Source organism: Donghicola tyrosinivorans, assembly GCF_003003355.1.
GTDB lineage: Bacteria > Pseudomonadota > Alphaproteobacteria > Rhodobacterales > Rhodobacteraceae > Donghicola > Donghicola tyrosinivorans.
The window spans coordinates 226,596-282,706 of sequence record NZ_PVTQ01000004.1 but is presented as its reverse complement, the minus strand read 5'-3'; the positions used below and the strand labels follow the sequence as shown (position 1 = coordinate 282,706).

Here is a 56,111-nt window from a genome sequence, read left to right as displayed (position 1 = left end):
ACCACCAAGGGGCGCGTGTTGAAGTAGCGATCCGCAAAGACCCGAAGATTGAACACCACGCGCGGCACAGTGGTCGAGATGATAACACCGCTGATCTCGGGTTTGATGCCCTTGTGCTGCATCAGAGTGGTCAGCCAGACGTAATATTGGTCTGCGGTCCGCTGATGCTCGGTGCTGGTGCGCCAAGTCGCGATGAACTCGGATCCATCCCAGATCGAGAAAACAGTGTTGGTGTTGCCGCAGTCGATGGCCAGAAGCATAAAGCTGCCCCTTCTTTAGAAAAATACGTCCGCCGCCGGAATGGCTTCGCGCCCTTGGGCGGTCTTCAAGACCAGATTGCCCTGATCATCCAGCGTTTCAAAGGTGCCAACCCGTTCCGAGGTTCCAGTGCGGGCAGTGATCACCTCTCCCAGACGGGCAGCGCGGGCCAACCAAGCTTCGCGGATGGGGGCAAAGCCATAGGTGCGGAACTGTTCCTCATAGGCGGCATAGGCAGGCGCGAGCAGATCCAGAAACTCTTCCGGTGTGACAGCAACGCCAGTTTCGGACAAAAGCGAGACAGGCCGCACGGCCCGCTCTTCGACTTGCGCTGCAGAGGGCGCCTCTTTCAGGTTCACCCCGATCCCAAGGGCCAGATAGCTGACAGCCCCATGCTGACCGGAAGATTCCAGCAAAATACCAGCGACCTTACCGCCATTCAGCAGCACGTCGTTTGGCCATTTGAGGCCGAAAGCTTCTGGTCGGCCAGTGCATTGCACAAAGGCCTCATGCAGGGCCAAGGCCGCAACAAAGGACCGCAAGGCCACCTTATCAGGGCTTTCCGCAGGGCGCATGACCAGCGTAGCAGCAAAATTTCCGGCAGGGTTGGCCCAAGGCCTGCCCCGCCGACCACGCGCGGCGGTCTGATGCAGGGCAAGGATCCAAGTGGGCTGGGTCAGGTCAGGCGCGATCCGCGCTGCTTCCTGATTGGTGCTGTCCACTTGGGGCAGCACCCGCTTTGCGTAGGTTACGGGCCAGCCGCTCATGCTACTGGCCCGATCACGTTACTGTACAAGGGTCGCCGCTGCAGCTGCTGCCGCACCGTCGATACCGAAGAGGTTCAGGACAACGCCGATCACCATCAGCGCAGCCGAAGCCACCAGCAGGCCGGGCAGGATCGCACCACGGGGGGTGTCCAGCTTTTCGCCGTCCTTGCCGAAGTACATGAAGTACACGATGCGCAGGTAGTAGAAGGCACCGATCACCGAGGCCACCACACCGGCAACCGCCAGCCATGCCAGACCGCCTTCATAGGCAGCACGCAGCACGTAAAGCTTACCGAAGAAGCCGACCATCGGCGGAACACCCGCAAGGCTGAACATCAGGACCAGAACCGCCAGCGCACGGCCGGGGGCGTATTTGGCCAGACCGTTCAGGCTCTGGATGTCCACGACGGGAGCACCGTCACGCTCCATCGACAGGATGAAGGCAAAGGTACCGATGTTCATGGTGACGTAGATCGCCATGTACACCAGCATCGCTTCGACCCCCAGCGCGGTACCCGAGGCCAGACCCATCAGGGCGTAACCCATGTGGGCGATCGACGAATAGGCCATCAGACGCTTGATGTTGGTCTGACCGATGGCAGCAATCGCGCCAAGGAACATCGACAGAACCGACAGGAATGCCATGATCTGCTGCCAGTCACCGATAGCACCGCCAAAGGCATCGTGCATAACGCGGGCAAACAGACCCATCGCCGCCATTTTGGGTGCGGTTGCGAAGAACGCGGTCACAGGCGTGGGCGAGCCTTCGTAAACGTCCGGCGTCCACATGTGGAAAGGAACCGCCGAGACTTTGAACGCCAGACCAGCCGAGATGAAGACCAGACCGAACAGCAGACCGATCGGCAGGTGATCACCGTGAACCGCCTGAATGATGCCGCTGAACGTGGTGGTGCCTGCGAAGCCATAGGTCAACGATGCACCGTAAAGCAGCATGCCCGAGCTTAGAGCGCCAAGGACAAAGTACTTCAGACCGGCCTCGGTGGACTTCACACTGTCACGACGCAGAGCGGCAACAACGTAAAGTGCCAGTGATTGCAGTTCCAGACCCATGTAGAGCGAGATCAGATCGCCCGCAGAGACCATCACCATCATACCGACAGCCGACAGGGCCACCAGCACGGGGTATTCAAAGCGCAGCAGGTCGCGGCGCTGCATGTATTCCTGGCTCATGACCAGAACCACAGCAGCCGACAGCAGGATCGTCACCTTGGCAAAGCGGGCAAAGCCGTCATTCACGAAGGTGCCGTCAAAGGCCACTTCGGTCGCGCCGCCACCAAAGGCGATCATCAGACCAAGGGCAGCCATCACAGCAGCGGTCAACCAGACCAGCAAGGGTGCCAGCTTGTCTTTGCCGGTGTAAACAGCGCCAATCAGAGCCAGCAGAGCATAAGCGCTCAGGAGGATTTCGGGCAAAAGGATTGCTAGATCAGCCTTCATCGGGCCTTAACTCCTCAGTGAAGGGCCACTTGGCTGTTGTGGGACATCTCTGCCCCCGCAGCCAGTGCCGTATCGTAGTGTTGAACCAGAGCCGTCACGCTGGGCCCGATAATGTCGGTGATCAGCGAGGGGTATACACCCAGCAGGATGGTCATGAAGATCAGCGGAGCAAAGATTGCACGCTCGCGCTTGGTCATATCGGTGATGGACTTCAGGCTTTCTTTGATCAGATCGCCCATAACCACACGGCGGTAGAGCCACAGAGCATAGGCCGCCGAGAAGATCACGCCCATAGCAGCCACAGCGGCCACCCAGGTGTTGACCTGGAAGATGCCCATCAGGGTCAGGAATTCACCAACGAAACCCGAAGTGCCCGGCAGGCCCACGTTCGCCATGGTGAACAGCATGAACACTAGCGCGTAAGCAGGCATCCGGTTCACCAGACCGCCGTAGGCGTCGATGTCACGGGTATGCATACGGTCGTAGATCACGCCAACGCAAAGGAAGAGAGCGCCCGAGATGAAGCCGTGGCTGAGCATCTGGAAGATCGCGCCGTCGATACCCTGCTGGTTGGCAGCAAAGATACCCATGGTCACGTAACCCATGTGGGCCACCGACGAATAGGCGATCAGCTTTTTCATGTCTTCCTGAACCAGCGCCACCAGCGAGGTGTAGACGATCGCGATTGCGGACATCCACAGAACCAGCGGGGTCAGCAGCTCGGTCCCGATGGGGAACATCGGCAGGCTGAAGCGCAGGAAGCCGTAGCCGCCCATTTTCAGCAGGATCGCCGCCAGAACAACCGAACCTGCAGTCGGCGCCTGAACGTGTGCGTCAGGCAACCAGGTGTGTACGGGCCACATGGGCATTTTCACCGCGAACGAGGCGAAGAAGGCCACGAACATCAGGGTCTGCATGCCGCCAATGATCTGGAAGCCGAAGACGTTCAGGGTCTCGCTTGCGAACTGGTGGGTCAGCAGGGTCGGAATGTCGGTGGTGCCGGCGTCCGCATACATCGCAACCATCGCCACCAGCATCAGAACCGAGCCGAAGAAGGTGTAGAGGAAAAACTTGAACGATGCATAGATGCGGTTCGCGCCGCCCCAGATACCGATGATCAGGAACATCGGGATCAGCGAGGCTTCGAAGAACAGGTAGAACAGTACCAGATCCAGCGAGACGAACACCCCGATCATCAGGGTCTCCAGCGCGAGGAATGCAATCATGTATTCCTTAACGCGGGTTTTTACGTCCCAGCTGCACGCGATAACCAGCGGCATCATGAAGGTGGTCAGCAAGACGAACAGAACCGAGATCCCGTCCACGCCCACTTTGTATTTCAGACCCAGCAGCCAGTCCCGCTCTTCCACATACTGGAAGCCGGTGTTGGCAGCATCAAACTCGGCCAGAATGAACAGCGAGATCAGGAAGGTTGCCGAGGTGGCCACAAAGGCCAGCCATTTGGCGTTTTTCTGAGCCGCCTCGTCATTGCCGCGCAAGAAGATCGCCAGAACAAGGGCGGCCACCAGCGGCAGGAAGGTTACGATGGAAAGAAGGTTATCCATTAGTTCGCTCCCCCGGTGAGCGTCATCCAGGTGATCAGGATGGCAATACCCAGCACCATGGCGAAGGCATAGCCGAAGATGTAGCCAGACTGAGCGCGTCCAGCCAGACGGGTGAAGAAGGGTACGATGCCCATGGCCAGACCATTCAGAGCGCCGTCGATGACAGTGCCGTCACCCTTCTTCCACAGGAAGCGGCCAATCGCTTTCGAAGGCTGGACGAAGACAAAGTCGTAGATCTCGTCGAAGTACCATTTGTTCAGCAGGAACAGGTACAGCGGACGCTGGTTTGCGGCCAGACGACCAGGCAGCGACGGGTTCACCAGATAGAACCACACAGCCATCAGCAGACCACCCAGCATCGCAAAGAAGGGGCTGACTTTGACCCACGACGGAACCGCGTGCGCATCGTCCAGCACAGTGTTCGACGGGCTGATGTAAAGCGCACCCTCACCCGGCTTGCCAATGAAGCCCGCGTGAACTTCGCCATGCTCGGCAGCGGCATCGCCGTGATGCTCTTCTACTGCAGCAGCGTGACCTTCGTCCGCGTGGGTTTCCTCGGTGTGACCCGACATATCGTCCGAGCCAGCAGCACCGTGGGTTGCGGCTTCGCCGTGACCGGCAGCTTCTGCGACGGGGATGCCGTAGAATTTGCCAACCTGATCGGCGTGACCGAAGAAGCTGTTGTACCAAATCATACCGGCGAAGATGGCACCAAGGCTAAGAACACCCAGCGGGATCAGCATGACCATCGGGCTTTCATGCGCATGCTCGTGGGCATGCTTGTCGCCGCGGGGCTTGCCGTAGAAGGTCAGGAAGATCAGACGCCAGCTGTAGAACGAGGTGAACGCAGCAGCGATGACCAGCAGCCAGAAGGCATACATGTTGCCACCTGCATAGGCGCTCTCGATGATTGCGTCTTTCGACAGGAAGCCTGCGAAGCCAAAGTGGGTCAGCGGAATACCGACACCGGTGATCGCCAGCGTACCGATGATCATGGCTGCAAAGGTCAGCGGGATCTTCTTACGCAGACCGCCGTAGTTCATCATGTCCTGCTCGTGGTGCATCGCGTGGATGACCGAGCCCGCGCCAAGGAACAGCATCGCCTTGAAGAACGCGTGAGTGAACAGGTGGAACATGGCGGGGCTGTATGCACCAACACCGGCTGCCACGAACATGTACCCCAACTGCGAACAGGTCGAGTATGCGATGACGCGCTTGATGTCAGTCTGAACCAGACCAATGGTCGCCGCAAAGAATGCGGTGGTTGCACCCAGCACAGTGATGAAGGTGGTGGCGTTCGGCGCGAATTCCATGATCGGCGACATACGGCAGACCAAGAACACACCCGCAGTCACCATGGTTGCCGCGTGGATCAGTGCCGACACAGGGGTCGGGCCTTCCATCGCGTCCGGCAGCCAGGTGTGCAGGATCAGCTGAGCCGATTTACCCATCGCACCGATGAACAGCAGCAGGGCGATAATCTCGGCCGCGTTCCACTCTTGCCACAGGAAGGTGATGTTGGTTTCCGCGATGGCAGGCGCCGCCGCGAAGATGTCGCTGAAGTTGATGCTGTCGGTCAGCATGAACAGGGCGAAAATACCCAGTGCAAAGCCGAAGTCACCGACACGGTTCACAACGAAGGCTTTCATGGCCGCCGCGTTTGCCGAAGGCTTGCGGAAATAGAAGCCGATCAGCAGGTACGAGGCCAGACCCACGCCTTCCCAGCCGAAGAACATCTGCACGAGGTTGTCGGCAGTGACCAGCATGAGCATCGCGAAGGTAAAGAACGACAGGTACGCAAAGAAGCGCGCCTTATAGTGTTCGTGATGACCGAAGTTCTCGTCGTGCGCCATGTAGCCAAAGCTGTAGAGGTGCACGAGCGACGAAACGCTGGTGATCACGATCAGCATGATCGCGGTCAGACGGTCCAGACGGATCGCCCAGGCGGTATCCAGCGTGCCCGACTGGATCCAGGTCAGGATCGGCAGGCTCTGGGTGGTGCCATCAAAGCTGAAGAACACGATCCACGACAGCAGAGCCGCCAGAAACAGCAGGGCCGTGGCAAAATATTGGGCGACTGTCTCGCCGATGAAGCGCCAGCCGAAGCCGGCGACAAGTGCCCCGATCAGGGGGGCAAAGAGGATGATGTATGCCATGGGCCCCTTAGCCTTTCATCACGTTTACGTCTTCCACGGCGATGGTGCCGCGGTTACGGAAGAAGCAGACCAGGATAGCCAGACCAATGGCGGCCTCGGCTGCTGCGACCGTCAGGACGAAGAGGGTAAAGACCTGTCCGACGAGATCGCCAAGATGGCTGGAGAAAGCCACCATGTTGATGTTGACGGCCAGCAGCATCAGTTCAATCGACATCAGCAGAACGATGACGTTCTTCCGGTTCAGGAAGAGGCCGAAGATGCCAATGACGAACAAAGTCGCCGCGACCACCAGGTAATGTTCCAAACCAATCATGTCGTCCCTCGGGTCTTGTCCTTGGTAATGCCCACCGATTGTGGCGAGCCTTTCTTGTTTCGGGTGCGGCGGGCCTTAGCCCACACGCTTTTTGTTTTTCCACCAGCGCAGGACACCATAGGTGGCCCCCGCCTTGAGCGCCCAGAAGGCTGCAAGTCCCCCCATCCCGTAGGATGCGATCAACTTGTGCATCAGCCCCCAGACTTCGGGCACGGTCAGAGACCCTGCCCCGGTTTCACATCGCGCAGTTCCATAGCCTTGGCCGGATCGCGGTACATCTGGGCCAGAACGTTCTGACGCTTGACGTTAGTGCGGTGGCGCAGGGTCAGAACGATCGCACCGATCATTGCGACCAGCAGGATCAGACCTGCAAGCTGGAACAGCAGGAAGAAGCGATCGTAGATCAGCTGACCCAGCTGAGCGGTGTTCTGAACGCCTTCAGCAACGGGCGCTTTGCGCAGGGTTTCGGCCATCTCGCTGGCGTCCCATGCACCGAAGGCCAGAGCGAATTGCATCAGCAGGATCACAGCGATCAGCAGCGCCACCGGAAGGTAGGCCGCCATACCGGCGCGAAGCTCGGCGAAGTCGACGTCCAGCATCATCACCACGAAGAGGAACAGCACTGCCACCGCGCCCACGTAAACGATGACCAGCAGCATCGCGACGAATTCCGCGCCCATCAGCACGAAAAGGCCCGCCGACGAGATGAATGCCAGGATCAGCCACAGCACCGAGTGTACAGGGTTGCGACCCAGCACGGTCATAAGCCCGCCCACAAGGGTGCTGAGCGCGAAGAGGTAGAATGAGAATACGGCTACGCTCATTTCGGTTCGTCCTTTGTCTCTGCCATGACTTCCTGCGCAAGAGTTGCTGCTTTGGTCATGGCGGGAATGCCCGCAAACATCGCCATCTGTCCGATGGCCTCGGCGATTTCCTGTTTCGTTGCACCTGCCTCAAGCGCATGGCGCACGGTCAGGCGGATTTGCGGCTCGGCCACGGCGCCCTGACAGGTCAGACCCGCCAGTGTCAGCAGCAGTCGGGTTTTGCTGTCCAGCCCCTCGGGGTTCATGGTCTTGCCAAAGGCAAATTCCATCATCTCGCGGGGGACGGTCGGCCAGAGCGCCTCGAAATCCTTCGGCGTAAACGACTCCAGCGCCGGATTGACGGATTTCGCCATCTCCAGAGACTGCGACATCATTTGGTCGAAAAGATTCTTCAGCTCGTTCATCGGTAGGGCGCATCCAGTTCGAGGTTACGTGCGATCTCGGCTTCCCAGCGGGCACCGTTCTCAAGCAGCTTTTCCTTGGTGTAGAACAGCTCTTCGCGGGTCTCGGTGGCGAACTCGAAGTTCGGGCCTTCAACAATCGCATCCACGGGGCAAGCTTCCTGACAGAAGCCGCAGTAAATGCACTTGGTCATATCGATGTCGTAGCGCGTGGTGCGGCGGCTGCCGTCATCGCGGGGCTCGGCGTCGATGGTAATCGCCTGCGCGGGGCAGATCGCTTCGCACAGTTTACATGCGATGCAACGCTCTTCACCGTTGGGATAACGGCGCAGGGCATGCTCGCCACGGAAACGGGGCGACAGCGGGCCTTTCTCGTGGGGATAGTTCACGGTGGGCTTGGGCGCGAAGAAATACTTCATGCCAAGTTTGAACCCTTTGAAAAAGTCCGCGAGCAGGAAGTACTTGGCCGCGCGGGTATAGTCGATGTCAGCCATGGTTCTCTCCGTGAGGTCCGGCCACCTCCCCTATCGGGGTTGTGGCTCAGGCCGGCAAGTTTCGTTCGGTTTGGGCTGTCCCCGACTGGGGACCACCCGATTATCTTTATGTCAGCGCATCAAATGCGCCTTGGCCCGTTCAGCCGCCGACAGTCCAGCGGGCATAGGCGCCCCAGAACAGTTCGAACTTGGCAAAGAAGGACACCAGAACCACCCAACCCAGCGACAGCGGCAGGAACACTTTCCAACCCAGGCGCATCAGCTGGTCGTAGCGGTAGCGGGGCGTGATCGCCTTTACCATTGCGAACAGGAAGAAGAAGAATGCCATCTTCGCGATCATCCACAGAACGCCATCGGGCAGACCGGGTATCGGCGACAGCCAGCCGCCGAAGAACAGCAGCGAGGTCAGCGCACACATCAGGAAGATCGCGATATATTCACCGGCCATGAACAGCAGGAACGGGGTCGAGCTGTATTCCACCTGATAACCGGCAACCAGTTCCGATTCCGCTTCGGGAAGGTCGAACGGAGGACGGTTGGTTTCCGCAAGCGCCGAGATGAAGAACAGGAACACCATCGGCAGGTGCGGCAGCCAGTACCAGCTGAAGAAGCCGAAGCGGCCATCCTGCGCCTCGACGATATCGCCGAAGTTCATTGAGCCGGTCGAGATAATCACGCCGATGATGATCAGGCCGATCGAGACCTCATAAGAGATCATCTGCGCAGCCGAACGAAGTGAGCCCAGGAACGGGTACTTCGAGTTCGACGCCCAACCGCCCATAATCACGCCATAAACTTCCAGCGAGCTTACCGCGAAGACGTAAAGGATCGCCACGTTGATATCCGAGATCACCCAGCCGTCGGCAAAGGGGATAACGGCCCACGCGATGACCGCCAGCACAAAGCTGGTCATGGGTGCCATCATGAAGACGGTCTTGTCAGAGCCCGCCGGAATGACGATCTCTTTGGTGACGTACTTCAGAGCATCCGCAACCGATTGCAGTAGGCCGAAGACCCCCACAACGTTGGGGCCGCGACGCATCTGGACGGCTGCCCAGATTTTACGGTCGCCGTAAACCAGAAAGAGCAGCGAGACCATCACGAAGCCAAGCACCGCAAGGCACTGAGCTAGGATGATGACGAAGACGCCCAAAGGGGTGGTGAAAAAGTCTGCCATGGGTCCTCACACCGTCGGTATTCCGTTTTCTACGCAGTGCTGCACGGTGACTTCAGCGTCGATCGTGCGCGTGCCGCGCGGCAGCGCCGGCGAGATGGTGTAAACCGCATCTGCTCGCCATTGGCTACCCATATTGTCCACATTCGTCCGCACATGGCGGGCAAAACCGTATCCGCGGATCAGCGTATATTGCGCTGCCGCACATTCTGCATAGTCCGCCACATCCTCGGTGCCTCGGGCGCCTTCCATCTGGACAAAAAAGCTGACCAGATCCCCTTCCAGCAGGCGGGTCTGAACCCCCTGATAGTCGGGTGCAAAGGCGACCTGCGACTCGGTCGTGTCAGCGCAGGCCGACATCGACAGGGCCGCAAGGCCACAGGATATGGCGAGAACGCCGCGCATTATTCTGCGGCGATCTTCTGTTCGCGGCGCGCTTTGGCGCTTGCCGACAGCTCTGCCATCAGCGCCGAAGCACGTGCAATCGGGTTGGTCAGGTAGAAGTCCTTGACCGCGTTCACAAAACCCATGTCCGCTTTGCCCAGAGGTTTGTCCTCAAGGGCGGCGTACTCGTTTTCGATAACCTCGTCGATACGGGCCAGATGGGGCACTTCGCCAACCAGCGCCTGACGCAGCTGTGCGATGGTGTCCCAAGGCTGGGTTGCACCCAGTTCCGCCGACAGAGCCCGCAGGATCGCCCAGTTTTCCTTGGCTTCACCCGGGGGGAAGGCTGCGCGCAGCGCCAGCTGCGGACGGCCTTCGGTGTTCACGAACAGGCCCTGCTCTTCCACATAGGCTGCGCCCGGCAGGATCACGTCCGCACGGTGTGCGCCGCGGTCGCCGTGGCTGCCCTGATAGATCACAAAGGCACCGGCGTCGATTTCGACTTCGTCCGCACCAAGGTTGTACACAACCTCAGCGCCTTCCAGAGCCGCTTTCATGCCGCCTTCGGTCACAGCGCCGATGTCCATTGCACCAACACGGGCCGCTGCGGTGTGCAGAACCAGAACCTTCGCGCCAGCCGCTGCCGCCATCTTGTGGATGGTCGCCAGAACCGCTTCGCCATCAGCCTCGGACAGAGCGCCCTGCCCCACGATGATCAGACCGCCATTGCCGGTCTTCTCGGCCGCAGCCGCCAGAGCCGCGCGGTCGGTGCCCAGATGCGCGTAGTCATAGGTCAGATCAACCGCTTCGCCGATCAGCGCCACATTGGTGCCAGCCGCCCATGCCTTACGGATACGGGCGTTCAGAACCGGCGCTTCGTTGCGGGGGTTGGTGCCAACCAGCAGGATTTCTTTGGCGCTGTCGATGTCTTCGATCGCGGCGGTACCAGCGTAGGCGCCACGATTGCCGATGGGCAGACGGGCGTTGTCAACGCGGCATTCCACATTGCCACCCAGACCGGTGACTAGTTGCTTCAGCGCATATGCGGCCTCAACGGGAACCAGATCACCGATCAGACCGGCAACTTTCTTGCCCTTCATCGCGCCAGAGACAGCGGCCAGAGCCTCTGCCCACGATGCGGGCCGCAGCTTGCCCTTCTCGCGGATGTAGGGGCGGTCAAGACGCTGACGACGCAGGCCATCCCATACGAAACGGGATTTGTCCGACAGCCACTCTTCGTTCACGCCATCATGGTTACGCGGCATGATCCGCATCACTTCGCGGCCTTTGGTATCCACACGGATGTTCGAGCCAAGAGCGTCCATCACGTCGATGGTCTCGGTCTTGGTCAATTCCCACGGACGCGCGGTGAACGAGTAAGGCTTGGAGGTCAGCGCACCAACGGGGCACAGATCAATGATGTTGCCTTGCAGGTTCGAATCTAGCGTCTGGTTCAGGTAGCTGGTGATCTCTGCATCTTCGCCACGACCGGTCTGGCCCATCTGGGTGATGCCAGCGACCTCGGTGGTGAAACGCACGCAGCGGGTGCAGCTGATGCAGCGGGTCATCGCTGTGCCCACAAGCGGGCCAAGGTTCAGGTTGTCCACGGCGCGCTTGGGCTCGCGGTAACGCGAGAAGTCCACACCATAGGCCATCGCCTGATCCTGAAGGTCACACTCGCCGCCCTGATCACAGATCGGGCAGTCCAGCGGGTGGTTGATCAGCAGGAATTCCATCACGCCTTCACGGGCCTTCTTGACCATGGGCGTGTTGGTTTTCACCACGGGCGGCTGGCCTTCGGGGCCAGGACGCAGATCGCGGACCTGCATCGCACAGCTGGCAGCGGGCTTTGGCGGACCGCCAACAACCTCGACCAGACACATGCGGCAGTTGCCAGCAATCGACAGGCGCTCGTGGTAGCAGAAGCGCGGAATTTCGACCCCGGCCTCTTCACAGGCCTGGATAAGGGTCATGGCGGGATCGACCTCGATCTCCTTGTCGTCAATGATGATCTTGCGAAGTTCCGTCATCTTCTCACCTGCTTTCCAGAACAGAGCCAACAGCGCTGCCCTTCGTCATCTCTTTCTTCCCAAAAGCGCACAGGTCGCGCGCATTCTTGGGGTCAAATCCTTGCTCAGAAATCGCCGCATCCGCAGCGCGACCGATTTCGCGATTGAATGCCTCGTCCTGAAGGCCAGCAGCTTCTTCAGCGCCGTAGCCCTGCCCTTCGATGTAGGCGAACACCTCGGTCTGCAGGACGGTCAGTCCCGCAGAGGAAATGGTCAGCTTGTCACAGCCATTCGCGACCTTCGCCGCAATCACCGAAGTAGTGACAAAGCCGCGCACGGTTTCGTCCTTGGTGATGTCCTGCGCGGCAAAACCGGCAACAGGGGCAAGGGTCAGCGTGATGGCAGAAAGCAAACGCATGCTCACTTCTCCCTCAGCAAATTGCCAACGGCCGAGTTGGCCGCGATCTCTTCGCGGCCCAGACGGCACAGGCTGTCTTTGTCATTCGGCTTGGCGTCATGTGCGACGATGTAGGCACCGGCCAAAGCGGCGATGCGCTTTTTCTCGGATTTGTCGGTGACGAAATCCTCGATCTCTTCGTCGCTGTAACCAAGCTGCTGCGCACGGGTTTCAAGGCTGCCCAGATAGCGCCATGCGACGATCAGTCGGGGCTCGATGGTGCTGCACTTGTTGCGGATGTGATCCGCCACAGCCACGGCCACCAGTCCGTCGTTGACGTCCTTGACCTGCGACAAGGGCACCAATGCCTCTGCCGCGGTGGCCGAGCCCGCCATCATCATGGATATGAACGCCAGCCGGATCATTCAGCGCATACCCCGCTGAAGGTCACAACTTCACCGTTGATCGGCAGATCGGCATCCGCAGTCTCGGGGCCGACAGCCCAGATAATATCGGACGAGCCGAAGTACTTCAGGCAGTGACGGGTAGCTTCGAACTGGGCCGCAGCACGTGCGCCGTCCAGACCGTCCGAGACTTTCTTGGTCGGGATAGTCATCGTCGCCCGATCCGATCGAGCCGTCTTGACCTTCGCCTTGTGGTTCGAGCCCGCGTATTCGTAGGGCTGCTTGCCACAGGCCGAAACAGCCAGAGCCGCAATCAGAAGCGTTGCTGAAAGAACCCGCATCCCACTCACTCCGCCGCGACGGCGCCGCAGCGCCCGCGTTTGTACAGTTCCGCCTGCTCTAGCCACGACCAGTCGAACGCAAAGTCGCTGTTGCCGTGCTTGCGCAGGTGATCCAGTTTTTCCAGAGCTTCGTCCAGCGTCGGCTGATGCCCTTCGGGCACCCACCACATGACAAAATGCATCTCGCCCAGAATTTCGAACCATTCAGTCCGGCGTTCGTAGAACTGGCGATGCACCGTGTTCCAGACAAAGTTCTCTAGCGTCTCGACGTTTTCCCAAACCGTCAGGTTGCTGACGTGCTGAGGATCGCCGCCGATCTTGGCATCCGTGTTGCCGGTACCGGGTTCCCCCGACCCTTCCATCATCCAGACAAAGCCGGGCATCCGCTTGCCAAGCCCATTGATGCGGTCAAGCGCATCCATGAACTCGGCCACGCGCGGATCGTCGGTGGGCGCAACAAGGCGACCGACGTTCAACTCTGCCAGATGGTGGTTAAGGGGTTGCTGCACCGTACTTACTCCGCCGCAACCGCTGCGCTGATCTTGCCCGACTTCTGCGCCTTGATACGATCTTCGATCTCATCGCGGAAGTTGCGGATCAGGCCCTGAATCGGCCATGCAGCCGCGTCACCCAGCGCACAGATGGTGTGGCCTTCGACCTGCTTGGTCACTTGGAACAGCATGTCGATCTCTTCGATCTCTGCCTCGCCCCGAACCAGACGGTCCATCACGCGCATCATCCAGCCGGTGCCTTCACGGCACGGCGTACACTGGCCACAGCTTTCGTGCTTGTAGAACTTGGACAGACGCCAAATCGCTTTCACAATGTCGGTCTGCTTGTCCATGACGATCACCGCCGCAGTCCCAAGGCCCGAGCCCAGTTCGCCGCGCAGGTAGTCAAAGTCCATGATTGCATCGCGCATCTTCTCGCCGCGCACACAAGGCACGGACGAGCCGCCGGGGATCACAGCCAGCAGGTTGTCCCAGCCGCCACGGATACCGCCGCAATGCTTTTCGATCAGTTCCTCGAACGAGATCGACATCTCTTCTTCGACGACGCAGGGGTTATTCACGTGACCCGAGATCGCGAACAGCTTGGTGCCCGCGTTGTTGGGGCGGCCAAAGCCCGCGAACCATTCAGGGCCGCGACGCAGGATGGTGGGCACCACTGCGATCGATTCCACGTTGTTCACGGTGGTCGGGCAACCGTACAGACCAGCCATCGCAGGGAACGGCGGCTTCATACGGGGCATGCCCTTTTTGCCTTCAAGGCTTTCGATCAACGCAGTCTCTTCGCCGCAGATGTAGGCGCCCGCGCCGTGGTGCAGGTAGAGATCGAAATCAAAGCCCGACTTGGCAGCATTCTTACCCAGCAGGCCCGCGTCATAGCATTCGTCGATGGCGTTCTGCAGGGCTTCACGCTCGCGGATGTATTCGCCACGGATGTAGATGTAGCAGGTGTTCGCATTCATCGCGAACGACGCAATCAGCGCACCCTCAATCAGGGTGTGCGGATCATGACGCATGATCTCGCGGTCTTTACAGGTGCCGGGCTCGGATTCGTCGGCGTTGATCACCAGATACGAGGGGCGGCCATCGCTCTGCTTGGGCATGAACGACCACTTCAGACCGGTGGGGAAGCCCGCACCGCCACGACCGCGCAGACCAGAGGCCTTCATGCGTTCGATGATCTCATCCCGACCCAGCGCGATCAGATCCGCAGTTTTATCCCAGTGGCCACGCTTCATCGCGCCCTTCAGACTACGGTCTTGCATCCCGTAGATGTTGGTAAAGATCCGATCCTGATCCTTCAGCATGAGAAGATCACCTTTCGTTGTCGTGACGCTGATTGCGCCAGATCCGCAATGCCACAACCATGACCCAGATAAAGGCCGCGATTGCAGCGAAATCGAAGAGCAAAGCATAGCGCCCCGGCAGGCCAATCGCCCGACCCAGAACCTGCGCGCCCATCCACAATGCCACGGTGCAGGCGATCACAATCGCCAACATGCGGCCTTGCCGGGCTGAGTTCTGGTCCGAAGTACCCATTAGCTTTGTTCTATCTCCATTCGTCGAGGCCATCCGGCCCCTGTCGTCCCTGCCCCGCAGCGGGGCAAATTTCTTAGCCCCGCGCGGCGCTGTCGCTCTCCACGGTCACAGGCACCGGCTGCAAGCCGATCCCCAGCCCCGCAGGCGCCAGCATCCACATCAGGTAAAGCCCGCCTGCCAGCGCGGCGAAACCGCCGAACGCCAACCCCATAATCACCGAGGCGCCAACCACCAGCCACACGAACAGGGCCACAGCGATGCCGCAAGCGCCTGCGATGCTCCAGCACGCTTCGGTGCGGTCCATCTTGTGGGTGTTCTGTGTCATCGGCTTAGGGTCTCTTCCTTGGCTAGTTCAGGGCTACAGTGGATCAGTCGTAAAGACCGTCCTTCTTGGCACGGCTTGCAAACTCGGTCTCTTCACCGGCCGCCAGCTTCTTAGCCTGCGCGACCCATTCGTCACGGGTTGCGCGGCCTTTGAAGCCTTCGAGGTTCTGATCAACCCAAGCCAGTTCGCGGTCCGTCCATGCGGCGACCTGATCGAAGTGGAAGAAACCCATGCCGTTCAGCATTTTCTCCAGCTTGGGACCAACGCCTTTGATCATCTTCAGATCATCGGCCTTGCCGTCGCGGGCAGCCTCCAGCGTTGCGGGCTTGTCTTCGTCGGTTGCTACAACCTCTTCAACCGCAGCGCCTTTGTTCTCTTCAGCAACAGGCTTGCTGATCTCGGTCTCGGGCTTTGCTGCGCTGTCATCCGCAACCGGCTTGACTGCAGGAGCCTCTGCCGCGGCTTCAGCCTGCGAAGAGGGACCACCTGCCAAACGAGAGCCGTGATCGGCTGCTTTGTCCAGCCAAGGTGCGCTGAAGGCCACTTCGGTACCATCGATACGCTTCAGAGTGTCGCCGATGTCATGGGCCAGTTGGACCGAGCCGTTGTACTCGTGCTCACGCGCGCCTTCGGTCAGGGCAGTGTTGCCGCCCTTGGGCTCCGAGGTGTAGCGGCCGTTCGCCGGACCGGGCAGAGGAACCTCGCCCTTCGCCATGTCGTCGATCATCTTTTCCAGACCCGCAGGGGTCAGGTCTTCGTAATAGTCTTTGCCGATCTGGGCCATGGGCGCGTTGGTGCAGGCACCAAGGCACTCGACCTCTTCCCAGCTGAATTTGCCGTCTTCGGACACCTGATGCGCCTTGGCAGCAATTTTCTTTTTGCAGACCGCAACCAGATCCTCGGCGCCCATGATCATGCAGCTGGTGGTGCCACAAATCTGGAAGTGCGCCACGCTGCCAACAGGCTGCAGCTGGAACATGAAGTAGAAGGTCGCAACCTCAAGCGCGCGGATGTAGGCCATACCCAGCATGTCCGCGACGTGCTCGATCGCCGGACGGGTCAGCCAGCCGTGCTGCTCCTGAGCGCGCCACAACAGCGGAATGATCGCACTGGCGGCACGGCCCTCAGGGTACTTCTGGATCTGCGCTTCGGCCCACTTCTGGTTATCAGGGGTGAACGCAAAGCTTGCGGGTTGTTCAGGATGCAGACGGCGAAGCATATCTTTACGGTCCTTACGGGTCTTGCGGCGTGATCGGCTCAGCCGCGAAAAAGCAGTGTGTCGCCTGCCCCACCGGGACAGGCGCGAAAGAAATTAGCGGTCGATCTCGCCGAACACGATGTCCATGGTCCCGATGATCGCCGCCACGTCAGCCAGCTGGTGGCCACGGGTCAGCTTGTCCATCGCCTGCAGGTGCAGGAAGCCCGGTGCGCGCAGCTTGGCGCGGTAGGGTTTGTTGGAACCGTCCGACTTGATGTAGACGCCGAATTCACCCTTGGGGGCCTCGACAGCCGCGTAAACTTCACCCGCAGGCACATGGAAGCCCTCGGTGTACAGTTTGAAGTGGTGGATCAGAGCCTCCATCGAGGTCTTCATCTCGCCACGCTTCGGCGGTGTCATCTTGCCACGGGCCAGAACGTCACCCTGGTTTTCCGGCATCCGCAGTTTCTCAACTGCTTGCAGGATGATGCTGATCGACTGGCGCATCTCTTCCATACGGACGAGATAGCGGTCGTAGCAGTCTCCGTTCTTGCCGACGGGGATCTGGAACTCGAACTCGTCATAGCACTCATAGGGCTGCGAACGACGCAGGTCCCATGCAAGGCCAGAGCCGCGCACCATCACACCCGAGAAACCCCACTCAAGGATATCTTCTTCAGTCACAACACCGATGTCGGCGTTACGCTGTTTGAAGATGCGGTTTTCGGTCAGCAGGCCGTCCAGATCTTCCATGAACTGGGGGAATTCGTTCTTCGCCCAATCCTCGATATCGTCGATCAGCTTGTTCGGCAGATCCTGATGCACACCACCGGGGCGGAAGTAGTTCGCGTGAAGACGCGCACCGCAAGCCCGCTCGTAGAAGATCATCAGCTTCTCGCGCTCTTCAAAGCCCCACAGCGGCGGGGTCAGTGCGCCAACGTCCATCGCCTGCGTGGTCACGTTCAGCAGGTGGTTCAGAATACGGCCGATTTCCGAGAACAGAACGCGGATCAGGCTGGCACGACGGGGCACCACGGTGCCGGTCAGCTTTTCGATCGCCAGACACCACGCATGTTCCTGGTTCATGGGCGCCACGTAATCGAGGCGGTCCAGATACGGCAGGTTCTGCAGGTAGGTGCGGCTTTCCATCAGCTTCTCGGTGCCACGGTGCAGCAGGCCGATATGCGGGTCCACGCGCTCGACAATCTCACCATCCAGTTCCAGAACCAGACGCAACACGCCGTGTGCCGCAGGGTGCTGGGGACCGAAGTTGAGGTTGAAGTTGCGGATTTTCTGTTCGCCGGTCAGGGCGTCGTCGAATTTTGCGCCATCCATCATGTCACAAACCTTCCCTTAACCGTTCGCCTTGGACTTCTCGTCCCCGGGCAGGATGTATTCTGCGCCTTCCCACGGGCTCATGAAGTCGAACTGGCGGTATTCCTGAACCAGTTTCACGGGCTCATAGACCACGCGCTTCTGGGTCTCGTCATAGCGGACTTCGGTATAACCGGTGGTCGGGAAGTCCTTGCGCAGCGGGTGGCCGCGGAAACCGTAGTCGGTCAGCAGACGACGCAGGTCAGGGTGACCCGAGAACAGAATGCCGAACATGTCAAAGACTTCACGCTCGAACCAGTTCGAGCTGGGATGCACGTCGATGATCGAGGGAACAACCTCATCCTCACGCACAGCCACACGCAAACGGATGCGCTGGTTCTGGTACATCGACAGGAAGTGGTAAACCACGTCGAAACGCTTTGCGCGCTCGGGGTAGTCCACAGCGGTGATGTCCACCAGAGTGCTGAAACGGCAGTTCACGTCGGTCTTCAGAAACTCGACGAAAGCAACGATGTTGTTCAGGGCGACGTCGACGTTCAATTCGTCATACGCCACGTCCCAGCCGATCACACAGTCAGGACGCTGAGCCTCAAGCAGGGCTCCCAGTTCTTTCAGGGCCTCGGTCATCGCTTACCTCTCAATCGTGCCGGTGCGACGGATTTTACGCTGCAATTGCAGGATACCGTACACCAGTGCTTCTGCGGTCGGGGGGCAACCGGGGACATAGACGTCCACGGGCACGATGCGGTCACAGCCGCGCACAACCGAGTAGCTGTAGTGGTAATAGCCGCCGCCATTCGCGCAGGACCCCATGCTGATCACATAGCGGGGTTCGGGCATCTGGTCGTAGACCTTGCGCAACGCGGGAGCCATCTTATTGGTCAGGGTGCCCGCAACGATCATCAGGTCCGACTGACGCGGAGACGCGCGCGGCGCGGTGCCGAAACGCTCGAGGTCGTAGCGGGGCATCGATGTGTGCATCATCTCGACCGCGCAGCACGCCAGACCAAAGGTCATCCAGTGCAAGCTGCCCGTACGGGCCCAGTTGATGATGTCCTCGGTCGAGGTCAGCAGAAAGCCTTTGTCCTGCAGCTCTTTGTTCAGCTGCTGGGTTGCCACCTCACGGTCGAAACCTGCGGTATTGGCGCCGGTCATCACTCCCATTCGAGTGCCCCCTTCTTCCATTCATAGGCAAAGCCGACAGTCAGCACGCCAAGGAACAGCATCATGGACCAGAAGCCAACCATGCTGATGTCCTTGAAGGCGACAGCCCAAGGGAACAGGAAGGCAATTTCCAAGTCGAAGATGATGAAGAGAATCGACACCAGATAGAACCGGACGTCGAATTTCATGCGCGCGTCGTCAAAGGCGTTAAAGCCACATTCGTATGCGCTGACCTTTTCGGGGTCGGGGTTGCGAACGGCGATAATGGCCGCGGCGAGGATCAAAACGAGTCCCAAACCGATGGCAACCGCCAGAAAGATGAGAATGGGCAGATATTCCCTCAGCATCTCTTCCACGCGTGGCTCCTTTCCTGCGTCTAACGCATTCACTGGCTGCTATGCTTGCGCTGCTTCTTACGCCTGCCCCCTTATGGGGTCAACACGAACAAACATACATTCACAACCATGAATATTCTGGCAAATCGGGGCTTTCACTTACACCAAATCCCTTACAGGCAAGGTGCAGCACGGGCTTACTCTGCCAGCCAGCGCGGTTTTCTGCGAGTGAAAAAAGCGTCAATAGCCTCGGCGGCTTCGGCGGTTTCCCAAGCATCTGCCAAAGCCTTGATCGAGGTTTCGACAGCTGCGGAATCTGCACGCCCGTCCAGCGCATGAACAAGGGCTTTCGCCCGCGCTACAGCGCCGGGCGCTGCCGAAAGGTAACTTTCCACCTCACGGGCAACTTCGGCATCAAGATTTTCACTTGAAACCCTGCGCGCCAGCAGCCCAAGGCCCACGGCCTCAGCCGCATCAAAGCGCCGTCCCTGAAAGAAAACCTGCCGCGCTTTCGCCGCCCCCATGCGAGCGATAACGTAAGGACCGATTGTTGCGGGAATCAGTCCAAGGCGCACTTCGGTCAACCCCATAAGGATGTTTTCCGCGCCAATCGCACAATCACAGACAGAAGCCAGCCCGACACCGCCTCCGAAGGCGTTGCCATGGATTCGCCCGATCAAGGGTTTGGGCATCCGGTCCAGCGCCATCAGCATCATCGCCAAACGGCGCGCCTCGGCCATGCGGGTCTGGCGATCAGCGCCCATCTGCTCGCGCATCCACTCCAGATCGCCACCGGCGCAGAATGTGGGCCCGTCAGCGGCCAGAACGACCACCCGCACCGCCTCGTTCTTCCCAAGATCGATGGCGGCCTGATGCAGCTCGTCCATCATCTTCGCACTCATAGCATTGTGCTTGTCCACACGGGCCAGAACCAGCTGCGCCACACCCTGTGCATCAATCTCGATCCGGATAGTCTCGGTCATTCCCCTGCTCCCCGCATAGCCCGCGCCATTTGTCCGGCCTGCGCCAGAATGTCCCGCTTCAAACCTGTCTCATAGCCCGCTGCGGCCAGATAATCTGCCACCGCTTCGGTCGCTACATTCCCCGCAGCCCCCGGCGCATAGGGACAGCCTCCAAGGCCGCCGACAGCCGCATCGAACACGCGCAAACCCTTCTCCAGAGAAACCCCGATGTTCTGCAACGCCTGCCCACCGGTGTCATGAAAATGCCCCGCCAGCCCGCTGGCAGGCACTTCGCCCAGAACCGCGTCCAGCATGGCCCCCACGGCCTCGGCTGTTCCGCGCCCGATGGTGTCCGCCACAGACACCTCATAACAGCCCATCGCCCACAAACGGCCCGCGACTGCCGCCACAGCCGCTGGCGCAATCGCCCCGTCAAAAGGGCAGTCCGTCGCGCAGCTCACATAGCCGCGCACGGGCAATCCGGCGGCCTTTGCCGCCTCGGCCAGAGGCGCGAACCGCTCAAAGCTCTCTTCGATCGAGCAGTTCAGATTGGATTTCGAAAACCCTTCCGAGGCGCTTGCGAAAATCGCCACCTCGTCGGCCCGCGCGGCAATCGCCCGCTCCAACCCCTTCATATTCGGCGTCAGGGCCGCATAGCGCACGCCAGCAGCACGCCTGATTCCCGCCAGCACCTCGCCCGAATCTGCCATCTGCGGCACCCACTTTGGGCTCACAAAGCTGGCCACCTCGATCCGCCGGAACCCCGCCTGCGACAGTAGATCAATCAGCGCCAGCTTTTCTTCCAAAGGAATCGGACGCGGCTCGTTCTGCAACCCGTCCCGCGGACCCACTTCAAAGATCTCGACCCGTTCCATACGGCGCCTCCCCGTTCATCTTGGCAAAAATACCTCCGCCGGAGGCCACGCCCCCGCCAAGGGGGCGTTCAGCCCTCCCACGGGGGATAGAAATCCCGCGCATAAAGGCGCCATTCCCCCTCGGCAGGCAGCGAGGCCTGAAAGGCAGGACGCTCAGCCAGACGCGCGTACCACGCCTCAACCGCTTCGAACCCGTCCAATGCCGCAAAATGGCGGGACATATAGACCGCCTGCCCAACCGAGATATCCGCCGCCGAAAACCCCGACCCCAGCAAATAACCCGAGCCTGTCTCGGCCAAACGCGCCTCCAGCGCCCCGTAGCATTTCTTCAACCGCGCCGCTTCCAGCTTGGTCACAATCGCCGAGCGCATGGAAGCCTCATACAGCATGATATGCTGCTGGGTCAGCGCCGCTGAATGCTGACTCAAGGTCTCGGCAAAATGCACCCAGACCAGCCAGGCCCGACGCTCCGGGTCTCCTGGCAGCCGTCCCATTCCCGCCTCGGGGAAACGCTCGCACAGATATTCAGTGATCGCACCGGTCTCGAACATGGTGTCGCCGTTGATCTCCAAGGCCGGAACCCGCCCCGCCGGCGACAGCGCCAGATAGGACGGATCCCGCAGGTTCTTCCCAAAATCATGAGTCACCACCTCAAAAGGCACGCCCAATTCATGCAACAGCCACAAGGTCCGCATGGACCGGCTCTGGGGACAATGATGTAACCGGATCATTCCTCGCTCTCCTCTTCCAACCGGACCAGCGCCGCACCGGCAGCCACCTGATCCCCTTCCGAGCATAGGACCTCGGCCACCACCCCGTCACGCGGTGCGCGCAGGGCGTGTTCCATCTTCATCGCCTCCAACAAGGCCAACCGGTCCCCCGCAGCGACCGTATCTCCGGCCGCAACAAACAGCTTCTGGACCAGACCCGGCATCGGCGCTTCCACCAGATCCAATGAGGCCCCATCCGCCGCATCCCGCGCCAGCGGATCGATATAATCAAAGACAAAGGCCCCTCGATCAAAGACGGTGATGCGCTCCCCGTGCATCACCGCCTGACCGGCACGTGTACCTCCCTGCGACCAGCCCCCATCCCGGCCACGGCGCAAAGACACACACGCCTCATCCCAACGCACCTCACATGCGTCAGGGCCCTCCACGCGCACGCGCGCATGGATGTCCTCATCCCCGTGGCGCAGGCCAACGGTCCACTCCAGCGGTGCCCAAAGGGCAAAGCCCCGAGCGCCGCCACATTCCTCGTCCAGTCCCAAAGCCTTCAGCGCCGCCAGCGCCACAACGCCCTGAGGCACATCCGCCTCAAGGGTCAGCGCCTCCAGATCACGGGCGATCAAGCCGGTATCCACATCCCCCTTGGCAAAGCCCTCATGCCGCGCCAAAGCCGCCAGAAACCGCAGATTGGTGACGCTGCCCGCCACTTCCGTGGCCTCCAAGCCCGCTGCCAACTGCGCCAATGCCACCGCACGGCTGGGTCCGTGAGCAATCACCTTGGCAATCATCGGGTCATAATGGGGGCTGATCTCATCGCCTGCCCGCACGCCACTGTCGGCGCGCACGCCCGAAGGAAACGCCAGATGGTCCAACCGGCCAGTCGCGGGCAAAAACCCTTTCGCGACATCCTCCGCATATAGCCGAGCCTCAAAGGCATGCCCGCGGATAGACAAGTCTTCCTGCCCGCACGGCAGCCCCTCGCCCATGGCAACCCGCAACTGCCATTCCACCAGATCCACACCTGTGATGGCTTCGGTCACCGGATGCTCGACCTGCAAACGCGTGTTCATCTCCATGAACCAGAACCCATCAGGACGTAGACCACCGCTGCCATCCACGATGAACTCGACTGTGCCCGCACCGCTATAGCCAATCGCCTCGGCGGCCCGCACCGCCGCCGCGCCCATCGCCTCGCGCATCTCAGGCGTCATACCGGGCGCAGGCGCCTCCTCGATGACCTTCTGGTGACGGCGCTGCAAAGAGCAGTCCCGCTCAAACAGATGCACCGCCCCCTGACCATCGCCAAAGACCTGAACCTCAATGTGGCGCGGCTTCGAGACAAACTTCTCGATCAGCACCGCCTCATTGCCAAATGCCGTCCGCGCCTCGGCCCGCGCACTGGCCAGAGCTTCGGAAAACTCCCCAGCCCGCTCGACCAGACGCATACCCTTGCCGCCGCCGCCAGCCACAGCCTTGATCAGTACCGGATAGCCAACCTCTTCTGCCGCATTCGCCAAACGCGCCTCGGACTGGTCCGCCCCATGATAACCCGGCACCACCGGCACACCTGCCTCGGCCATCAAGGCCTTGGCCGCATCCTTCAATCCCATCGCGCGAATGGCGCGGGCAGATGGCCCCACGAACACCAATCCTGCCGCCTCGACAGCCTCAACAAAATCGGGGTTCTCAGACAAAAATCCATAACCCGGATGGATCGCACCGGCACCTTTGGCCAAAGCCGCCTCGATGATCCGCTCGCCGCGCAGATAGCTCTCCGCAGGCGCGGCCCCGCCAATGCACACCGCCTCATCGGCCATCTCCACGTGGGCAGAGCCTGCATCAGCCTCGGAATAGACCGCAACAACCCGCAGCCCCATCGCCTTGGCCGAGCGCGCCACACGGCACGCAATCTCGCCACGATTGGCAATCAACACTGTATCAAACATCAGGCCCTCCTCTCCGGCGCGACCGCCTCTTTCATCTTGGACCAAATACCTCGGGGGAGGCCGCAGGCCGGGGGCAGAGCCCCCACCCGGCCCCCATGATCACATGCGGAAAACACCGAATTTGGTTTCTTCCACCGGCGCATTCAGCGCCGCCCGCAGGCTCAGGGACAGTACCCGCCGCGTATCGCGGGGATCGATGATCCCGTCGTCCCACAGCCGCGCCGTGGCATACAGCGGGTGGCTCTGGCGCTCGAACATCTCCAGCGTCGGCTGCTTGAAGGCCGCTTCCTCCTCGGCACTCCATGCGCCGCCTGCCCGCTCGATGGCATCGCGCTTGACCGTGGCCAGAACTCCGGCCGCTTGCGGACCGCCCATGACCGAAATCCGGCTATTGGGCCACGTCCACAAAAAGCGCGGCTGATAGGCCCGCCCCGCCATGCCATAGTTCCCCGCCCCGAATGAGCCGCCCACCAGCATGGTGATCTTCGGCACATTGGTCGTCGCCACAGCGGTCACCATCTTGGCCCCGTGCCGCGCAATCCCTTCGTTCTCGTACTTCCGCCCCACCATAAAGCCGGTGATATTCTGCAAAAAGACCAGCGGGATACGGCGCTGAGCACAGAGCTCAACGAAGTGCGCGCCCTTCACAGCCGCCTCCGAGAACAGAACCCCGTTGTTTGCCACGATCCCCACGGGGCAGCCTTCCACATGGGCAAAGCCGGTCACCAAGGTCTCGCCGAAGCGCGGCTTGAATTCGTCAAAGCGGCTACCGTCCACCACCCGCGCAATCACTTCACGGATGTCGTAAGGCGTGCGCAGATCACCAGGCACCACGCCCAGAATTTCCGCCGGATCATAGGCAGGCGCTTCAGGGCTGGCCCAATCCACGGTTTCCGGCAAGCGCCGGTTCAGCGATCCCAAAGCCTGCCGCGCCAAAGCCAGCGCATGGGCATCATCCTCGGCCAGATAGTCGGCCACACCCGACAGACGCGTGTGCACATCGCCGCCGCCCAGATCCTCGGCCGAGACAACCTCGCCCGTCGCCGCTTTCACCAGCGGAGGCCCTGCCAGAAAGATCGTGCCCTGCTCTTTCACGATGATTGTCACATCGGACATAGCAGGCACATAAGCGCCACCCGCCGTGCAAGAGCCCATCACCACCGCGACCTGAGGGATGCCCTTGGCACTCATCCGCGCCTGATTGTAGAAAATCCGGCCAAAGTGATCGCGGTCGGGAAAGACCTCGTCCTGATTGGGCAGGTTCGCCCCGCCGCTGTCCACCAGATAGACACAAGGCAGATTGCACTCTTCGGCAATCTCTTGGGCGCGCAGGTGTTTCTTGACGGTCATCGGGTAATAGGTGCCGCCCTTTACGGTGGCATCGTTGCACACCACCATGACATCGCGCCCGTGAACGCGGCCAATTCCAGCCACTGCACCGGCAGCAGGGGCCACACCGTCATACATCCCGTGGGCCGCCAGCGCCCCAACCTCCAAAAACGGAGAGCCCGGATCCAACAGGCCAGCCACCCGATCCCGAGGCAACATCTTGCCCCGCGACAAATGCCGCTCACGCGCCTTCGCGCCGCCCCCTTCGGCAGCCGCCTGAGCCGCCGCGCGAACCTCGGCAATCATCGCCTCATGGGCGGCCAGATTGGTCCGATAGGTTTCCGATCCCGTCTGGATCTGGCTTTTCAACCGCGCCATCGGCGCTCCTCCCTATATCTCGGCACCCCGCCAACCGCGCAGCGCCCAAAACCTCAGTATTCTTGCCCGTGACCGGCCAAATAGATCGCCTGCGCCGCCGTCATCCGCATCATGCAACCGCCGCTTGCGGGACCTCCGCCTGTGCCATTCCCCCAAAGCGAGCGCTCATATCCACAGGTGCCATCCCGAAACGCGATCCACGCTCTTTGCATCTCGCGCAGCGCTTCTTCCTGAGACGGGACGGCAGCACCTGCATCCATATACTCCGCATCCATCTGCTTGGCCTGCGCCAGCACCCGCTGGTATTCCCCGTTCAGCTTTGCATCCCAAACAGCGATCTCCAGCCCTTGGCACGCCATCATGCCGTAGGTGGACCAGCCGCCTTCGTTCTTCTCCATGCAAAGACCTGCGGCCATGCCGACACAATCGTCCGAGCGCCCGAACTCTGCCGCGTTCTGGAAACACTGCTCGACCAGCGCCTCTTCGAACTCAAAGGTCTCTTGCGCAGAAACAGCACCGGCCAAGGCAAGAAAACAAAGCGATAGTGGCAACTTGCGGCTCATATCTTCATCTCCATCCGCGCCGGTGTGATACGCTCAACATAAACCAGTTGCCCCCACAGCCCGGCACCAAAGCGCCATTCGCGCCCGTCCGGATGGCGGCAGATCACCCGCAACTTGACCCAATGGCCCTGCGCCGTTTCCGCATGGCAATTTGACAGCGCTGCCCCTGTCCCTGCCTCGGCCAGATAGGCCGCCGCATAACGCTCGATCACATCGGTTTCGGTCAGACTGGCCGCCAGCCAGCCCAATCGCAGGCCGATCACAGCCACCAGCGCCAGAAAGGCCCCAAGAACTGTGAACGCGACCTGCCTCAGGCTCACTTCATCGTACCCATCAATTCGCGCCCGATCAGCATCCGGCGGATTTCGCTGGTGCCTGCGCCGATCTCCATCAGTTTGGCATCACGGAACAGACGGCTCACGACGCTGTCGTTCATAAAGCCGCTGCCACCCATAGCCTGCACAGCCTGATGGGCCTGCTTCATCGCCTCTTCGCTGGCATAAAGCACACAGGCCGCTGCATCCTGCCGCGTCACCTGCCCCCGATCACAGGCCTTGGCGACCTCATAGACATAGGCGCGGGCGCTGTTCATGGCCGTGTACATATCGGCCACCTTGGCCTGCATCAGCTGGAAATCCCCGATGGGCTTACCGAACTGTTTGCGCTCGGCCAGATAAGGCATGATCTCGTCCAGACAGGCGGCCATGATCCCCGTTCCGATACCAGCCAGAACCACACGCTCGTAATCCAGACCGGACATCAGAACGCGCACGCCCTTGCCCTCTTCGCCAAGCACATTCTCGAAGGGCACTTCCACATCCTCGAAAATCAACTCGGCCGTGTTCGATCCCCGCATCCCCATCTTGTCGAAATGCTTCGAGGTCGAGAAACCGACCATCGACTTCTCGATGATAAAGGCGGTAATCCCCTTGGCCCCCGCCTCGGGATCGGTCTTGGCATAAACCACCAAAGTGTCCGCATCCGGCCCGTTGGTGATCCAGTACTTGGTGCCATTCAGCCGGTAATGATCATTCCGCTTTTCGGCCCGCAACGACATCGAGACCACATCGGACCCCGCCCCCGCCTCGGACATAGCCAAAGCGCCCACATGCTCGCCCGAGATCAGACCGGGCAGATACTTGCGCTTCTGTTCATCGGTGCCATTCAGCTTGATCTGGTTCACACAAAGGTTCGAATGGGCCCCATAGCTCAAAGAGACCGAGGCCGATGCCCGCGCAATCTCTTCCACTGCAATCGTATGGGCCAGATAGGACATGCCTGCGCCGCCGAATTCCTCCGGCACGGTGATCCCCAATAGACCTAAGTCCCCCATCTCGCGCCACAGCTCTGCGGGAAACTCGTTCTGCGCATCCACCGCAGCCGCCATGGGCTTCACCCGCTCCTGCGCCCAACGATGCACCATATCACGCAGCGCATTCACCTCTTCCCCAAGGTCAAACGTCATCGAAGCCATGAACATCGGCGATTCCTCCCAGACCGGCCGGCGCTCGTTATTGAACGCTTGTTCATATCCTAGAAACACCTTCGCGCTCCCGTCAAGCGCTTTCACGCCGCACCCCTTCATCTTGGCCCAATTACCTCGGGGGAGGCCGCAAGGCCGGGGGCAGCGCCCCCACCCCATTGACGCCCGCACGGCGCCCCGCCACTCTGGCAGTAAAAAGGCCCCCAATGACTCCCTTCCGTGCCATTGCTGTTTTCTATCAGGTCGCCACGCTAAATTCGGTCCGCGCCGCAGCGCAGGCACTCAACGTGACACCCTCCGCCGTCAGCCAGCAATTGCGCACGCTCGAAGAACAACTGGGCACCGCCCTCACCATCACCCGAAACCGCAAGCTACACCTGACCGAAGCAGGCGAGCGCTATTTCGAACTGATCTCCGACAACATCGCAGGGATCGAGGCCGCCACCGCCCTCATCCGCGGCACGCCCCAGTCGACCACCCTGACCATCCGCGCCACGCCCACAATTGCAACAAAATGGCTGCTGCCCCGCATCAAGGGTTTTCTGGACGAAAACCCTTCCATCGACCTGCGCCTTGATGGCACGAACGAGCCCACAGACTTCGCCCGTGACCACGTGGATCTGGAAATCCGCCACGGTATGGGCCGCTGGCCGGGCCTGCATGTCCAACCTCTCGCAACGGAACACTTCCTGCCCGTCTGCAGCCCCGATTTTGCCGCCGCCTCCAGCCTAACGGCCAGCGACATCACGGGCCTCCGCCAGATCCGCTCGGTCAAAGCGCAAATCCAGTGGCCCGACTGGTTCACTGCCCAAGGCCTCACACCCCCAAAAGCCCCGCGCCGCCTGTCCTTCGATCGTTCACACATGGCGGTAGATGCCGCCGCCCAAGGCCTTGGCATCGCCCTCGAAAGCACCCTGATGATGGACGAGGAACTGCGTGCAGGGCGCCTCGTGATCCCCGTCAGCAACCCGCCCAAGATACCGATCACCACCCAATGGCTGGCCTGCCCACCCAGCCATCTCACCCGCCGCCGCGTGCGCCGTTTCCTTGACTGGATCACCATCGAGGCCCGCAACTGGGAAACGGAAACAATTTAGAAAATCCGAACACTCACCCAGAAAAGATAAATTTTTCTGCGAAAAATTTCGTGCCAGCGTCACCGGAACCAATCCAGTTCCGGAGACCATCAATGAACCTGTCCCATCTTCTTAAAGCCCGTGCCGAGGCAGGCAAACCCATCCGCGTCGGCCTTATTGGTGCGGGCAAGTTCGGCTCGATGGTATTGGCCCAAGCCCGCAAAATCGAAGGTTACCACATCGTGGCCGTCGCCGATCTGGACGTGGGCAAAGTCCGCACCGCGCTCAAACGCACCGGCTGGGAAGCCGAAGAATACGCCGCGACCTCATTCGGTGATGCCATCGACACGGGCCGCACCTTCATCACCGACGACGCCAGCGCCCTCTGCGCCTTCGATGGAATCGAATGCATCATCGAGGCCACCGGCCATCCCCTCGCAGGCACCCGCCACGCCCTCATGGCGATCGAGGGGATGAAACACATCGTCATGGTCAACGTTGAAGCCGACGTCATGTGCGGCCCGATCCTTGGCAAAATGGCCCGCGAAAAAGGCCTCGTCTACTCCATGGCCTACGGCGACCAACCGGCCTTCTGCTGCGAGCTTGTGGATTGGGTTCACGCCTCAGGTTTTGAATTAATTTCTGCCGGTAAGGGCATGAATTTTCAACCGGAATACCGATACTCCACCCCCGACACAGTCTGGGGCTATTTCGGCTGGTCTGACGAATTCGTCGCAAAGGGCGACTTTAACCCCAAGATGTACAACTCCTTCACCGACGGGACCAAAGCCGCCATCGAAATGGCAGCTGTCGCCAATGGCACCGGCCTTGATTGCCCCGACGATGGCCTTGCCTTCTACCCCTCCGGCCTGCAAGATCTGGCACAGGTCTTCAAACCCGCCCAAGACGGCGGCCGCCTGCCCAAAGCAGGCCTCGTGGACATTGCCGCCAGTCAGGAACCCGACGGCCGCGAAGTCCTGAACAACATCCGCTACGGCATGTTCGTCACCTTCAAAGCGCCGGATGAATACACCCGCGCCTGCTTTGAACAATACGGCCTGCTCACGGACAAATCCGGCTGGTACGGCTCCATGTGGCGCCCCTTCCACCTGATCGGCCTTGAAACCTCGGTCTCCGTCCTTTCCGCCGTCCTTCGCAAAGAGCCCACCGGCACCTCGCGCGAATTCCGCGGCGATGCGGTCGCCACCGCAAAATCCGACCTGACCGCAGGCAGCTATCTGGACGGCGAAGGCGGCTACTGCGCATGGGCCAAAGCCATTCCAGCCACCCGCTCCACCGCCATTGACGCCCTGCCGATGGGCCTTGCCCACCACGTCAAACTGAAAAACAACATCCAGAAGGACCAGATCATCCGCATGTCGGATGTGGATCTCACCGACGATCTTGACGTGGTCAACTTGCGCCGCGAGCAGGTCCGAACCATGGGGCCAAACCGCTAACAAAAACGGGCGCGGAACAAACCCGCGCCCCTCGCTTCTTCTTGATCCAAATACTCGAACCGGCACCGCGCCAGCCAAAAGCCAAACGCTAAATCAAAGCACCCAACTTCCTTATTGCCCAAATACTCAAAAACCGCCCACAGCAAGCGCCTTAGCCCGACGCTTTCAAAGCCTCGCGCAGAGACTGTGGCTGGGATGCCTTGCTCGACAGATCAAGTGAGCTCACTAGGTCCAGCAAATGGCTCTTCATCAACTCTTCCGCCCGATCCCCATCTCGCGCGGCAAAGGCAGTCATCAGCGCGTGATGGGCGTTACTCTCGCATAAGGCCGCACGCCGCTGCCAATAGAGGGCAATGATCAAGGACGACCGCGCAATCAACTCGGTGATAAAGGCCTCGATGGTGGATTGATCGGCAATCCGCGCCACTTCGATGTGGAACTGCCCCGACAGATACAGCGCCCGCCCATTATCCCCCGCGTGCAAAGCCGCATGTTCAGCATCGATATGGGCCTGCAAAGCCACAATATCCTCGTCCGTCATCCGCACTGCGGCTGATCGCGCCGTGCGCGGCTCCAAGAGCGCACGGGCTTCAAACACTTCACGGGCTTCGCGCACAGTGGGCTGCGCCACAAAGGCCCCGCGATTGCGCTTCAACTCAACCAGACGCCTGTGCGCCAGTGCCTGCAAAGCCGCCCGAACCACCGTGCGCGAGACGCCATAGACCTCGCCGATCTCGTCCTCACCCAGTTTCGAGCCGGGGATCAGGCGATGCTCATGAATGGCCCGCTCCAGATCCAGAGCGACATCTTCGGCGGTCATCGGTTTGGTGGGTGAGTCGGTCATGGCTGTCTTTCCTATGTACCCAAACGTGGAATCACCCGGCATCAGGCGCAAGTCAGCAATTCCACCCAACCGCGTACACGAGATTGTATACGATCTTGTTGCATTTTATGTGCACACCATCGCTGCAACCGCACAATAATCAGGCAAGTTATGTTTCCCGACCCCGACTCGCCAGATTTTCCTGCCATTCGGTCAAAAACCCGCTCCAGCATGATCCCAACCTCAGGGGAACTGGAGCGATCATGGGACGCGAATACGATCTGGAACTAGTGAATGTCAGCAAAAGCTACGGTGACACCGTGGCGGTCAAAGGGCTGAACCACAAATTCCACGCGGGCAGCTATGTGTGCTTTCTGGGCCCCTCGGGCTGCGGCAAGTCCACCACCCTGCGGATGATCGCGGGGCATGAGGATGTGACCAGCGGATCGATCGTCTTGGACGGCTTTGACGTCAGCGACCTGCCCCCAGCCAAGCGCGGCACCGCCATGATGTTCCAAAGCTACGCGCTATTTCCGCACCTGAGTGTGCGGGACAACGTCGCTTTCTCATTGCGCATGAAGGGTGTGGATCAAACCACCCGACACAAGGCCGCCGGTGAGATGCTGGAACTGGTGGACATGTCCCAATACGCCGACCGCCTGCCAGCGCAGCTGTCTGGCGGCCAGCAACAGCGGGTGGCACTGGCCCGCGCTCTGGTCACCAAGCCCAAAGTGCTGCTGCTGGACGAGCCCCTCTCGGCCCTTGATCCATTCCTGCGCATCCGCATGCGGGCCGAGTTGAAAAAGCTTCAGCGTGAACTTGGCATCACCTTCATCCATGTGACCCACGGACAGGACGAGGCGCTGGCGCTGGCCGATGAGATCGTCCTGATGAACAACGCGGTGATCGAGCAATCGGGCAGCGCCCGCGATGTGTTCAACGCTCCCCGCACCGAATTCGTGGCCCGTTTCATGGGCGGTCACAACGTCATCACCCTGGACAGCGGCAAGTTCGCCTTGCGCGCCGATGAGGTGGGCGTTGGTCCCAGCGGCATGCCCGCCACCGTGACCGGCGTCGAATACCAAGGGGCCCATGTGGCCCTGAATGCCACCACTCAATCAGGCGAAGATGTCTTGGCCCTGCTGCCAGAGGCCGCCTTCTTTGCCGATCCCAAAAATCCCGGCGATGCCATCGCGCTGACCTGGAACGAGGGGCGGCTGCACCGCCTCCAAGCTTGATCACACTTATAACCAGTCCAACAAGGGAACTTCTTCATGTCTAAAATGCGTTACTCCCGCCGTGCTGTCCTGAAAGGGGGCGCTGCTGCCGTTGCCGCCTCGACCCTACCCGCCCCCATGGTGTGGGCGCAGGAAATCAAAGACATCACCCTGCGCCAGTTCGGCACCGGTGTGTCGAACCTGAACGAAGTGGGCCAGAAGGTGAAAGAGGACCTTGGCTTCACACTAGAGATGACCGCGCTGGATTCCGACAGCGTCACCCAGCGTGCCGCCACCCAGCCCGACAGCTTTGACATTGCCGACATCGAATACTGGATCTGTAAAAAAGTCTGGCCCACCGGCAACCTGCAGGCGATGGATACCAGCAAGATCAAGAACTACGACAAGATCGTCGGCATCTTCCGTTCGGGCAAGCTGACACCGGAAAGCGTCATTGCCCAAGGCACCGCGCCCCATTCGGTCGGCTTTGTCGAAGGCCCTGATGCCACCAGCTTTGCGGCAGAAGAAACCGGCTGGATGACCCTGATCCCGACCATCTACAACGCCGACACTCTGGGCATCCGCCCCGACCTGATCGGCCGCCCCATTGAATCATGGGCCGAACTCTTGAACCCCGAATTCAAGGGCAAGGCCAGCATCCTCGACATCAGCTCGATCGGGATCATGGATATGGCCATGGTCTGCGAAGCCATGGGCGAGATCCAGTATGCCGACAAAGGCAACATGACCAAGGAAGAGATCGACAAGACCATCGCGATCTTTACCGAGGCCAAACAGAACGGCCAGTTCCGCGCTTTCTGGAAGACCTTCGATGAATCCGTGAACCTGATGGCCTCGGGCGAGGTGGTGATCCAGTCCATGTGGTCGCCTGCTATCACAGCTGTAAAATCGCGCGGCATTCCCTGCGTCTACCAGCCACTGAAAGAGGGCTATCGGTCATGGGGCGGCGGCATCGGCCTGTCGAAATCCCTCAGCGGCATGGAGCTGGATGCGGCTTATGAATACATCAACTGGTATCTGGACGGCTGGGTCGGTGGCTTCCTGATGCGTCAGGGCTATTACTCGGCGGTGCCCGAGACCTCGAAGAACTACATGAGTGAGAACGAGTGGGGTTACTGGTTCGAGGGCAAGCCCGCGACCGGCGACATCACCAGCCCCTTCGGCGACGTGCTGGCCAAAGCGGGCGACGTGCGCGACGGCGGCTCGTTCGAAGAGCGTATGGGTCGCGTGGCCTGCTGGAACGCGGTCATGGACGAAAACCAGTACATGGTCCGCAAGTGGAACGAGTTCATCAGTTCCTAAGGTAAGGGGCTTTGCCCCTCTGGGCGGGCCTTGCGGCCCGTCCATTCACCCCAAGGTATTTTCTCCAAGATGAAGGGGCGCGGGCCCCGAGGATGGGATCATGGCAATGAGCCGTCATGTGGTGGGCTGGATGCAGGCTGCGCCGCTGGCCCTGGTGCTGGCGGGGTTTCTGGTTCTGCCGGTGATCCTGATCGTGGTGGTCAGTTTCTGGGGGGCGACCGAGTGGTCGATTTACCCTGCGTTTTTATGGGACAACTACGAGTTTCTGTTTTCTTCACCCGTGACATACCGGGTGTTTTTCAACACCTTTAAATACGCTCTGATCACTTGGGCTTTGACCTTGGGCATCGGCTTTACGGTGGCCTATTTTCTGGCCTTCCACGTGCGCGGGCAGACGACGCAGATTGCCCTGTTTTTGCTGTGTACGATCCCGTTCTGGACCAGCAACATCATCCGCATGATCAGCTGGATCCCCTTTCTGGGGCGCAACGGGATTGCCAACCAGACACTGCTGGATTGGGGGCTGATTAATCAGCCGCTGGAGTGGCTGCTCTATTCCGATTTCTCGGTCATTCTGGCCTTTGTGCATCTTTATACGCTGTTCATGGTGGTCCCGATTTTCAACACCATGATGCGGATTGATCGCAGCCTTCTGGAGGCAGCCTATGACAACGGGGCCAGCGGGTTTCAGACCCTGTGGCATGTGATTGTGCCTTTGACCAAGCCGGGCATCATGATCGGCACCATCTTTGTGGTGACGCTGGTGATGGGTGATTTCATCACCGTGCGTTTTATGTCGGGAAGTCAGAGCGCCAATGTGGGCCGCTTGATTTCCAACGACATTGCCCTGCTGCAGTATCCCTCCGCTGCGGCGACGGCAGTGGTTCTGCTGTGCACCGTGCTGCTGGTCATCGCCATCCTCTTGCGCTTTGTGAACATCCGGAAGGAGCTGTGATCATGGGCAAACGCTCAACGTCCTTTTACGTGCTGGCCGGCTTCTTCGGGCTGTTCCTGCTGTTTCTTTACGGGCCGACGATCACCATCGCGATCCTCAGCTTTCAGGGGCCGCAAGGGGGGCTGACCTTTCCGATGAACGGCGTGTCCCTGCACTGGTTCCATGATCTGTTCCAGCAACAGGCGGTGGGCGATATCTGGGGCGCGTTCCGCAGGTCGCTGCTGCTGGGGCTGATGGTAATGGTGGCAACCGTTGTGGTCTCGGTCATGGCGGGGCTGGCGTTTCGCAAGCGGTTCAAGGGATCGGGCGTGCTGTTCTACTTGGCAATCACCTCGTTGGTGATCCCGTCGATCCTGATCTCGCTTGGGGTGGGACTGTTGTTCGACCAGTTGGGCTTTAAGGTCCATTGGAGCACCAGCGGCTTTGGCAGCCAGCTGACGTGGACCCTGCCCTTTGGCCTCTTGATCATGTTCGCGGTCTTCAACCGCTTTGACAAAAGCTATGAAGAGGCGGCCCGCGATCAGGGGGCGAGTGCGTGGCAGATCATCTGGCATGTGATCCTGCCGATTATTGCGCCTTCGCTGATTGGTGTTGCGCTATTCGGCTTTACCCTCAGCTATGATGAATTTGCGCGAACGCTGCTGACATCCGGCAGCTACAACACCCTGCCGCTGGAGATCTACGGCATGACCACCAATGTCACGACGCCGGTGATCTATGCGCTGGGAACCCTGACCACCTTGTTCAGCCTGATGATCATCGCGCTGTTCTTGCTGACGGTCTGGGTCATGGGCAAGCGCCGGTCGCGGTTCGGGTCCGATGCGGGCAAGGGAGTGTAAGGTGCGCATCGTCTATATGAACCCCAACTCGACCCAAGCCATGACCGACAGCATGGTGGCGGTCGCCCGTGCGGCCAACCCAAATGTGCAGATTGATGGCTGGACCAACATCGGCGCGCCGCCCGCGATCGAAGGGCCCGAGCATGGCGAGATGGCCTTGGACGGACTGCGCCGCATGGTGGCGCGGGCCAAGAGGGAAGGGGTTGATGCGCTGGTCATCGGCTGCTTTGACGACACCGGCTTATTGGAGTTGCGGGCGCAGGCCCATTGCCCCGTGATCGGCATCGGTCAGGCGGGCTATGCGGCGGCGGATTTGTTGGGTTTGCGCTTTGCGGTTCTGACCACCCTGCCTGTGTCCCTACCAGTGATCGAAGGCAACATTGCCGCCCTTGGCTATAGCCCTCAATGCCTGAAAATCATGGCCAGCGGCCTGCCTGTCCTGACCGTTGAAGAAGGCAGCGAAAAGACCCGCCGGCATCTGGCAAACGGCATCGACGCCCTGACCGCTGAGGGCGCGCAGGCAGTGGTCCTAGGCTGCGCTGGCATGGGCCGTTTGCGCGATGATCTGACCGCCCGCACGGGCGCTGTGGTGATCGACGGGGTCGCAGCAGCGGCGCAACTGGCCCCTGCATTGGCGCGGATCAAGCCTTAGGCTTGGACCGTTCGATCATCTCTAGCTCACGGCCTCGGGCACCGGCAATCATGCCGGTGATCAGCCGCGTCTCGGGCATGTTCTTCCAGTATTTCTTCGGCATCTCGCGCAGCATAGCCCCCGTCATCAATCGCGACGGATTGAAGATCGACGCGTAGTAGGTCTCCCAAATCTTTTCGGTCGGATCTTCATCTGGAATGTCGCTGCTGCTGGCCCCCGCGCCTTCCGTCAGCACATCCCCATCCCAATGGACCGAGCCGTCAGGCGTCAGGATCGACCACTCCATATTGGCAAAGCGCCCCACAAAGAAGCCGGCGTTGGCCCGCAGGATGTGGTGATCCGGCTCAAACCAACTGATGTAGCGCACACGGTTGCCCACGGGCATTTCGCGGAAGCGCACAAAGGCTCGCATCTTGTGAATATCGCGCCGGATCGCTTTGACCAGCACGCTCAGCCGTCGCACCAACGGATCGGCACGGTCCTGCATCACCCGCGGATCGCGCCCCACACGGATCAAAAGACCATAGAGCAAGGCAAACCGCTGGGGGTCCCGATGCAGAACCGCCATACGGGCTAGATCGATGAAGTCCTTCGGCACGTTCAGGGTCTTGGCCCCCTGCGGCATCGTCAGATCGGCACCGGCAAAAAGATCGGTGACCTCATCACCCACCTGCCATAGCACGTCCTCGGGCGGCACGCCCCGTGCCGCCAAGGCCCGCGCTGCCATGCGCCAGCCGTCGAAATCATCGGGGGCCTCGAGCCGGATCACCTCCATGGCTCAGGCTCCGAACAGATCTAGCTGCACCGGCTTGGGCGCGACCAAGGCCTTCAGGTCGGCGCGGTCGGTGAGGCGCACGGGACGCCAGTCCTCGCAGATGATAAAAGGCAGCAGCTTTTTCACGCTGACTGTCAGCCGCCCCACGTCCTCCAGCCGCAACCGCCGCACCCGCCGCGCCGACAGAATGCCGTTCACCGCCTTGGTTCCCAGCCCCGGCACCCGCAGCAACGCCTCTTTCGGGGCGCGGTTCACATCCACGGGGAAATGCTCGCGGAACTTCAGCGCCCACGCCAGCTTGGGATCAATGTCCAAGGGCAGCATTCCCGTCACGGGGTCTGTCGTCTGGGCCACATCCTCGGGCGTAAAGGTATAAAACCGCATCAGCCAATCCGCCTGATACAAACGGTTCTCCCGCTGCAACGGCGGCCGTTTCAACGGCAGCACCGCCGAGGCATCAGGGATCGGGCTAAACGCCGAATAATAGACCCTCCGCAATCCGAACCGATCATAAAGATGCGCCGCCCGCCCCACGATATCGCGGTCAGTGCCATCGTCCGCCCCCACGATCATTTGGGTCGATTGGCCTGTGGCAAAGCGCGGCGCATGGCGATAGCGGCGGCGGGCATCCTTGCTATCCTCAATCGCAAGGCGCATCTGCCCCATCGCCCCTTCAATCCGCGGTGCGGATTTCTCGGGGGCCAGCTTGGTTAGCCCCGGCACCGTGGGCAGTTCAACGTTGATAGAGACGCGATCGGCAAACCGCCCCGCCGCCTCGACCAGCATCGGGTCCGCATCGGGAATGGTCTTTAGGTGGATATAGCCCCGAAAGTCGTGATCCAGCCGCAGGGACCGCGCCACCTCGACGATCTGCTCCATCGTATAATCGGGCGAACCGATGATCCCAGAGGACAGAAACAGCCCCTCAATATAGTTCCGCTTGTAAAAGCTTAGGGTCAGGTCCACTACCTCTTTCGCCGTGAACCGCGCCCGCCGCACGTTCGAGGATTTGCGGTTGATGCAGTAGTGACAGTCGAAAATGCAGCTGTTGGTCAGCAGGATTTTCAGCAGAGAGATACAGCGACCGTCCGGCGTATAACTGTGGCAAATCCCCGATGAGGCCGTCGTGGATCCGATCCCCTTACCGCCCCGTGAATCCCGTTTTTGCGCCCCCGATGAGGCACAAGAGGCGTCGTATTTCGCGGCATCGGCAAGGATTTCCAGCTTGCCCGCCATGTCCAGTCTGCTCATCAATCCGCTCCATCTGCGTGGATGTGACGGAAAAGATAGAACGCAACATGAACATCGGCCAGTGTAAAATGTTCACCCCTTGTTCACATTTTGCCAGTCTTATGGGTGCAGCATCCGGTCGTACTCTCCGCCGGTCTGGATCGTCAGCTGAATGGGTGCGGCGGTCGGGTTGCTCCACCACCAGCCGTGCAGCCCGTCAAAGGCAGCCGTCAGCGTGCCATCGGCGCTGGCCACATCGCGGCCCTGCTCATAGCTGATCTCGCCATCACCCTCGCCGTGGGTATCATGGGTCAGACCGGCCCCGTCCGTGTGCCAAGCGTACTGGGCCGCCTGCCCTTCAGTCATCGTCAGCTTGACCTCAAAGCCCTGACCGGGCGCCAGCGTGTAGGTGAAACTGTCGCGCCACTCGGCGGGCAAGACCTCAACCGCCTCCAAAGGCGCGCCTGCGCTCAGGGCGTCCAGCTTGGCCTCGATGTCGCCAAGTCGGCTTAGAACTTCGGTGATACGGGGATCGCGCTGCGCCTCTTCTTCGGCAGCCGCAGCCAAGCCCTGCTTGACCAACCCCATCTGCGTCAGACCCAGCGCATAGCCCACGCCCGTCGGGTCCACGCCATATTCCGCAGGCAGCCAGAAGGTCACCACCAATGCCGCCCCGATCGCTGCCGCGCCCAGCGTCGCGCCGATCAAGCCCTTGCCCGATGCCTCTACGGCTTTCACGTCACCCATCGGTCTCTCCCTTACGCCAGCATCAAGCCGGCGATCTGATAGAACATCAGCGCAAATCCGGCGATCATCAGCAAAACATTCGCAGCATAAGACTGCCGCGCGAAACGGGGCATCGCCCGCCATTGGTGCATCACCATCAGGATCAGCAACAGCGCGGTGATCTGGCCCAACTCGACCCCCACATTGAAGGCAACAAGGTTCACCAGCAGCCCGTCCGAGGAGATCTCATAGTCCAGCAGCTTTGACGCCAAGCCAAAGCCATGCAGCAACCCGAACACAAACACCGCCCCCTTGGGCGAAGGCCGCACACCGAACCAGCGTTCAAACGCACCAAGATTATCCAGCGCCTTATAAACCACTGAAAAGCCGATGATCGCGTCGATGATATAGGGGTTTATTCCGATCCCGAACCAGACCCCCGCCAGCATGGTCAGCGAATGGCCCAGCGCGAAAAGCGAGACATATGCCCCGATCTGCCGCACCCCATAGAGAAAAAAGATCACTCCAAAGAGGAACAACAGATGATCATAGCCGGTGACCATATGTTTGGCCCCCAGATAGACAAAGCTTGGAATCTGTTCGCCACTGACCTGCGCCAGATAGCCCTTGTCCCCTTGGGTTACCGCATGGGCCATCGCACCTTGGGTCCCTAGCAGCCACGGGACCAACGCCCACAGATATCTCATCGCGCCCTTCCTTGTTTCCGCCCCTACCTTAGCAGAGCCGCAAACAGGTGCGATCCAGACCAATGTGGCAGAGGTCAGCTTTGCGCCTTGGTGATCTCGTCCCGCAGGATGCGCCCGATCAAGTCGCAATCCTCAAGCGAGAATGTCAGCGGCAAGCGCATGTCGATCAGCCCCGCAAGGATCGCATCGGTCTTGGGCAGCTTGGGCACAGGGGCATAGCGCCAACTGTCATAACGGCTGGTAAAGGCCTTAGGCTCGGCCGCGCCAAACCACTTCAGATCAACGCCGCGCTTGGCACAGGCCGCCATCAGCGCCTCGATCCGCTCAGTTGCCCAGCCGCGCATCAGGAACTGAAAGCTGGAACCAACCCGCACCGCAGCCTCTGGCGCTTGAGGCAGATAGACACCGTTCAGCCCATGCAACACATCCCGCACCACATTATGACGCGCATTCCACCCCGCGATACGCCCCGCGAGCAAAGGGATCTGGGGCCGCAGCACCGCCGCCCGCAGGTTATCCATCCGCCCCGAGATATTGGGCGTCTCATACCGGATCTCTTCATAAACCTCAGGCCCCGGCCCAGCGCGATGCTTGCCATAGAGCATATAAGAGCCCGACAGCATCACCGCCCTTGCCATCAGTTCGGCATCATCGGTGACCAGAAAGCCCCCCTCGCCCGAGTTGATGTGCTTGTAGGTCTGGGTCGAATAGCAGCCGACCGCCCCGTGGCGTCCGCTTTGCACGCCCTTCCACGTGGCCCCCATAGTGTGGGCGCAATCCTCAACCACGGTGATCCCAGCGGCATCGCAAATCTGCATCAAGCGATCCATGTCACAGATATGGCCGCGCATATGGCTTAGCAGCAGAACCTTGGCCTGATCCGCCTTGGCGGCCAGATCGTCCAGATCGATCACCAGATCGGGCGTCACCTCAACGTAGACAGGCGTGCCGCCCACTGCCGCGATCGCGCCCGGCACAGGAGCCAGCGTAAAGGCGTTGGTCAGCACCGGATCACCATGCTTAACCCCCACCGCCCGCAGCGCCGTGCAAATCGCATAACCGCCCGAGGCCACCGCCAGCGCATACTCCGCCCCCACATAGGCGGCGAACTCTTGCTCTAGCAAAGCGGCCTCTGCCGTTTCGCCTGCCGCCTCATTATAGCGGTGCAAGCGGCCATGCTGCATGACAGCCGTGGCTGCCGCAATACCTTCGGCGGGGATCGGGTCCTGCTGGGTAAAGCTGCCCTTGAAGACTTCGGTCATGCGCCTGCCTCCGCGGCAAAGCCCTCCATCACCTCGGCCAAAACCGCCTCAAGGCGGCTATAGTGGTCCAGCAATCCTTCAGGCGCCAGATTGCGCACCCCGTCCCCATCGGGCCCAAAGGTCACCAACACGCAAGGAATGCCAAGGTTTTCGGCACATTTGCGGTCTGTGATCGTATCCCCGATCAGAACAGAGCGTTCAGGCACGCCGCCCACCAGCCGGATCGTTTCCGCCAGAGGCGCAGGATCAGGCTTGCGTACCGGCAGCGTATCCGCCCCGATCAGCGCATCAAACAGGTCCCGCGCCCCCATGCGGCTCATTAGAGTTTCTGCCAGCCCTTCCGGCTTGTTGGTGCAAATACCCACACTAACACCCCGCGCCCGCAAACGATGAACGGCATCCAATGCGCCCTCGTAGAAGACCGTGTTAGCATCTATGTTTTCGCCGTAATGGGCCAATAACAAAGGATATTGCCGTTCGATCTCATCCAGATCATCCGCACGGCCCAACCGCTGCATGCCCAGCGTCAGCATCGCCCGCCCGCCTTTGAACGCGGTAGACGCATCGGCCATAGGGTCCAGCTGCGGCCCCACACCCATCCCGACAAAACAGGCGTTTGCGGCGGCAATCAAATCAACGCTGGTATCGGCCAGCGTGCCATCAAGATCAAAAATAACTGAGTGCATAGTGGTCTCCATCGGCGGCACCTTGCCGCCCTCTGACATGATCCGCAATGATCTTTGATGGCCCGCCCCCTTGTGCCTTTGCACATGCTCTATAAAAGAACTGCAAAACTATCGAATTGAGGACCATTTCTTTATGGCAACCGCGCTGATTGTTCTTGCCGCAGGCCAAGGCACCCGAATGAACTCTGACCTTCCCAAAGTTCTACACAAGGTCGCCTCTGCGCCCCTGATGGTCCACGCCCTTAAATCCGGCGCATCGCTGGCCCCCGAACGTCAGATTGTCGTGGCAGGCCACGGTGCTGCCGAAGTGACCAAAGCCGCGCAGGACTGGGACGAAGAGATCAAAGTGGTCCTGCAAGAAGAACAGCTTGGCACTGCCCATGCGGTTGCGCAGGCCCGCCCTGCGCTGGACGGCTTCAAAGGCGATGCGATCATCCTCTATGGCGACACCCCTTTCATCCGCCCCGAAACCCTTGAAGCAATGGTCGAGGCCCGCCGCACCCACGACGTGGTTGTACTGGGATTTGAGGCCGCCGATCCCGGTCGCTATGGCCGCCTTGTGATGAACGGCGACAAGTTAGAGCGCATCGTCGAATTCAAAGACGCCTCTGAGGCCGAGCGCGCCATCACCCTATGCAACAGCGGTGTGGTCTGCGCCGACGCGGATGTCCTCTTCGATCTGATCGAGAAAGTGGGCAACGACAATGCCAGCGGCGAATACTACCTGACCGACATCGTGGGACTTGCTTGGGACACCGGTCGCAGCGCCACCGCCGTCACCTGTACCGAGGCCGAGACGATGGGCGTCAACACCCGCGCCCAACTGGCCGAGGCAGAGGCCGAGTTCCAATCCACCATGCGCGCCGAGGCGCTGGAAAACGGCGTCACCCTCACCGCGCCCGAAACCGTCTTTTTCGCCCATGACACCATCGTGGGACGCGAAACCATCATTGAACCCAACGTGGTCTTCGGCCCCGATGTGACCGTGGAAAGCGGCGCTGTGATCCGCGCCTTCAGCCATCTAGAAGGGTGCCACGTCAGCCGCGGCGCTATCATCGGCCCCTACGCCCGCCTCCGTCCCGGCGCGGAAATCGGCGAAGAGGCCCACATCGGCAACTTTGTCGAGGTCAAGAACGCCCAAATCCACGAAGGGGCCAAGGCCAACCACCTGACCTACATTGGCGACGCCACCGTAGGCAAAGGCACCAACATCGGCGCAGGCACCATCACCTGCAACTATGACGGCTTCTTCAAACACCACACCGAGATTGGCGAGCGTGCCTTCATCGGCTCCAGCACCATGCTGGTCGCCCCTGTCCGCGTCGGCAACGGCGCGATGACCGGTTCAGGCTCGGTGATCACCAAAGACGTGGAAGACGGCGCACTGGCCCTTGGCCGCGCCGCGCAAGTGAACAAACCCGGCATGGCCGAAAAACTCTTTGATATGCTCCGAGCCAAAAAAGCGAAGGCAGGTAAATAATTATGTGCGGAATTGTAGGCATTCTGGGCAACCACGAAGTTGCCCCCACTCTGGTCGAGGCCCTGCGCCGCCTTGAATATCGCGGCTATGACAGCGCGGGCATCGCCACCGTCAACGAAGGCAAGCTGGAACGCCGCCGCGCGGTCGGCAAGCTGGTGAACCTATCGGACCTTCTGGTTCATGACCCGCTGGCAGGCAAATCAGGCATCGGCCACACCCGTTGGGCCACCCACGGTGCGCCCTCAGTGGTAAACGCCCACCCGCACCGCTCGGGCAAGGTCGCTGTCGTCCACAACGGCATCATCGAGAATTTCCGCGAATTGCGCGAAGAACTGGCCGCCCACGGTCTGGCCTGCGAAACCGAGACAGACACCGAAACCATCGCCCTGCTGGTCCGTCACTACATGGATCAGGGCATGGGCCCTCGTGAGGCTGCAAAAGAAACCATCGCCCGCCTGCACGGCGCCTTTGCCCTGTGCCTGCTGTTTGACGGCGAAGAAGACCTGCTGATCTGCGCCCGCCTCGGCTCGCCTCTGGCCATCGGCCACGGGGACGGAGAGATGTATGTGGGCTCGGACGCCATCGCTCTGGGTCCGCTCACCAACCGCATCACCTATCTGGAAGAAGGCGATTGGGCCGTGGTGACCCGCGACGGCGCGGAAATCCGCGACGCGAAGAACGAACAGGTCAGCCGCCCGATGAAAGTGGTCTCGCTGGACGCCACCCGTGTGGACAAAGGCGGCCACAAACACTTCATGTCGAAAGAGATCGCCGAACAGCCCATCGTCATCGGCGACGCCCTCAGCCACTACCTGACCACCGATGGCAAGGATATTGTCCTGCCCGAGATCGACTTCACCCAGATTTCGCGCATGACCATGGTGGCCTGCGGCACGGCTTTCTACGCCTGCCTCACCGCCAAATACTGGTTCGAACAGCTTGCCCGCATGCCCGTGGAAATCGACGTTGCCTCGGAATTCCGCTACCGCGAACCACCCATTGAAGCTACCAGTGCCGCCCTCTTTGTCAGCCAGTCGGGCGAGACCGCAGACACACTGGCCGCCCTGCGCTACTGCAAAGGCAAAGCAGGCTCGATCCTGTCGGTGGTCAACGTCCCCGAAAGCTCGATCGCGCGTGAAAGCGACATCGCCCTGCCCATTCTTGCGGGCACCGAAATCGGCGTGGCCTCAACCAAAGCCTTCACCTGCCAGTTGACCGTGCTACTGCTTCTGGCCCTGCGCGCAGGCCACCAGCGCGGCCATATCAGCGATGAGGCCCTAGCCGATCACCTCTCGAACCTGCGCTCGCTGCCGGGCATCCTCAGCCACGCCCTCAGCCAGACCACAGGCATCGAAGAGGCCTCGGCCGAACTGGCCGAAGCCCGCGATATCCTCTTCCTGGGGCGCGGCGTCATGTACCCGCTGGCCCATGAAGGCGCCCTGAAGCTGAAAGAGATCAGCTACATCCACGCCGAAGCCTACGCCTCGGGCGAGCTGAAACACGGCCCCATCGCCCTGATCGACCAATCGGTCCCAGTGGTGGTTCTTGCCCCCTGCGACAGCCTCTTCGACAAAACCGTCTCGAACATGCAAGAAGTCATGGCCCGCCACGGCCGCGTCCTGCTGATCACAGACAAAAAAGGCGAAGCGACCGCCAGCGCGGGCGTGTGGAAGAGTATCGTGATGCCGCAAGTCTCCGACGTGCTCACACCGATCCTCTACGCCCTACCTGCGCAGCTTCTGGCCTATCACACGGCCATAGCCAAAGGCACCGACGTCGACCAACCCCGCAACCTCGCCAAATCGGTGACAGTGGAATAAGGGCTCACGCCTTCTTTCATCTTGGCAAAAATACCTCGGGGAGCGAGGGCCAAGCCCTCGCGGGGCAGCGCCCCGAAAATTCCCGAGGTCGCACAGGGGGCTCTGCCCCCTACGGTCTTGCGGACCTACCCCCGAGGTATTTGATCCAAGATGAAAGGACTAGAGCTTAGACAAAGTCACTTCTGGCAAAGACGTCAACGACGCACCAAGCAGTCGCAAAGCTGCAAGAGATATCTGGGGGCTGCCTGACCCTGCCAGAGGCCGCAGTGTGACCTGCATGGGCTGCCCCCCTGCGATTGCCACAGTTCCAAACTGCTCGGCCTGAACAAGATCTGTTTTCACCCAAAGCCCTGGCTCCGTCGGGTCACCCAGAGAAACGATCTGCGATCCCAATACTTTTCCAGCGCCCGAAACTGCAGAGGCATCAGCACTTCCTGCGCCATTTCCCGCATCTAACGCAGCGGCCCCTTTCGCCTCAACTGACGGCAGCGGAGACTGCCTAAGAGCCGACAGCGGCGCTGAACCATTCTCGGTAACTTGGCTCGAAGTCGAGCTCTTCGATTGCGGCAGGTTCAAAGGGTTGGTGGCATCCATTGCAGCACAGTTTGCCAGAGCCAACAAGATCGCTATTCCAACAGATTTCCGCATCATGAACCCGTCCTTTTTCTTTCCGCCAACGACTGGCGTAATTGAAGGCGCTTGCCGAACCGCAGGTCGCGCCATAAGTTCCCCCCTATGACAGCACCTTTGATCGACCCTTTCCAGCGCCCAATCTCCTATCTTCGCGTCTCCGTGACCGACAGATGCGATTTTCGTTGCGTTTATTGTATGGCGGAAAACATGACCTTTCTGCCAAAGAAAGAACTTCTGACGCTGGAAGAGCTGGACCGTATGTGCAGCACCTTTGTCTCTCTTGGGGTTGAAAAACTGCGCATCACGGGCGGCGAGCCTCTGGTACGACGGGACATCATGACCTTTTTTCGTGCCATGACCCGTCATCTAGACAGTGGTGCACTGAAAGAGCTGACCCTGACCACGAACGGCTCTCAGTTGGAGAAATACGCGGATGATCTTTTCGCCGCGGGCGTAAGACGGGTGAATATCTCGCTTGATACACTGGATGAGCAGAAATTTGCGGATGTGACCCGTTGGGGGCGCCTACCACAGGTACTACGCGGCATCGATGCCGCGCAAAAGGCAGGTCTTCGGGTCAAGATCAATGCGGTCGCGCTCAAGGGCTTCAATGAGCCGGAACTGTTCCAGATGGTGGAATGGTGCGCGAAACACGACATGGACTTAACCTGGATCGAAGTCATGCCAATGGGGGATCTAGGGAACGAAGACCGTCTGGACCAGTACTGGTCGCTCAAAGACTTGCGCGGGCAACTGGCACAACGCTACACCCTGACCGACCTGACCGAGCGCAGCGGCGGCCCTGCACGCTATGTACGCCTTGAAGAAACGGGGCAGAAGATCGGCTTCATCACACCCCTGACCCATAATTTCTGCGAAAGCTGCAATCGCGTGCGTCTGACCTGCACGGGCGAGCTCTTCATGTGTTTGGGCCAAGAAGATCGCGCAGATCTGCGTGCACCTTTGCGGGCCAGCCCCGAGAATGACCAACTGGAAGACGCGATCCGCGCAGCAATCAGTCTTAAACCCAAAGGCCACGACTTCGATTATTCGCGCCAGACCGTCGCTGGCCAAATGACCCGACACATGAGTCACACGGGCGGTTAAAGCTGCCCGCAAGGGGCAATTTATCGAACCCTTCGTTCATCTTGGCCAAAATACCTCGGGGAACGAGGGCTTCGCCCTCGTGGGGCAGAGCCCCGCATGGCGAACCCGTCGCACAGGGGGCGCCGCCCCCTACGGGCCTTTCGGCCCTACCCCCGAGGTATTTGCACCAAGATGAAGAAGGCGGTCGCAAAGCTTGATCTCGGGCACGTTCAGGAAAAGCACTTGCAATAGAGTCCTGATCAGGCGTTCAGCACCTTCGCGACTTGTGCTGCGAAATCGTCGCCCCGCTTTTCAAAGCTATTGTATTGGTCAAAGCTGGCACAGGCGGGTGCCAAGAGCACCACATCTCCGGGCTGCGCCTCGGCGGCAGCGACGGCAACAGCGGCTTCCATGGTCGTGCAAATGTCTTTTTCGACATCGCCCAGTTTCAGGGCAAACTCAGCAGCTTCACGGCCGATGACATAGGCCTTTGTGACATTGCAAAGCTGAGGCTTCAGCCCGTCCAGTCCGCCCTCTTTCTCAAGCCCGCCACAGATCCAACGGATGTTCTTGAAGGCACCCAGCGCCTTGGCCGCAGCGTCTACATTGGTGGCTTTTGAATCGTTGACGAACTTGACGCCGTTCTTTTCACCAAGCAGTTGGCTGCGGTGGGGCAAACCGCCATAAGTCTTGAAACCGTCCTCGATCACACGAGGCGCCAGCCCGAGGCTACGGCAAACCGCATAGGCGCAGCAGGCGTTTTGGTGGTTATGGGCACCCGGCAGGCCTGCGATGTCGCGCAGGTCGATACTGGCCACCTGTCGGCCCTTACGCCATTCGGTCAGAAAGCCTTTGCGGGCGTAGACCAGCCAACCCGGTCCCGACAGTTTTTGGCCAGAGCTGATACGGATCACCCGATCATCTTCGGGCGCGACCGACAGTTGCCCTGCCAGATAGCGCCCCTCGGCCTCATCCACGCCGATGATGGCACGGTCCGGTCCGCCTTCGGCAAAGAGACGTCGCTTGGCTGCGAAGTACCCTCCCAGACCGCCATGACGATCCAAGTGATCCGGCGAGAGGTTCGTGAAAACCGCGATATCCGGCGTCAGGGCGCGGGCAAGATCGGTCTGGTAACTGGAGAGTTCCAGCACGATGACCTCGCCCTCTTCCGGCGTGTCCAGATCCAGAACGCCACGGCCGATGTTGCCTGCAAGCTGTGCAGGTCGGCCGGCATTGGTCAGGATGTGATGGATCAATGCGCTGGTGGTGGACTTGCCATTGCTGCCTGTGACGGTGACCACACGCGGAGGCTGCTCGAACATCTCCCAATCGGGGTTCGATATGCTGCGGAAGAAAAGGCCGATGTCGTTATCCACCGGCACCATCGCATCCATCGCCGCCGCGATCACGCGGTTGGGCGTCGGGTAGAGGTGGGGGATGCCGGGGCTGACCACCAGAAGGTTCACCCCGTCAAAGGCGTTCTGACGGGTTAGATCGGTGGCGGGAAAGCCCTCGACTTCGGCCTTGTCACGGGCGTCGGCATTATCGTCCCAGACCAGCACATTCGCACCACCGGCCCGCAGGGCCTTGGCCGCTGTCAAGCCAGAGCGGCCCAATCCCAGAACCGCGATCGTCTGACCTTCTACACCTTGTACGGGGATCATCTGCGCCTCCCATTAGAACACGTTACCGGCAGTGCTAAGACAAGCGCCCCCTCCGGTCCAGAGGGGGCGCACGTCATGACGTTTGCCATACGTCTGCCATACGTTCAGCAGACCTTGATTTTGGCGGTTTTAGCGGACCTTCAGCGTCGCCAGACCCAGCATCGCGAGGATCAGGGCAATGATCCAGAAACGGATCACGATCTGGGGCTCGGCCCATCCCTTTTTCTCGTAGTGGTGGTGGATCGGTGCCATCAGGAAGACCCGCGTGCCGGTGCGCTTGAAGTAGGCGACCTGAATGATCACCGACAGGGCCTCGACAACGAAAAGGCCGCCGACGATGGCCAGAACGATCTCGTGCTTGGTGGCAACCGCGATCGCCCCCAATGCGCCGCCCAGAGCCAGCGATCCGGTGTCCCCCATGAAGACGGCCGCAGGCGGGGCGTTGTACCACAAAAAGCCCAAACCGCCGCCGATCAGGCCCATCACAAAGATTAAGATCTCGCCGGTGCCGGGGACATAGTGGACCTCAAGATATTCGGTAAAGTCCACGCGGCCCACCGCATAAGCGATGATCCCCAGTGCGGCTGACGCGATCATCACGGGCATGATCGCCAGACCGTCCAGACCATCGGTAAGGTTAACGGCATTGGCAGCACCCACGATCACAATCATCGCGAAGGGGATGAAGAAGTAGCCCAGATTAATCAGGGTATCCTTGAAGATCGGCAGGGCCAGACGGTAGGTCAGCTCATCGGGGTGATAGGCGCTGGCCCAGACCGACGCGATCAGCGCGATCAGAAACCCGAGGCCCAAACGGACCTTACCCGGCACGCCATTGACATTCTGCTTGCTGACTTTCGCGTAGTCATCTGCAAAGCCGATCAGCCCGAAACCCATTGTAACAAAAAGAACAATCCAGACGAAGGGGTTGTCCAGACGCGCCCACAGCAGGGTAGACGTCAGCAGCGCACCCACGATCAGCAAACCGCCCATCGTAGGGGTGCCTGCCTTGGAGAAATGCCCCTCAGGGCCATCGCTACGGATCGGCTGGCCTTTGCCCTGGCGCTTGCGCAGGACATTGATCAGCGGCGGACCAAACAGAAAGCCAAAGATCAGCGCGGTCCCGAAAGCCATACCGGCGCGGAAGGTAATATAACGGAACAGGTTAAAGAAATCGCCCCCGTCCGAGAGCTCGGTTAGCCAGTATAACATCAGGAGTCCTCTTGTTCGAACAGGGACGCGGGATGACCCAGTTTGCGTAGGGCGTCAACCACCAGCGACAGCTTCATGCTGTTCGATCCCTTAACCATCACCACATCACCAGCATCAACTGCGCCGCGCATCTTCTCGGCCATCTTGTCACTGGTTTCGGTGTGATAACCGCGTTTCTTCTCGGGCAGGGCCTGCCACAGATTGCGCATCAGTGGACCGACACAGTGAATTTTATCCACCTGCGCGACGGCAGGCAGATCGGCGATCCCTGCGTGCAGCGCCTCGGCGGTCCGGCCCAACTCGCCCATATCCCCCAGCACCGCAATCTTACGCCCACGGGCAAAGCGGCCCACGCCATTGCCCGTATGAGCCACGGCCAGAACCTCTAGTGCGGCCCCAAGCGAGGCAGGGTTCGAGTTATAGCTTTCGTCAATCAATTCAAAGACCTGACGGGAATCCGCGCGATCCAGATAAATCGGCTCACGGGCACCGCGGCCTTTGACGGCCTCCCACTGCGCCAGATCGGAAATCGCCACAGCACGGTCCAGTTTCCACGCCTGCACCAGTGTCATCACCGACAGGGCATTCAGGGCGAAATGGCGACCGGGGGCATGAACTTTGTAAAGCAGCCGCGTGCGCCAGCACCTTGCGCGGGCAACGGTTGTTTCATCATTCAGCTGCACCGAGGTCATGCGGCTGAAACAGCCTTTGCTCTCGCCAAAGGTACGCACCTGCGCACCTGCCGCTTCGGCCTTTTCCACAAGAATATGCGAGGTTTGCAGGTCCCCGTTCAGGATTGCAATACCGCCGGGCTTCAGCCCTTCGATGATCGAGGCTTTCTCATGGGCGATGCCCTCAAGACTTTCAAACGCCGCCAGGTGCGAGGGCGCGACGATGGTCACGATCACTGCATCAGGTGCGGCCAGCTTGGACAGCGGCGCGATTTCACCGGGGTTGCTCATACCGATTTCGATGACCGCGAATTTGGCATCCTTGGGCATCCGCGCCAGCGTCAGCGGCACGCCCCAATGATTATTGTAGCTGGCTTCGGCCGCATGAACCTTGCCCTGCCCGCCCAGAACCGTGCGCAGCATTTCCTTGGTCGAGGTCTTCCCGACCGAGCCGGTCACCCCAACCACTTTCGCTTTGGTGCGGGCGCGGGCGGCGCGGCCGAGATCCTCAAGACCTTGCAAAACATCGTCCACGACCAGCAGCGGAGCATCCGCAGGCAGGCCATCGGGAATGCGGCTGACCAGCGCGGCCCCTGCCCCAGCGGCCAGCGCCTGCGCTACAAAATCATGTCCGTCCCGCGCAGCCTTCAAGGCCACAAACAAATCGCCCTTTTTCAGGGTGCGGGTATCAATCGAAACACCATGGACCTGCCAGTCCGTGGTTGCCCGTCCGCCCGTGGCGGCAGCGGCCTCGTCCGAGGTCCAAAGGGGCACAGAAGTCATGCAATCTTTCCATCAAGTACGGCCACCGCAAGGCTGGCCTGTTCTACGTCATCAAACGGGTATGTCACGTCGCCAACGATTTGACCGGTTTCATGACCCTTGCCCGCGATCAAAAGCGCGTCACCGGGACCAAGGGCATCGGTCGCACGCAGGATCGCCTCGGCGCGGTCACCAACCTCAAAGGCATTGGGACAGCCAAGCATCACCTCGGCACGGATCGCGGCGGGGTCTTCGCTGCGCGGGTTATCGTCGGTCACAAAGACCAGATCAGCATTGGCGGCAGCGGCCTCGCCCATAAGGGGGCGCTTGGTGCGGTCCCGATCGCCGCCCGCGCCGACAATGGCGATGATCCGGCCCATCACATGGGGCTGCATCGCCTTCAGCGCCTTGGCCACTGCATCAGGCGTATGGGCATAGTCCACAAAGACCGACGCCCCATTGGTACGCGTCGCCGCCAGCTGCATTCGTCCGCGCACCGTGCGCAGGGACGGCAGGGCCGCCATCACATCGTTAAAGGCAACGCCGGTAGCCATGACCAAGCCAACGGCAATCAGCACGTTCTCGGCCTGAAAACCGCCGATAAGGTTCAAACGCACCATAGCCACCTGCCCGTCATAGGACAGACGCACATCCTGCCCCGTGCCGTCAAAGCGCTGCGCGGTCAGTTGCAGATCGGCATCCTCATGGCGGCCCACGGTCAGGACGCAACGCCCATCTTCCAACATCTGGTCGGCCAGACCCGCGATGCGCGGATCGTCGATGTTCAGAACAGCGGTGCCTTCATCGGACAGCACCCGATCAAAAAGACCCTGCTTGGCGGCGAAATATTCGTCGAAGGTGTGGTGATAATCCAGATGGTCTTGGGTGAAGTTGGTAAAGCCCGCAGCCTTCAAACGCACTGCATCCAAGCGGCGTTGCGCAAGGCCGTGGCTGCTGGCCTCCATCGCGGCATGGGTGATGCCTGCCTCTGCGGCGCCTGCCAATGCGCGGTGCAGGGTGATCGGCTCTGGCGTAGTGTGGTGCAGCGGCGCTTCCCAGTCGCCCTCAACGCCGGTGGTCCCAAGGTTCACAGCCGGAAGACCCAGCGCCTGCCAGATCTGGCGGGTAAAGCTGGCGACCGAGGTTTTGCCGTTGGTCCCTGTCACTGCCACCATGTTCTCGGGCTGGCGACCGAACCAAAGGGCTGCGGCATAGGCCAAAGCTGCGCGAGGCTCTTCGGTCACAACCAAAGCGGCACCGGCGGCTTTGATCTCGGGCCCTGCCAGTTCAGCACCAGCGGCATCAGTCAGAATCGCGGCGGCCCCATTTTCAAGGGCGGCGGTCACGAAAGCTGCCCCGTGGACCTTCACACCGGGCAGAGCGGCGAAAAGATGCCCCTGCGCGACGGCGCGGCTGTCCACGCTGATGCCTGTCACGGACGGATTTTGACCGGACCGGGCAGTCAGACCCAGTTCTGCTAGTGTCTTTTGACTGCCGCTCATCTCAAATGCCTTCTGTGCCGGGTCAGTTGTTGGTGACTGTTACATCACCCAGTGCCAGAGGTTCAATCTCGGGTCGCAGTCCAAGCAGGGGTGCGACGCGACGGATCAGCTCTGCTGCGACAGGAACCGCCGTCCAACCGGCAGTTCTGCGCGGCTCGCTGCCCATGCGGTCCTCGGGTTCGTCCAAAGTCACGATCAGAACGTACTTGGGATCGTGGGCGGGAAAGGTGCTGGCGAAGGTCGCGATCACCCTGTCATCATAGTAGCCGCCCGTAGGCTTGGGCTTATCTGCTGTGCCTGTTTTGCCGCCCACCGCATAACCCGGCACGTTGCCAAAGCTGGCAGTGCCTTCGGTCACAACCTTGCGCAGCATCATGCGGGCCTCTGCGGAAACACGTTCTGACAAGACACGCTCGCCACTTTGGGGGCCGTTTTGCTTGATCAGGGTCGGGCGAATACGGGTGCCACCGTTCACAACGCTGGCATAAGCCGCAGCCAGATGGACCGGAGACACTGACAAACCGTGACCATAAGAGATCGTCATGGACGACAGCTCGGACCATTTCGCGGGGGTCAGCGGCTTGGCGCCAGAAGCCTCGACCATTTCCACCGGCGGAACGTCCAACAGACCCAGCGATTTCAGGAAGGCCTGCTGACGATCACCGCCGATCATGATGGCCAGACGCGCCGTCCCGATGTTCGAGGATTCGACGATCACATTGGTGACCGACAGCTGCGGGCCGTAGTTGTGGAAATCGCGGATCGTGAACCGGCCCCATTTCATAGGCCCTTTGGTGTCGATCATCGTCTCTGAGTTCACCAACCCCAGTTCCAACGCCTGTGCCGCAGCAAAGATCTTGAAGGTCGAGCCAAGCTCATACACCCCTTGAAGCGCGCGGTTGAACAGGGGCGAGGCGCTGGGGTCTTTGCCCTTAACCAGAGGGTTGGGACGGTTGTTGGGGTCAAAGTCGGGCAGACTGACCAGACTGATCAACTCGCCTGTTTTGGCATCCATCAGCACAGCCGCCGCACCCTTGGCGTTCATGATGCCCATGCCGCCGGCCAGAACACGCTCGATCGTGGCCTGAACGGTCAAATCCAGCGAAAGTTGTAGCGGCGAGCCGCCATTGGCCGGATCGCGCAACCAGCTGTCAAAGGTCTTTTCTACCCCTGCCACGCCGATCACCTCGGCGGCATGGACGCCTTCGCGGCCAAAGCTGGACCCGCCCAAAACATGGCTGGCGATCCGACCGTTGGGATAAAGGCGGGTTTCACGGGGGCCGAACAAAAGACCGGGATCACCGATATCATGGACCGCCTGCATCTGTTCAGGCGACAGGGTCTTGCGGACCCAAACGAATTTACGCCTTCCGGTGAAGTCCTTAACCAGTCGATCTTCATCCACATCAGGGAAGATCGCCTTCAGCTCTTTCGCGACCCGAATAGGGTCAATCATCTGCTGGGGCTGAGCGTAAAGGGCGTGTGTATCGATATTGGTGGCCAGAATGCGTCCGCGGCGATCGACGATATCCGCCCGCTGCGCCACGATCTGACTACCTGCAATCGTCGTCGTCGGCTCTTCCGGTTCGGTCGAAGCCAGCAGCGCCATACGGCTTCCAACCAGAATGAAGCCGCAAAAGAACACCATCCCCATCACGATCAGGCGCATCTCGGCGCGGGTGCGCATCTTGTCCCGCATTTGCTCGTGGCGCAGACGCAGGTTCTCGCGCTCGATCGCATCGGGGTTCTCCCCCTTGTCGCGGGCCTGAAGAATACGGGCCAGTGGACGCAGAGGGGTGCGGATCATTGCAGATCCTCCATATTCGAGACCTCGACGGTCCCTTCGATGGTCAGATCATCTTTCGGCAGGGGGTAGGTGATCTGGTCTACCTTGCCGAAATGTTCCGGGGTCATCGGCAGCAGGCCAAGACTGTCAAAATTCAACTCAGCCAGATCGCGCAGACGGTCGGGACGGTTCTGATAGGCCCATTCTGCCCGCAGCACCGCCAACCGTTCCCGCTGTGCAGTGATCTGGCGGCCCACATTGCGTGCCTGATCCAGTGATGCCTGCGTGCGGTAATTCTCGCCATAGGCCCAATAGGCCAGCGACATCACGGCAATGGCTGTAACAAGACAGAACAGAGTACGCATCGTCAGCCCTTCCTTTTCAGCCGGGGCAAGCCCAGAGCATCTTCATCCACATCACCGGCAGGCGCAGAGGTCCGCACGGCCACCCGCAGCTTTGCCGAACGCGAGCGCGGGTTGATCTTCAACTCTTCTTCATCAGGCGCGATCGCCTTTCTAGGCGTCAATTTGAAACGCTCGATAGGCTGTTCGGTCTCGGGCGCATAGCGGTTCGACCGCCCGCCCCCGCCCGACGCCATCGTCAGATAGCGTTTGACGATCCGGTCCTCGATGGAATGGAAGGTCACAACGGCCAGTTTGCCACCGGGTTTCAGAGCGCGTTCAGCCGCACGCAGACCGCCTAGAAGCTCTTCATATTCGTCATTTACCGCGATGCGCAGCGCCTGAAAGCTGCGGGTTGCGGGATGGGCCTGACCGGGTTTGGGACGCGGCAGGCAGCTTTCGATGATCTCGGTCAGACGCAGCGTGGTGGTGATCGGCGCCACGGCCCGCGCCTTTACAATCGCCTTAGCGATCCGGCGGGAAGCCCGCTCTTCCCCGAAGAGATAGATAATGTCGGCCAGTTGCGCCTCTGTGGCCTCATTCACCAGATCCGCCGCCGAGGGGCCGTCTTGGCTCATCCGCATGTCCACCGGGCCATCCTTCATAAAGGAAAAGCCACGCTCGGCCAGATCCAGCTGCATCGAGCTGACACCGAGGTCCAGCACCACCCCATCAAGGTTTTGTGCATATTCATCAAGACGCGAAAATACACCGCGTACGAACTCGATCCGGCCTTCGTATTCACCAATCCACGACTGGGCCATTTCAAAGGCAAGCGGATCGCGATCAACACCGATCACCTTATCGGCACCCGCCGCGAGCAATTCGCGCGTATAGCCCCCTGCCCCGAACGTCCCGTCCAGCCACACACCGGACACAGGCGCCACCGCCGCCACCAGCGGACGGATCAGAACCGGAATATGCGGTGCGTCAGAGGTGGGTGCGTGGGACATATATGAGGGCTTTCCTTAGAGGTATGCTGAAGGATCCAGATCGGGATCGAAATCGTCGTCTGCTTCCAGACCGATCCCGTGATGCTCATTATATGTTTCGGGCTTCCAGATCTCGAACTGGTCGACTTTACCGGCGAAGAACGCCGATCCGTCCAGATCGATCTTGTTACGCAATTTTGCAGGAAGTACCAGACGGCCCGTCTCGTCCACGCTCAAGGTCATGGCGTTGGTCGAGTACATCTGTTCCAGAACTTTGCGGCGCTTGTCGCCACGGGGGAATGTTTCGATCCTGTCATAGATCTCTTCGATTGCTTGAATCGTGAAACATTCCAAGTAGTTACGGCGATAATCGCCATAAACGATCACCAGTTTGGGCTGATTTTCACCTTCGCGATAATCGGGGTCACCTTCGCAGAGGACACGGCGAAAGTCGGCGGGAATCGAGACCCTCCCCTTTGTATCGACCTTGTTTAGGTCGCTGCCTATGAACCTCAGTTTGCGGCTCACTGCCCTCTCCAGCCCAGGTTTTCGTTGCTCATTGCCGTTAAACGAAACGGCGGGTTGAGCGTCTGCCACTGCTCAACCCGCCGCCCTCGTCCCACTACTGGGTGTCCGACTGTGCAAGCCACCTGGGGGGATGTTATTCGCCCGCCAATCGGATCTCTTTATTTCGATGATGCGAGCTGCCTGTATGAAACCTGCTAGAGCCTTTATTTGGGATCTGACGTCCCTTTTTGTGTGCTCGTCTCATCGTGTGACTTAGGGATGCCATGGGAATTCATGGTAATCAACGGTT

The 56,111-nt window shown here is 60.3% G+C and carries 59 protein-coding genes (1 of these 59 only partly in view); 10 read left to right on the top strand and 49 right to left on the bottom strand.

Annotated features, from left to right (window positions below; all coding sequences use genetic code 11):
- The 33 genes from CLV74_RS08345 to CLV74_RS08190 form a co-directional block, all read right to left on the bottom strand.
- A protein-coding gene (locus CLV74_RS08345) for a type III pantothenate kinase (protein WP_106263769.1) crosses the window boundary here: on the bottom strand, nt 1–260 show its 5' end (the start). Its footprint begins 517 nt before the window's first position; only the first 260 of its 777 coding nucleotides appear in the window; its start codon is at nt 258–260; its stop codon lies beyond the left edge, outside the window.
- Between the two features lie 15 nt (nt 261–275).
- A complete protein-coding gene (locus CLV74_RS08340) occupies nt 276–1,025 on the bottom strand; it encodes a biotin--[acetyl-CoA-carboxylase] ligase (protein ID WP_106263768.1) in 750 nt (249 codons plus the stop codon).
- Between the two features lie 18 nt (nt 1,026–1,043).
- A complete protein-coding gene (gene nuoN / locus CLV74_RS08335; protein WP_106263767.1) occupies nt 1,044–2,483 on the bottom strand; it encodes an NADH-quinone oxidoreductase subunit NuoN in 1,440 nt (479 codons plus the stop codon).
- Between the two features lie 14 nt (nt 2,484–2,497).
- The gene (locus CLV74_RS08330; RefSeq protein ID WP_106263766.1) at nt 2,498–4,048 is read right to left on the bottom strand and encodes an NADH-quinone oxidoreductase subunit M; all 1,551 of its coding nucleotides are present in this window, start codon (nt 4,046–4,048) and stop codon (nt 2,498–2,500) included.
- Nucleotides 4,048–6,204 carry an NADH-quinone oxidoreductase subunit L gene (nuoL, locus tag CLV74_RS08325; RefSeq protein WP_106263765.1) on the bottom strand — a complete coding sequence of 719 codons (2,157 nt, stop codon included), beginning with the start codon at nt 6,202–6,204 and terminating at the stop codon, nt 4,048–4,050. The genes CLV74_RS08330 and nuoL overlap by 1 nt, the downstream gene beginning before the upstream one ends.
- Nucleotides 6,205–6,211: 7 nt before the next feature.
- Nucleotides 6,212–6,517, bottom strand: coding sequence for an NADH-quinone oxidoreductase subunit NuoK (gene nuoK / locus CLV74_RS08320; RefSeq protein ID WP_106263764.1), 306 nt, complete (start codon nt 6,515–6,517; stop codon nt 6,212–6,214).
- Between the two features lie 75 nt (nt 6,518–6,592).
- Complete coding sequence (locus CLV74_RS22780; protein ID WP_170108007.1) at nt 6,593–6,730, bottom strand: hypothetical protein; 138 nt, start codon at nt 6,728–6,730, stop codon at nt 6,593–6,595.
- 2 nt (nt 6,731–6,732) lie between these two features.
- Nucleotides 6,733–7,341 (bottom strand): NADH-quinone oxidoreductase subunit J, encoded by a 609-nt coding sequence (locus tag CLV74_RS08315; protein WP_106263763.1) that lies wholly within the window; start codon nt 7,339–7,341, stop codon nt 6,733–6,735.
- Complete coding sequence (locus CLV74_RS08310) at nt 7,338–7,745, bottom strand: carboxymuconolactone decarboxylase family protein (protein WP_106263762.1); 408 nt, start codon at nt 7,743–7,745, stop codon at nt 7,338–7,340. The genes CLV74_RS08315 and CLV74_RS08310 overlap by 4 nt, the downstream gene beginning before the upstream one ends.
- Nucleotides 7,742–8,236: an NADH-quinone oxidoreductase subunit NuoI gene (gene nuoI, locus CLV74_RS08305; RefSeq protein WP_106263761.1), complete on the bottom strand. Its 495-nt coding sequence runs from the start codon at nt 8,234–8,236 to the stop codon at nt 7,742–7,744. The genes CLV74_RS08310 and nuoI overlap by 4 nt, the downstream gene beginning before the upstream one ends.
- A 139-nt stretch (nt 8,237–8,375) precedes the next feature.
- Nucleotides 8,376–9,413, bottom strand: a complete 1,038-nt coding sequence (gene nuoH, locus CLV74_RS08300; protein WP_106263760.1) for an NADH-quinone oxidoreductase subunit NuoH — start codon at nt 9,411–9,413, stop codon at nt 8,376–8,378.
- A gap of 6 nt (nt 9,414–9,419) precedes the next feature.
- Nucleotides 9,420–9,770 (bottom strand): hypothetical protein, encoded by a 351-nt coding sequence (locus CLV74_RS08295; protein ID WP_106263848.1) that lies wholly within the window; start codon nt 9,768–9,770, stop codon nt 9,420–9,422.
- 44 nt (nt 9,771–9,814) lie between these two features.
- Nucleotides 9,815–11,824 carry an NADH-quinone oxidoreductase subunit NuoG gene (nuoG, locus tag CLV74_RS08290; protein WP_106263847.1) on the bottom strand — a complete coding sequence of 670 codons (2,010 nt, stop codon included), beginning with the start codon at nt 11,822–11,824 and terminating at the stop codon, nt 9,815–9,817.
- 4 nt (nt 11,825–11,828) lie between these two features.
- On the bottom strand, nt 11,829–12,221 hold the full coding sequence (locus tag CLV74_RS08285; RefSeq protein WP_106263759.1) for a DUF5333 family protein: 393 nt from the start codon (nt 12,219–12,221) through the stop codon (nt 11,829–11,831).
- 2 nt (nt 12,222–12,223) lie between these two features.
- Nucleotides 12,224–12,625, bottom strand: coding sequence for a DUF5333 domain-containing protein (locus tag CLV74_RS08280; protein WP_106263758.1), 402 nt, complete (start codon nt 12,623–12,625; stop codon nt 12,224–12,226).
- Nucleotides 12,622–12,945 carry a hypothetical protein gene (locus tag CLV74_RS08275; protein ID WP_106263757.1) on the bottom strand — a complete coding sequence of 108 codons (324 nt, stop codon included), beginning with the start codon at nt 12,943–12,945 and terminating at the stop codon, nt 12,622–12,624. Before CLV74_RS08275 ends, CLV74_RS08280 begins: the two co-directional genes overlap by 4 nt.
- Before the next feature lie 5 nt (nt 12,946–12,950).
- Nucleotides 12,951–13,454, bottom strand: a complete 504-nt coding sequence (locus CLV74_RS08270; RefSeq protein ID WP_106263756.1) for a DUF3291 domain-containing protein — start codon at nt 13,452–13,454, stop codon at nt 12,951–12,953.
- A 5-nt stretch (nt 13,455–13,459) separates the two neighbouring features.
- The gene (nuoF, locus tag CLV74_RS08265; protein ID WP_106263755.1) at nt 13,460–14,761 is read right to left on the bottom strand and encodes an NADH-quinone oxidoreductase subunit NuoF; all 1,302 of its coding nucleotides are present in this window, start codon (nt 14,759–14,761) and stop codon (nt 13,460–13,462) included.
- 7 nt (nt 14,762–14,768) lie between these two features.
- Entirely contained in the window at nt 14,769–14,993 is a 225-nt protein-coding gene (locus CLV74_RS08260; protein ID WP_106263754.1) for a DUF5337 domain-containing protein, read from the bottom strand.
- Nucleotides 14,994–15,066: 73 nt separating this feature from the next.
- Nucleotides 15,067–15,318: a hypothetical protein gene (locus tag CLV74_RS08255; RefSeq protein ID WP_106263753.1), complete on the bottom strand. Its 252-nt coding sequence runs from the start codon at nt 15,316–15,318 to the stop codon at nt 15,067–15,069.
- Between the two features lie 43 nt (nt 15,319–15,361).
- Entirely contained in the window at nt 15,362–16,537 is a 1,176-nt protein-coding gene (locus CLV74_RS08250; protein WP_106263752.1) for an NADH-quinone oxidoreductase subunit E, read from the bottom strand.
- Between the two features lie 93 nt (nt 16,538–16,630).
- Nucleotides 16,631–17,851 carry an NADH-quinone oxidoreductase subunit D gene (locus tag CLV74_RS08245; protein ID WP_106263846.1) on the bottom strand — a complete coding sequence of 407 codons (1,221 nt, stop codon included), beginning with the start codon at nt 17,849–17,851 and terminating at the stop codon, nt 16,631–16,633.
- An 18-nt stretch (nt 17,852–17,869) separates the two neighbouring features.
- Nucleotides 17,870–18,478, bottom strand: a complete 609-nt coding sequence (locus CLV74_RS08240) for an NADH-quinone oxidoreductase subunit C (RefSeq protein ID WP_106263751.1) — start codon at nt 18,476–18,478, stop codon at nt 17,870–17,872.
- Between the two features lie 3 nt (nt 18,479–18,481).
- Nucleotides 18,482–19,015: a NuoB/complex I 20 kDa subunit family protein gene (locus CLV74_RS08235; RefSeq protein WP_176853833.1), complete on the bottom strand. Its 534-nt coding sequence runs from the start codon at nt 19,013–19,015 to the stop codon at nt 18,482–18,484.
- Nucleotides 19,006–19,371, bottom strand: coding sequence for an NADH-quinone oxidoreductase subunit A (locus tag CLV74_RS08230; RefSeq protein WP_106263749.1), 366 nt, complete (start codon nt 19,369–19,371; stop codon nt 19,006–19,008). Before CLV74_RS08230 ends, CLV74_RS08235 begins: the two co-directional genes overlap by 10 nt.
- A gap of 176 nt (nt 19,372–19,547) precedes the next feature.
- Nucleotides 19,548–20,333 carry a crotonase/enoyl-CoA hydratase family protein gene (locus CLV74_RS08225; protein ID WP_106263748.1) on the bottom strand — a complete coding sequence of 262 codons (786 nt, stop codon included), beginning with the start codon at nt 20,331–20,333 and terminating at the stop codon, nt 19,548–19,550.
- Complete coding sequence (locus CLV74_RS08220) at nt 20,330–21,187, bottom strand: hydroxymethylglutaryl-CoA lyase (RefSeq protein ID WP_106263747.1); 858 nt, start codon at nt 21,185–21,187, stop codon at nt 20,330–20,332. The genes CLV74_RS08225 and CLV74_RS08220 overlap by 4 nt, the downstream gene beginning before the upstream one ends.
- A 68-nt stretch (nt 21,188–21,255) precedes the next feature.
- On the bottom strand, nt 21,256–21,918 hold the full coding sequence (locus tag CLV74_RS08215; RefSeq protein ID WP_106263746.1) for a glutathione S-transferase family protein: 663 nt from the start codon (nt 21,916–21,918) through the stop codon (nt 21,256–21,258).
- On the bottom strand, nt 21,915–23,861 hold the full coding sequence (locus tag CLV74_RS08210) for an acetyl/propionyl/methylcrotonyl-CoA carboxylase subunit alpha (RefSeq protein ID WP_106263745.1): 1,947 nt from the start codon (nt 23,859–23,861) through the stop codon (nt 21,915–21,917). The genes CLV74_RS08215 and CLV74_RS08210 overlap by 4 nt, the downstream gene beginning before the upstream one ends.
- A gap of 99 nt (nt 23,862–23,960) precedes the next feature.
- On the bottom strand, nt 23,961–25,568 hold the full coding sequence (locus tag CLV74_RS08205; protein ID WP_106263744.1) for a carboxyl transferase domain-containing protein: 1,608 nt from the start codon (nt 25,566–25,568) through the stop codon (nt 23,961–23,963).
- 53 nt (nt 25,569–25,621) lie between these two features.
- Complete coding sequence (locus CLV74_RS08200; protein WP_106263743.1) at nt 25,622–26,131, bottom strand: lysozyme inhibitor LprI family protein; 510 nt, start codon at nt 26,129–26,131, stop codon at nt 25,622–25,624.
- Nucleotides 26,128–26,451 carry a hypothetical protein gene (locus CLV74_RS08195; protein WP_106263742.1) on the bottom strand — a complete coding sequence of 108 codons (324 nt, stop codon included), beginning with the start codon at nt 26,449–26,451 and terminating at the stop codon, nt 26,128–26,130. Before CLV74_RS08195 ends, CLV74_RS08200 begins: the two co-directional genes overlap by 4 nt.
- Entirely contained in the window at nt 26,448–27,611 is a 1,164-nt protein-coding gene (locus CLV74_RS08190) for an isovaleryl-CoA dehydrogenase (protein ID WP_106263845.1), read from the bottom strand. The genes CLV74_RS08195 and CLV74_RS08190 overlap by 4 nt, the downstream gene beginning before the upstream one ends.
- Before the next feature lie 209 nt (nt 27,612–27,820).
- Between CLV74_RS08190 and CLV74_RS08185 the strand changes: the two genes are divergently transcribed.
- Together CLV74_RS08185 and CLV74_RS08180 are read left to right on the top strand one after the other, a co-directional pair.
- Nucleotides 27,821–28,711, top strand: coding sequence for a LysR substrate-binding domain-containing protein (locus tag CLV74_RS08185; RefSeq protein WP_106263741.1), 891 nt, complete (start codon nt 27,821–27,823; stop codon nt 28,709–28,711).
- A 92-nt stretch (nt 28,712–28,803) separates the two neighbouring features.
- Complete coding sequence (locus tag CLV74_RS08180) at nt 28,804–30,150, top strand: NAD(P)H-dependent oxidoreductase (protein ID WP_106263740.1); 1,347 nt, start codon at nt 28,804–28,806, stop codon at nt 30,148–30,150.
- A gap of 151 nt (nt 30,151–30,301) precedes the next feature.
- On the opposite strand, the gene CLV74_RS08175 is transcribed toward CLV74_RS08180, so the two are convergent.
- Nucleotides 30,302–30,994 (bottom strand): GntR family transcriptional regulator, encoded by a 693-nt coding sequence (locus CLV74_RS08175; RefSeq protein WP_106263739.1) that lies wholly within the window; start codon nt 30,992–30,994, stop codon nt 30,302–30,304.
- 242 nt (nt 30,995–31,236) lie between these two features.
- Between CLV74_RS08175 and CLV74_RS08170 the strand changes: the two genes are divergently transcribed.
- From CLV74_RS08170 to CLV74_RS08150, 5 genes are all read left to right on the top strand, one after another.
- Nucleotides 31,237–32,211: an ABC transporter ATP-binding protein gene (locus CLV74_RS08170; RefSeq protein WP_106263738.1), complete on the top strand. Its 975-nt coding sequence runs from the start codon at nt 31,237–31,239 to the stop codon at nt 32,209–32,211.
- A 36-nt stretch (nt 32,212–32,247) separates the two neighbouring features.
- Nucleotides 32,248–33,513 (top strand): ABC transporter substrate-binding protein, encoded by a 1,266-nt coding sequence (locus CLV74_RS08165; protein WP_106263737.1) that lies wholly within the window; start codon nt 32,248–32,250, stop codon nt 33,511–33,513.
- A 100-nt stretch (nt 33,514–33,613) separates the two neighbouring features.
- Nucleotides 33,614–34,468: an ABC transporter permease gene (locus CLV74_RS08160; RefSeq protein ID WP_106263736.1), complete on the top strand. Its 855-nt coding sequence runs from the start codon at nt 33,614–33,616 to the stop codon at nt 34,466–34,468.
- Nucleotides 34,469–34,470: 2 nt separating this feature from the next.
- Nucleotides 34,471–35,307, top strand: coding sequence for an ABC transporter permease (locus CLV74_RS08155; protein WP_106263735.1), 837 nt, complete (start codon nt 34,471–34,473; stop codon nt 35,305–35,307).
- Between the two features lies 1 nt (nt 35,308).
- The gene (locus tag CLV74_RS08150) at nt 35,309–35,959 is read left to right on the top strand and encodes an aspartate/glutamate racemase family protein (RefSeq protein WP_106263734.1); all 651 of its coding nucleotides are present in this window, start codon (nt 35,309–35,311) and stop codon (nt 35,957–35,959) included.
- Here CLV74_RS08150 and CLV74_RS08145 read toward each other — a convergent pair.
- From CLV74_RS08145 to CLV74_RS08120, 6 genes are all read right to left on the bottom strand, one after another.
- Nucleotides 35,949–36,734 (bottom strand): TIGR03915 family putative DNA repair protein, encoded by a 786-nt coding sequence (locus CLV74_RS08145; protein WP_106263733.1) that lies wholly within the window; start codon nt 36,732–36,734, stop codon nt 35,949–35,951. The genes CLV74_RS08150 and CLV74_RS08145 overlap by 11 nt on opposite strands.
- A gap of 3 nt (nt 36,735–36,737) precedes the next feature.
- Nucleotides 36,738–37,985, bottom strand: a complete 1,248-nt coding sequence (locus tag CLV74_RS08140; protein WP_106263732.1) for a putative DNA modification/repair radical SAM protein — start codon at nt 37,983–37,985, stop codon at nt 36,738–36,740.
- A gap of 99 nt (nt 37,986–38,084) precedes the next feature.
- Complete coding sequence (locus tag CLV74_RS08135) at nt 38,085–38,711, bottom strand: transmembrane anchor protein (RefSeq protein ID WP_106263731.1); 627 nt, start codon at nt 38,709–38,711, stop codon at nt 38,085–38,087.
- Between the two features lie 11 nt (nt 38,712–38,722).
- A complete protein-coding gene (locus CLV74_RS08130) occupies nt 38,723–39,397 on the bottom strand; it encodes a HupE/UreJ family protein (protein WP_245888487.1) in 675 nt (224 codons plus the stop codon).
- A gap of 74 nt (nt 39,398–39,471) precedes the next feature.
- On the bottom strand, nt 39,472–40,659 hold the full coding sequence (locus tag CLV74_RS08125) for a DegT/DnrJ/EryC1/StrS family aminotransferase (protein WP_106263730.1): 1,188 nt from the start codon (nt 40,657–40,659) through the stop codon (nt 39,472–39,474).
- On the bottom strand, nt 40,656–41,345 hold the full coding sequence (locus CLV74_RS08120; RefSeq protein WP_106263843.1) for an HAD-IA family hydrolase: 690 nt from the start codon (nt 41,343–41,345) through the stop codon (nt 40,656–40,658). The genes CLV74_RS08125 and CLV74_RS08120 overlap by 4 nt, the downstream gene beginning before the upstream one ends.
- A 133-nt stretch (nt 41,346–41,478) precedes the next feature.
- Here CLV74_RS08120 and glmU point away from each other — a divergent pair, with 133 nt between their 5' ends.
- Entirely contained in the window at nt 41,479–42,825 is a 1,347-nt protein-coding gene (gene glmU / locus CLV74_RS08115) for a bifunctional UDP-N-acetylglucosamine diphosphorylase/glucosamine-1-phosphate N-acetyltransferase GlmU (protein WP_106263729.1), read from the top strand.
- Between the two features lie 2 nt (nt 42,826–42,827).
- Nucleotides 42,828–44,645 (top strand): glutamine--fructose-6-phosphate transaminase (isomerizing), encoded by a 1,818-nt coding sequence (gene glmS / locus CLV74_RS08110; RefSeq protein ID WP_106263728.1) that lies wholly within the window; start codon nt 42,828–42,830, stop codon nt 44,643–44,645.
- 159 nt (nt 44,646–44,804) lie between these two features.
- Here glmS and CLV74_RS08105 read toward each other — a convergent pair whose 3' ends face one another.
- Nucleotides 44,805–45,368: a hypothetical protein gene (locus CLV74_RS08105; protein WP_146134919.1), complete on the bottom strand. Its 564-nt coding sequence runs from the start codon at nt 45,366–45,368 to the stop codon at nt 44,805–44,807.
- 12 nt (nt 45,369–45,380) lie between these two features.
- Between CLV74_RS08105 and moaA the strand changes: the two genes are divergently transcribed.
- Nucleotides 45,381–46,385, top strand: coding sequence for a GTP 3',8-cyclase MoaA (gene moaA, locus CLV74_RS08100; protein WP_106263726.1), 1,005 nt, complete (start codon nt 45,381–45,383; stop codon nt 46,383–46,385).
- A 239-nt stretch (nt 46,386–46,624) separates the two neighbouring features.
- Here moaA and murD read toward each other — a convergent pair whose 3' ends face one another.
- The 8 genes from murD to mraZ form a co-directional block, all read right to left on the bottom strand.
- Nucleotides 46,625–48,028, bottom strand: coding sequence for a UDP-N-acetylmuramoyl-L-alanine--D-glutamate ligase (gene murD, locus CLV74_RS08095; RefSeq protein WP_106263725.1), 1,404 nt, complete (start codon nt 48,026–48,028; stop codon nt 46,625–46,627).
- A 129-nt stretch (nt 48,029–48,157) separates the two neighbouring features.
- Complete coding sequence (gene mraY, locus CLV74_RS08090; protein WP_106263724.1) at nt 48,158–49,240, bottom strand: phospho-N-acetylmuramoyl-pentapeptide-transferase; 1,083 nt, start codon at nt 49,238–49,240, stop codon at nt 48,158–48,160.
- Nucleotides 49,240–50,685 (bottom strand): UDP-N-acetylmuramoyl-tripeptide--D-alanyl-D-alanine ligase, encoded by a 1,446-nt coding sequence (locus CLV74_RS08085; protein ID WP_106263842.1) that lies wholly within the window; start codon nt 50,683–50,685, stop codon nt 49,240–49,242. Before CLV74_RS08085 ends, mraY begins: the two co-directional genes overlap by 1 nt.
- Before the next feature lie 5 nt (nt 50,686–50,690).
- A complete protein-coding gene (locus CLV74_RS08080) occupies nt 50,691–52,175 on the bottom strand; it encodes a UDP-N-acetylmuramoyl-L-alanyl-D-glutamate--2,6-diaminopimelate ligase (RefSeq protein ID WP_106263723.1) in 1,485 nt (494 codons plus the stop codon).
- Nucleotides 52,176–52,197: 22 nt separating this feature from the next.
- Nucleotides 52,198–53,982, bottom strand: coding sequence for a peptidoglycan D,D-transpeptidase FtsI family protein (locus tag CLV74_RS08075; RefSeq protein WP_106263722.1), 1,785 nt, complete (start codon nt 53,980–53,982; stop codon nt 52,198–52,200).
- The gene (ftsL, locus tag CLV74_RS08070; RefSeq protein ID WP_106263721.1) at nt 53,979–54,326 is read right to left on the bottom strand and encodes a cell division protein FtsL; all 348 of its coding nucleotides are present in this window, start codon (nt 54,324–54,326) and stop codon (nt 53,979–53,981) included. Before ftsL ends, CLV74_RS08075 begins: the two co-directional genes overlap by 4 nt.
- Nucleotides 54,327–54,328: 2 nt before the next feature.
- Nucleotides 54,329–55,315 carry a 16S rRNA (cytosine(1402)-N(4))-methyltransferase RsmH gene (gene rsmH / locus CLV74_RS08065; RefSeq protein ID WP_106263720.1) on the bottom strand — a complete coding sequence of 329 codons (987 nt, stop codon included), beginning with the start codon at nt 55,313–55,315 and terminating at the stop codon, nt 54,329–54,331.
- Nucleotides 55,316–55,330: 15 nt separating this feature from the next.
- Nucleotides 55,331–55,822 (bottom strand): division/cell wall cluster transcriptional repressor MraZ, encoded by a 492-nt coding sequence (gene mraZ, locus CLV74_RS08060; protein WP_106263719.1) that lies wholly within the window; start codon nt 55,820–55,822, stop codon nt 55,331–55,333.
- Between the last annotated feature and the right edge of the window lie 289 nt (nt 55,823–56,111).

Bases quoted from the DNA above. Each gene is read 5' to 3' on its own strand.
- CLV74_RS08340 (WP_106263768.1), bottom strand. From the start codon at position 1,025: ATGAGCGGCTGGCCCGTAACCTACGCAAAGCGGGTGCTGCCCCAAGTG.
- nuoN (WP_106263767.1), bottom strand. From the start codon at position 2,483: ATGAAGGCTGATCTAGCAATCCTTTTGCCCGAAATCCTCCTGAGCGCT.
- CLV74_RS08330 (WP_106263766.1), bottom strand. From the start codon at position 4,048: ATGGATAACCTTCTTTCCATCGTAACCTTCCTGCCGCTGGTGGCCGCC.
- nuoL (WP_106263765.1), bottom strand. From the start codon at position 6,204: ATGGCATACATCATCCTCTTTGCCCCCCTGATCGGGGCACTTGTCGCC.
- nuoK (WP_106263764.1), bottom strand. From the start codon at position 6,517: ATGATTGGTTTGGAACATTACCTGGTGGTCGCGGCGACTTTGTTCGTC.
- CLV74_RS08315 (WP_106263763.1), bottom strand. From the start codon at position 7,341: ATGAGCGTAGCCGTATTCTCATTCTACCTCTTCGCGCTCAGCACCCTT.
- CLV74_RS08310 (WP_106263762.1), bottom strand. From the start codon at position 7,745: ATGAACGAGCTGAAGAATCTTTTCGACCAAATGATGTCGCAGTCTCTG.
- nuoI (WP_106263761.1), bottom strand. From the start codon at position 8,236: ATGGCTGACATCGACTATACCCGCGCGGCCAAGTACTTCCTGCTCGCG.
- nuoH (WP_106263760.1), bottom strand. From the start codon at position 9,413: ATGGCAGACTTTTTCACCACCCCTTTGGGCGTCTTCGTCATCATCCTA.
- CLV74_RS08295 (WP_106263848.1), bottom strand. From the start codon at position 9,770: ATGTCGGCCTGCGCTGACACGACCGAGTCGCAGGTCGCCTTTGCACCC.
- nuoG (WP_106263847.1), bottom strand. From the start codon at position 11,824: ATGACGGAACTTCGCAAGATCATCATTGACGACAAGGAGATCGAGGTC.
- CLV74_RS08285 (WP_106263759.1), bottom strand. From the start codon at position 12,221: ATGCGTTTGCTTTCTGCCATCACGCTGACCCTTGCCCCTGTTGCCGGT.
- CLV74_RS08280 (WP_106263758.1), bottom strand. From the start codon at position 12,625: ATGATCCGGCTGGCGTTCATATCCATGATGATGGCGGGCTCGGCCACC.
- CLV74_RS08275 (WP_106263757.1), bottom strand. From the start codon at position 12,945: ATGCGGGTTCTTTCAGCAACGCTTCTGATTGCGGCTCTGGCTGTTTCG.
- nuoF (WP_106263755.1), bottom strand. From the start codon at position 14,761: ATGCTGAAGGATCAGGATCGGATCTTTACCAACATCTACGGGATGCAA.
- CLV74_RS08260 (WP_106263754.1), bottom strand. From the start codon at position 14,993: ATGGGTACTTCGGACCAGAACTCAGCCCGGCAAGGCCGCATGTTGGCG.
- CLV74_RS08255 (WP_106263753.1), bottom strand. From the start codon at position 15,318: ATGACACAGAACACCCACAAGATGGACCGCACCGAAGCGTGCTGGAGC.
- CLV74_RS08250 (WP_106263752.1), bottom strand. From the start codon at position 16,537: ATGCTTCGCCGTCTGCATCCTGAACAACCCGCAAGCTTTGCGTTCACC.
- CLV74_RS08245 (WP_106263846.1), bottom strand. From the start codon at position 17,851: ATGGATGGCGCAAAATTCGACGACGCCCTGACCGGCGAACAGAAAATC.
- CLV74_RS08240 (WP_106263751.1), bottom strand. From the start codon at position 18,478: ATGACCGAGGCCCTGAAAGAACTGGGAGCCCTGCTTGAGGCTCAGCGT.
- CLV74_RS08235 (WP_176853833.1), bottom strand. From the start codon at position 19,015: ATGGGAGTGATGACCGGCGCCAATACCGCAGGTTTCGACCGTGAGGTG.
- CLV74_RS08225 (WP_106263748.1), bottom strand. From the start codon at position 20,333: ATGACCGAGACTATCCGGATCGAGATTGATGCACAGGGTGTGGCGCAG.
- CLV74_RS08220 (WP_106263747.1), bottom strand. From the start codon at position 21,187: ATGGAACGGGTCGAGATCTTTGAAGTGGGTCCGCGGGACGGGTTGCAG.
- CLV74_RS08215 (WP_106263746.1), bottom strand. From the start codon at position 21,918: ATGATCCGGTTACATCATTGTCCCCAGAGCCGGTCCATGCGGACCTTG.
- CLV74_RS08210 (WP_106263745.1), bottom strand. From the start codon at position 23,861: ATGTTTGATACAGTGTTGATTGCCAATCGTGGCGAGATTGCGTGCCGT.
- CLV74_RS08205 (WP_106263744.1), bottom strand. From the start codon at position 25,568: ATGGCGCGGTTGAAAAGCCAGATCCAGACGGGATCGGAAACCTATCGG.
- CLV74_RS08200 (WP_106263743.1), bottom strand. From the start codon at position 26,131: ATGAGCCGCAAGTTGCCACTATCGCTTTGTTTTCTTGCCTTGGCCGGT.
- CLV74_RS08190 (WP_106263845.1), bottom strand. From the start codon at position 27,611: ATGTTCATGGCTTCGATGACGTTTGACCTTGGGGAAGAGGTGAATGCG.
- CLV74_RS08185 (WP_106263741.1), top strand. From the start codon at position 27,821: ATGACTCCCTTCCGTGCCATTGCTGTTTTCTATCAGGTCGCCACGCTA.
- CLV74_RS08180 (WP_106263740.1), top strand. From the start codon at position 28,804: ATGAACCTGTCCCATCTTCTTAAAGCCCGTGCCGAGGCAGGCAAACCC.
- CLV74_RS08175 (WP_106263739.1), bottom strand. From the start codon at position 30,994: ATGACCGACTCACCCACCAAACCGATGACCGCCGAAGATGTCGCTCTG.
- CLV74_RS08170 (WP_106263738.1), top strand. From the start codon at position 31,237: ATGGGACGCGAATACGATCTGGAACTAGTGAATGTCAGCAAAAGCTAC.
- CLV74_RS08165 (WP_106263737.1), top strand. From the start codon at position 32,248: ATGTCTAAAATGCGTTACTCCCGCCGTGCTGTCCTGAAAGGGGGCGCT.
- CLV74_RS08160 (WP_106263736.1), top strand. From the start codon at position 33,614: ATGGCAATGAGCCGTCATGTGGTGGGCTGGATGCAGGCTGCGCCGCTG.
- CLV74_RS08155 (WP_106263735.1), top strand. From the start codon at position 34,471: ATGGGCAAACGCTCAACGTCCTTTTACGTGCTGGCCGGCTTCTTCGGG.
- CLV74_RS08145 (WP_106263733.1), bottom strand. From the start codon at position 36,734: ATGGAGGTGATCCGGCTCGAGGCCCCCGATGATTTCGACGGCTGGCGC.
- CLV74_RS08140 (WP_106263732.1), bottom strand. From the start codon at position 37,985: ATGAGCAGACTGGACATGGCGGGCAAGCTGGAAATCCTTGCCGATGCC.
- CLV74_RS08135 (WP_106263731.1), bottom strand. From the start codon at position 38,711: ATGGGTGACGTGAAAGCCGTAGAGGCATCGGGCAAGGGCTTGATCGGC.
- CLV74_RS08130 (WP_245888487.1), bottom strand. From the start codon at position 39,397: ATGAGATATCTGTGGGCGTTGGTCCCGTGGCTGCTAGGGACCCAAGGT.
- CLV74_RS08125 (WP_106263730.1), bottom strand. From the start codon at position 40,659: ATGACCGAAGTCTTCAAGGGCAGCTTTACCCAGCAGGACCCGATCCCC.
- CLV74_RS08120 (WP_106263843.1), bottom strand. From the start codon at position 41,345: ATGCACTCAGTTATTTTTGATCTTGATGGCACGCTGGCCGATACCAGC.
- glmU (WP_106263729.1), top strand. From the start codon at position 41,479: ATGGCAACCGCGCTGATTGTTCTTGCCGCAGGCCAAGGCACCCGAATG.
- glmS (WP_106263728.1), top strand. From the start codon at position 42,828: ATGTGCGGAATTGTAGGCATTCTGGGCAACCACGAAGTTGCCCCCACT.
- CLV74_RS08105 (WP_146134919.1), bottom strand. From the start codon at position 45,368: ATGGCGCGACCTGCGGTTCGGCAAGCGCCTTCAATTACGCCAGTCGTT.
- moaA (WP_106263726.1), top strand. From the start codon at position 45,381: ATGACAGCACCTTTGATCGACCCTTTCCAGCGCCCAATCTCCTATCTT.
- murD (WP_106263725.1), bottom strand. From the start codon at position 48,028: ATGATCCCCGTACAAGGTGTAGAAGGTCAGACGATCGCGGTTCTGGGA.
- mraY (WP_106263724.1), bottom strand. From the start codon at position 49,240: ATGTTATACTGGCTAACCGAGCTCTCGGACGGGGGCGATTTCTTTAAC.
- CLV74_RS08080 (WP_106263723.1), bottom strand. From the start codon at position 52,175: ATGAGCGGCAGTCAAAAGACACTAGCAGAACTGGGTCTGACTGCCCGG.
- CLV74_RS08075 (WP_106263722.1), bottom strand. From the start codon at position 53,982: ATGATCCGCACCCCTCTGCGTCCACTGGCCCGTATTCTTCAGGCCCGC.
- ftsL (WP_106263721.1), bottom strand. From the start codon at position 54,326: ATGCGTACTCTGTTCTGTCTTGTTACAGCCATTGCCGTGATGTCGCTG.
- rsmH (WP_106263720.1), bottom strand. From the start codon at position 55,315: ATGTCCCACGCACCCACCTCTGACGCACCGCATATTCCGGTTCTGATC.